The organism is Sporolactobacillus sp. KGMB 08714 (assembly GCF_036598985.1).
GTDB lineage: Bacteria > Bacillota > Bacilli > Bacillales > Sporolactobacillaceae > Sporolactobacillus.
In genome coordinates, this window is sequence record NZ_JAUUBW010000034.1 from 115,344 (window position 1) to 173,014 (window position 57,671).

At 48.2% G+C, this 57,671-nt stretch carries 55 protein-coding genes (2 of these 55 cut by a window edge); 46 read left to right on the forward strand and 9 right to left on the reverse strand.

What is annotated here, in order from left to right:
• From Q6A92_RS14685 to acnA, 7 genes are all read left to right on the forward strand, one after another.
• Positions 1 to 913, forward strand: partial view of a Gfo/Idh/MocA family protein gene (locus tag Q6A92_RS14685; protein WP_332238554.1) — the 3' portion only. Its footprint begins 29 nt before the window's first position; 913 of the gene's 942 nt are visible here — the last part of the coding sequence; its start codon lies off the left edge, out of view; the stop codon is at positions 911 to 913.
• Between the two features lie 87 nt (positions 914 to 1,000).
• Positions 1,001 to 1,477: a CcdC family protein gene (locus tag Q6A92_RS14690; protein ID WP_332238587.1), complete on the forward strand. Its 477-nt coding sequence runs from the start codon at positions 1,001 to 1,003 to the stop codon at positions 1,475 to 1,477.
• A gap of 56 nt (positions 1,478 to 1,533) precedes the next feature.
• Complete coding sequence (locus Q6A92_RS14695) at positions 1,534 to 2,376, forward strand: DUF72 domain-containing protein (protein WP_332238555.1); 843 nt, start codon at positions 1,534 to 1,536, stop codon at positions 2,374 to 2,376.
• Positions 2,377 to 2,480: 104 nt separating this feature from the next.
• A complete protein-coding gene (nagA, locus tag Q6A92_RS14700) occupies positions 2,481 to 3,656 on the forward strand; it encodes an N-acetylglucosamine-6-phosphate deacetylase (RefSeq protein ID WP_332238556.1) in 1,176 nt (391 codons plus the stop codon).
• Complete coding sequence (gene nagB / locus Q6A92_RS14705) at positions 3,653 to 4,402, forward strand: glucosamine-6-phosphate deaminase (RefSeq protein WP_332238557.1); 750 nt, start codon at positions 3,653 to 3,655, stop codon at positions 4,400 to 4,402. Before nagA ends, nagB begins: the two co-directional genes overlap by 4 nt.
• A complete protein-coding gene (locus Q6A92_RS14710; RefSeq protein WP_332238558.1) occupies positions 4,402 to 5,130 on the forward strand; it encodes a GntR family transcriptional regulator in 729 nt (242 codons plus the stop codon). Before nagB ends, Q6A92_RS14710 begins: the two co-directional genes overlap by 1 nt.
• Positions 5,131 to 5,445: 315 nt before the next feature.
• The gene (gene acnA, locus Q6A92_RS14715; RefSeq protein WP_332238559.1) at positions 5,446 to 8,187 is read left to right on the forward strand and encodes an aconitate hydratase AcnA; all 2,742 of its coding nucleotides are present in this window, start codon (positions 5,446 to 5,448) and stop codon (positions 8,185 to 8,187) included.
• Between the two features lie 275 nt (positions 8,188 to 8,462).
• Here acnA and Q6A92_RS14720 read toward each other — a convergent pair whose 3' ends face one another.
• A complete protein-coding gene (locus Q6A92_RS14720) occupies positions 8,463 to 9,833 on the reverse strand; it encodes a dipeptidase (RefSeq protein ID WP_332238560.1) in 1,371 nt (456 codons plus the stop codon).
• 207 nt (positions 9,834 to 10,040) lie between these two features.
• Here Q6A92_RS14720 and Q6A92_RS14725 point away from each other — a divergent pair, with 207 nt between their 5' ends.
• From Q6A92_RS14725 to dat, 4 genes are all read left to right on the forward strand, one after another.
• Positions 10,041 to 10,160: an FbpB family small basic protein gene (locus tag Q6A92_RS14725; protein ID WP_274400723.1), complete on the forward strand. Its 120-nt coding sequence runs from the start codon at positions 10,041 to 10,043 to the stop codon at positions 10,158 to 10,160.
• Positions 10,161 to 10,457: 297 nt separating this feature from the next.
• Positions 10,458 to 10,979 (forward strand): GrpB family protein, encoded by a 522-nt coding sequence (locus Q6A92_RS14730; protein WP_274400721.1) that lies wholly within the window; start codon positions 10,458 to 10,460, stop codon positions 10,977 to 10,979.
• 51 nt (positions 10,980 to 11,030) lie between these two features.
• The gene (locus Q6A92_RS14735; RefSeq protein ID WP_274400719.1) at positions 11,031 to 11,765 is read left to right on the forward strand and encodes an SGNH/GDSL hydrolase family protein; all 735 of its coding nucleotides are present in this window, start codon (positions 11,031 to 11,033) and stop codon (positions 11,763 to 11,765) included.
• Between the two features lie 108 nt (positions 11,766 to 11,873).
• A complete protein-coding gene (gene dat / locus Q6A92_RS14740) occupies positions 11,874 to 12,731 on the forward strand; it encodes a D-amino-acid transaminase (RefSeq protein ID WP_332238561.1) in 858 nt (285 codons plus the stop codon).
• Between the two features lie 119 nt (positions 12,732 to 12,850).
• On the opposite strand, the gene zwf is transcribed toward dat, so the two are convergent.
• Positions 12,851 to 14,323, reverse strand: coding sequence for a glucose-6-phosphate dehydrogenase (zwf, locus tag Q6A92_RS14745; RefSeq protein ID WP_332238562.1), 1,473 nt, complete (start codon positions 14,321 to 14,323; stop codon positions 12,851 to 12,853).
• A 377-nt stretch (positions 14,324 to 14,700) separates the two neighbouring features.
• On the opposite strand from zwf, the gene Q6A92_RS14750 reads away from it, so the two are divergent.
• Both Q6A92_RS14750 and Q6A92_RS14755 read left to right on the forward strand, forming a co-directional pair.
• Positions 14,701 to 16,152: a DEAD/DEAH box helicase gene (locus tag Q6A92_RS14750; RefSeq protein ID WP_274400713.1), complete on the forward strand. Its 1,452-nt coding sequence runs from the start codon at positions 14,701 to 14,703 to the stop codon at positions 16,150 to 16,152.
• A 219-nt stretch (positions 16,153 to 16,371) separates the two neighbouring features.
• Positions 16,372 to 16,599 (forward strand): IDEAL domain-containing protein, encoded by a 228-nt coding sequence (locus tag Q6A92_RS14755; RefSeq protein WP_274400711.1) that lies wholly within the window; start codon positions 16,372 to 16,374, stop codon positions 16,597 to 16,599.
• Positions 16,600 to 16,796: 197 nt separating this feature from the next.
• Here Q6A92_RS14755 and Q6A92_RS14760 read toward each other — a convergent pair whose 3' ends face one another.
• Both Q6A92_RS14760 and Q6A92_RS14765 read right to left on the reverse strand, forming a co-directional pair.
• Entirely contained in the window at positions 16,797 to 17,045 is a 249-nt protein-coding gene (locus tag Q6A92_RS14760) for an EamA family transporter (protein ID WP_332238563.1), read from the reverse strand.
• Positions 17,046 to 17,084: 39 nt separating this feature from the next.
• Positions 17,085 to 17,510: a reverse transcriptase-like protein gene (locus tag Q6A92_RS14765; RefSeq protein ID WP_332238564.1), complete on the reverse strand. Its 426-nt coding sequence runs from the start codon at positions 17,508 to 17,510 to the stop codon at positions 17,085 to 17,087.
• A gap of 150 nt (positions 17,511 to 17,660) precedes the next feature.
• Here Q6A92_RS14765 and Q6A92_RS14770 point away from each other — a divergent pair, with 150 nt between their 5' ends.
• The 4 genes from Q6A92_RS14770 to Q6A92_RS14785 all read left to right on the forward strand — a co-directional run bounded on the left by Q6A92_RS14770 (position 17,661) and on the right by Q6A92_RS14785 (position 22,425).
• Positions 17,661 to 19,352: a formate--tetrahydrofolate ligase gene (locus tag Q6A92_RS14770; protein WP_274400705.1), complete on the forward strand. Its 1,692-nt coding sequence runs from the start codon at positions 17,661 to 17,663 to the stop codon at positions 19,350 to 19,352.
• 152 nt (positions 19,353 to 19,504) lie between these two features.
• The gene (locus Q6A92_RS14775) at positions 19,505 to 20,971 is read left to right on the forward strand and encodes an MFS transporter (protein ID WP_332238565.1); all 1,467 of its coding nucleotides are present in this window, start codon (positions 19,505 to 19,507) and stop codon (positions 20,969 to 20,971) included.
• Between the two features lie 47 nt (positions 20,972 to 21,018).
• Positions 21,019 to 21,249: a DUF2164 domain-containing protein gene (locus Q6A92_RS14780; RefSeq protein ID WP_274400701.1), complete on the forward strand. Its 231-nt coding sequence runs from the start codon at positions 21,019 to 21,021 to the stop codon at positions 21,247 to 21,249.
• Between the two features lie 339 nt (positions 21,250 to 21,588).
• Complete coding sequence (locus tag Q6A92_RS14785) at positions 21,589 to 22,425, forward strand: VIT1/CCC1 transporter family protein (RefSeq protein WP_332238566.1); 837 nt, start codon at positions 21,589 to 21,591, stop codon at positions 22,423 to 22,425.
• A 39-nt stretch (positions 22,426 to 22,464) separates the two neighbouring features.
• On the opposite strand, the gene Q6A92_RS14790 is transcribed toward Q6A92_RS14785, so the two are convergent.
• A complete protein-coding gene (locus tag Q6A92_RS14790; protein WP_332238567.1) occupies positions 22,465 to 23,739 on the reverse strand; it encodes an NAD(P)/FAD-dependent oxidoreductase in 1,275 nt (424 codons plus the stop codon).
• Positions 23,740 to 24,976: 1,237 nt separating this feature from the next.
• Between Q6A92_RS14790 and trhO the strand changes: the two genes are divergently transcribed.
• The 7 genes from trhO (at position 24,977) to Q6A92_RS14825 (ending at position 30,783) form a co-directional block, all read left to right on the forward strand.
• Entirely contained in the window at positions 24,977 to 25,909 is a 933-nt protein-coding gene (gene trhO / locus Q6A92_RS14795) for an oxygen-dependent tRNA uridine(34) hydroxylase TrhO (protein WP_332238568.1), read from the forward strand.
• Positions 25,910 to 26,774: 865 nt separating this feature from the next.
• Positions 26,775 to 26,951 carry a hypothetical protein gene (locus tag Q6A92_RS14800; RefSeq protein ID WP_274400694.1) on the forward strand — a complete coding sequence of 59 codons (177 nt, stop codon included), beginning with the start codon at positions 26,775 to 26,777 and terminating at the stop codon, positions 26,949 to 26,951.
• Complete coding sequence (locus Q6A92_RS14805) at positions 26,941 to 27,384, forward strand: putative toxin-antitoxin system toxin component, PIN family (protein ID WP_274400692.1); 444 nt, start codon at positions 26,941 to 26,943, stop codon at positions 27,382 to 27,384. The genes Q6A92_RS14800 and Q6A92_RS14805 overlap by 11 nt, the downstream gene beginning before the upstream one ends.
• A gap of 691 nt (positions 27,385 to 28,075) precedes the next feature.
• Entirely contained in the window at positions 28,076 to 28,795 is a 720-nt protein-coding gene (locus Q6A92_RS14810; protein ID WP_332238569.1) for a B3/B4 domain-containing protein, read from the forward strand.
• A 349-nt stretch (positions 28,796 to 29,144) separates the two neighbouring features.
• Positions 29,145 to 29,597: a MarR family winged helix-turn-helix transcriptional regulator gene (locus tag Q6A92_RS14815; protein WP_332238570.1), complete on the forward strand. Its 453-nt coding sequence runs from the start codon at positions 29,145 to 29,147 to the stop codon at positions 29,595 to 29,597.
• 21 nt (positions 29,598 to 29,618) lie between these two features.
• A complete protein-coding gene (locus Q6A92_RS14820) occupies positions 29,619 to 30,137 on the forward strand; it encodes a GNAT family N-acetyltransferase (protein ID WP_332238571.1) in 519 nt (172 codons plus the stop codon).
• Positions 30,138 to 30,159: 22 nt separating this feature from the next.
• Entirely contained in the window at positions 30,160 to 30,783 is a 624-nt protein-coding gene (locus Q6A92_RS14825) for an FMN-binding negative transcriptional regulator (protein WP_332238572.1), read from the forward strand.
• A 247-nt stretch (positions 30,784 to 31,030) separates the two neighbouring features.
• On the opposite strand, the gene Q6A92_RS14830 is transcribed toward Q6A92_RS14825, so the two are convergent.
• A complete protein-coding gene (locus Q6A92_RS14830; RefSeq protein ID WP_274399618.1) occupies positions 31,031 to 31,831 on the reverse strand; it encodes a protein-glutamine gamma-glutamyltransferase in 801 nt (266 codons plus the stop codon).
• Complete coding sequence (locus Q6A92_RS14835; protein WP_332238573.1) at positions 31,828 to 32,811, reverse strand: hypothetical protein; 984 nt, start codon at positions 32,809 to 32,811, stop codon at positions 31,828 to 31,830. Before Q6A92_RS14835 ends, Q6A92_RS14830 begins: the two co-directional genes overlap by 4 nt.
• 151 nt (positions 32,812 to 32,962) lie before the next feature.
• Between Q6A92_RS14835 and Q6A92_RS14840 the strand changes: the two genes are divergently transcribed.
• From Q6A92_RS14840 to Q6A92_RS14855, 4 genes are all read left to right on the forward strand, one after another.
• Positions 32,963 to 33,757 (forward strand): thymidylate synthase, encoded by a 795-nt coding sequence (locus Q6A92_RS14840; protein ID WP_274399615.1) that lies wholly within the window; start codon positions 32,963 to 32,965, stop codon positions 33,755 to 33,757.
• Positions 33,754 to 34,239 (forward strand): dihydrofolate reductase, encoded by a 486-nt coding sequence (locus Q6A92_RS14845; RefSeq protein WP_274399614.1) that lies wholly within the window; start codon positions 33,754 to 33,756, stop codon positions 34,237 to 34,239. Before Q6A92_RS14840 ends, Q6A92_RS14845 begins: the two co-directional genes overlap by 4 nt.
• A gap of 112 nt (positions 34,240 to 34,351) precedes the next feature.
• The gene (locus Q6A92_RS14850) at positions 34,352 to 34,570 is read left to right on the forward strand and encodes a hypothetical protein (protein ID WP_274399613.1); all 219 of its coding nucleotides are present in this window, start codon (positions 34,352 to 34,354) and stop codon (positions 34,568 to 34,570) included.
• Positions 34,571 to 35,237: 667 nt separating this feature from the next.
• Positions 35,238 to 36,689 carry an NADP-dependent glyceraldehyde-3-phosphate dehydrogenase gene (locus Q6A92_RS14855; protein ID WP_332238574.1) on the forward strand — a complete coding sequence of 484 codons (1,452 nt, stop codon included), beginning with the start codon at positions 35,238 to 35,240 and terminating at the stop codon, positions 36,687 to 36,689.
• 179 nt (positions 36,690 to 36,868) lie between these two features.
• Here Q6A92_RS14855 and Q6A92_RS14860 read toward each other — a convergent pair whose 3' ends face one another.
• Positions 36,869 to 37,222, reverse strand: coding sequence for a hypothetical protein (locus tag Q6A92_RS14860; protein WP_274399609.1), 354 nt, complete (start codon positions 37,220 to 37,222; stop codon positions 36,869 to 36,871).
• 337 nt (positions 37,223 to 37,559) lie between these two features.
• On the opposite strand from Q6A92_RS14860, the gene Q6A92_RS14865 reads away from it, so the two are divergent.
• On the forward strand, positions 37,560 to 38,078 hold the full coding sequence (locus tag Q6A92_RS14865) for a GNAT family N-acetyltransferase (protein WP_332238575.1): 519 nt from the start codon (positions 37,560 to 37,562) through the stop codon (positions 38,076 to 38,078).
• Positions 38,079 to 38,386: 308 nt separating this feature from the next.
• Here the strand turns inward: Q6A92_RS14865 and Q6A92_RS14870 are convergent, their stop codons facing one another.
• Entirely contained in the window at positions 38,387 to 39,484 is a 1,098-nt protein-coding gene (locus Q6A92_RS14870) for a zinc-dependent alcohol dehydrogenase family protein (protein WP_332238576.1), read from the reverse strand.
• 885 nt (positions 39,485 to 40,369) lie between these two features.
• Between Q6A92_RS14870 and Q6A92_RS14875 the strand changes: the two genes are divergently transcribed.
• From Q6A92_RS14875 to Q6A92_RS14955, 17 genes are all read left to right on the forward strand, one after another.
• Positions 40,370 to 41,932, forward strand: a complete 1,563-nt coding sequence (locus Q6A92_RS14875; RefSeq protein WP_274399605.1) for an ABC-F family ATP-binding cassette domain-containing protein — start codon at positions 40,370 to 40,372, stop codon at positions 41,930 to 41,932.
• 67 nt (positions 41,933 to 41,999) lie between these two features.
• Positions 42,000 to 42,326, forward strand: a complete 327-nt coding sequence (locus Q6A92_RS14880; protein WP_274399602.1) for an ArsR/SmtB family transcription factor — start codon at positions 42,000 to 42,002, stop codon at positions 42,324 to 42,326.
• Between the two features lie 93 nt (positions 42,327 to 42,419).
• Positions 42,420 to 42,665 carry a hypothetical protein gene (locus Q6A92_RS14885; protein WP_332238577.1) on the forward strand — a complete coding sequence of 82 codons (246 nt, stop codon included), beginning with the start codon at positions 42,420 to 42,422 and terminating at the stop codon, positions 42,663 to 42,665.
• 511 nt (positions 42,666 to 43,176) lie between these two features.
• Positions 43,177 to 43,632, forward strand: coding sequence for a Fur family transcriptional regulator (locus Q6A92_RS14890; RefSeq protein WP_332238578.1), 456 nt, complete (start codon positions 43,177 to 43,179; stop codon positions 43,630 to 43,632).
• Positions 43,633 to 44,235: 603 nt separating this feature from the next.
• Complete coding sequence (locus Q6A92_RS14895; RefSeq protein ID WP_274399599.1) at positions 44,236 to 44,550, forward strand: winged helix-turn-helix transcriptional regulator; 315 nt, start codon at positions 44,236 to 44,238, stop codon at positions 44,548 to 44,550.
• Between the two features lie 284 nt (positions 44,551 to 44,834).
• Positions 44,835 to 46,364: an MDR family MFS transporter gene (locus Q6A92_RS14900; protein WP_332238579.1), complete on the forward strand. Its 1,530-nt coding sequence runs from the start codon at positions 44,835 to 44,837 to the stop codon at positions 46,362 to 46,364.
• 500 nt (positions 46,365 to 46,864) lie between these two features.
• Positions 46,865 to 47,191: a DUF3870 domain-containing protein gene (locus Q6A92_RS14905; protein ID WP_274399595.1), complete on the forward strand. Its 327-nt coding sequence runs from the start codon at positions 46,865 to 46,867 to the stop codon at positions 47,189 to 47,191.
• Between the two features lie 160 nt (positions 47,192 to 47,351).
• Positions 47,352 to 48,275, forward strand: a complete 924-nt coding sequence (locus Q6A92_RS14910; protein ID WP_443029737.1) for an ABC transporter permease — start codon at positions 47,352 to 47,354, stop codon at positions 48,273 to 48,275.
• Positions 48,275 to 49,228 carry an ABC transporter permease gene (locus tag Q6A92_RS14915; protein WP_443029734.1) on the forward strand — a complete coding sequence of 318 codons (954 nt, stop codon included), beginning with the start codon at positions 48,275 to 48,277 and terminating at the stop codon, positions 49,226 to 49,228. The genes Q6A92_RS14910 and Q6A92_RS14915 overlap by 1 nt, the downstream gene beginning before the upstream one ends.
• Positions 49,229 to 49,233: 5 nt before the next feature.
• A complete protein-coding gene (locus tag Q6A92_RS14920) occupies positions 49,234 to 50,262 on the forward strand; it encodes an ABC transporter ATP-binding protein (RefSeq protein ID WP_274399590.1) in 1,029 nt (342 codons plus the stop codon).
• The gene (locus Q6A92_RS14925) at positions 50,259 to 51,872 is read left to right on the forward strand and encodes a peptide ABC transporter substrate-binding protein (protein ID WP_443029735.1); all 1,614 of its coding nucleotides are present in this window, start codon (positions 50,259 to 50,261) and stop codon (positions 51,870 to 51,872) included. Before Q6A92_RS14920 ends, Q6A92_RS14925 begins: the two co-directional genes overlap by 4 nt.
• Positions 51,873 to 51,987: 115 nt before the next feature.
• Complete coding sequence (locus Q6A92_RS14930) at positions 51,988 to 52,908, forward strand: S66 peptidase family protein (RefSeq protein ID WP_332238589.1); 921 nt, start codon at positions 51,988 to 51,990, stop codon at positions 52,906 to 52,908.
• 22 nt (positions 52,909 to 52,930) lie between these two features.
• A complete protein-coding gene (locus Q6A92_RS14935) occupies positions 52,931 to 54,034 on the forward strand; it encodes a mandelate racemase/muconate lactonizing enzyme family protein (protein ID WP_274399589.1) in 1,104 nt (367 codons plus the stop codon).
• Positions 54,035 to 54,040: 6 nt separating this feature from the next.
• A complete protein-coding gene (locus Q6A92_RS14940) occupies positions 54,041 to 54,937 on the forward strand; it encodes a C40 family peptidase (protein WP_332238581.1) in 897 nt (298 codons plus the stop codon).
• A 5-nt stretch (positions 54,938 to 54,942) separates the two neighbouring features.
• The gene (locus tag Q6A92_RS14945; protein ID WP_332238582.1) at positions 54,943 to 55,965 is read left to right on the forward strand and encodes an ABC transporter ATP-binding protein; all 1,023 of its coding nucleotides are present in this window, start codon (positions 54,943 to 54,945) and stop codon (positions 55,963 to 55,965) included.
• Positions 55,953 to 56,756, forward strand: coding sequence for a serine hydrolase (locus Q6A92_RS14950; RefSeq protein ID WP_274399586.1), 804 nt, complete (start codon positions 55,953 to 55,955; stop codon positions 56,754 to 56,756). Before Q6A92_RS14945 ends, Q6A92_RS14950 begins: the two co-directional genes overlap by 13 nt.
• Positions 56,757 to 57,089: 333 nt before the next feature.
• A protein-coding gene (locus tag Q6A92_RS14955) for an NAD(+) synthase (RefSeq protein WP_332238583.1) crosses the window boundary here: on the forward strand, positions 57,090 to 57,671 show its 5' portion. 1,341 nt of this gene lie beyond the right edge of the window; only the first 582 of its 1,923 coding nucleotides appear in the window; its start codon is at positions 57,090 to 57,092; the stop codon falls past the right edge of the window.

Below are 57,671 nucleotides of genomic sequence, written 5' to 3' on the forward strand. Positions count from 1 at the left end.
GATTATCGGGATTGGATCGATTGCGAAGAAGGCCTATCTTCCGATTTATGCCGGGCTGAGCGGAGTGGAATGTCATTTTTGTACAAGAAATCGAGAGACGCTGGAACAGATCCGGGCCGGTTACCGCTGGAACCATTTTTATCAAAATCCTGATCAATTAATTGAAAGCGGTGTCGAGGCTGTATTTGTCCATGCCGCGACCCCGGCGCATCCGATGATTATTGAGAAAATGCTGAACCATGGTATTTCCGTCTATACGGACAAACCGATCGCCGAAGATTACGAGACGGCCAAAAAACTGACGGAGATTGCTGAAAATAAAAAAGTGCTCCTGATGACCGGGTTCAATCGCCGTTTTGCACCTTATAATCTTGAAGCATCTGCAATTCCCGAGAAATCGATGATTGTGTATCAAAAGAATCGGGTCAATGATCCGAAAGATATCCGGGCGTTCATTTTCGATGATTTCATTCATGTGGTCGATACGGTCCGTTTTCTTCTGGGAAGACCCATTGATACTCTGACGGTTCATGCAATAAAAAACCGGGAGGGGCTCTATACGGAACTTTCCGTTGTTTTTCATGCCGGCCGTCAATTGGCAGTAGCGATCATGAGCAGAAAAAGCGGTGCCAATCAGGAAATCCTTCAAGTGATGTCACCGCAGGGCGAATACGTTGTTCGCGATCTGTCTTCTATCGAGAGGATTCAGGGAGCGGACACGACGATCAGGCATTTTGGCGACTGGACGCCCATGCTTTATAAACGCGGCTTTGAACAAATTGTCGATGCTTTTCTGAAAGCGGTAGCTGGGGGCGGGGAAGAACCCATAGCCAAAGCAGATGCGCTTGAGACGCATCGCATCTGTGAGAAAATCATTCAGATAATTAACGGAAGCAATGAAGCATCGAAATGAGCGGCAGACGGGCGGAACATTTTTCTTCACAGGCCGGGTCCGGTATAATGGGATTATAAAATTTCTGAAGCCGGGAAGGTGAGTCAAATAGCTGCAGGCATCGGATTATTAATAGGCATTCTGATAGCAGGTTCCGTGATTGTGATCCGGCTGAAGGCGTCCAAGAAACCGACGAATGCCAAAAAGATATTGCTTCCTCCGCTTTTTATGTCGACGGGATTTCTGATGTTTGCTGAACAGAGCACATGGATTCCCTACTGGGAGGCGATCATCGCCTTTCTGATCGGGACCTTCTTTTCATTGTTTCTTATTAAAACGTCGAAATTTGAACGGCACAGCGGTGATGTTTATCTGAAGCGTTCTAAAGCCTTTGCACTGATTTTAGTTGGGCTGCTGGCGGTTCGGACAGTCATGAAACTTTTTCTTGAGCAGAGTGTCAGTCTTCCGCAGACCGCCTCGTTTTTCTTTATTCTTGCTTTCGGTATGATCTTGCCGTGGCGCATAACCATGTACATCATGTATCGAAGACTGTCGAGAGAACAAGGAATCGAGTCAAATGCGTGAGCAGAAGCCCCCGTTTTTAACGGGGGTTTCACTTTGACAGAAGGGAGTGAAGGGCAATGATCAGAATCGGTCTGACAGGATGGGGCGATCATCCTAGCCTGTACGATCCGGAAGCACAGGCGTCAAGGCTTGAAAGCTACAGCAGTTATTTTCCGATTGTTGAATGCGACAGTTCCTTTTATGCGATTCTACCAGAAAAAAATTATGTAAACTGGATTAAAGAAACCCCCGAAAATTTCCAATTTATCATTAAAGCCTATCAGGGATTGACCGGACACTTGCGCGGCAAGACGGCTTTCAAAAATATCGGTGAGATGTTTGACGCTTTCCGAAAATCAATTGATCCGATGCTGCGGTCGGGGAAATGTGCAATGATTTTATTTCAATATCCGCCATGGTTCAACTGCTCGGGGAAAAACATCGACAAGCTCAGATATACGAAACAGAAAATGAGCGGGATTCCTGTTGCCTTGGAGTTTCGCAACCCAAGCTGGTTTTCAGCGGGGATGAAAGAGAAAACATTGAAGTTCGCTGAAAGAGAAGGATGGATTTACACCGTATGCGACGAACCGCAGACCGAGACCGGCTCCATTCCGATTGTGCCAGCCGCCTGGGGAAACCGGGTTCTTGTTCGTATGCACGGGCGCAATGAGGCGGGATGGCAGAATCACGGCCCGAACCGGCGTAAGCTCCGCTGCCTTTACCGCTATAATCGAGCGGAACTCGAGGAATGGAAATCGCGGCTTATTAATCTCGAAAAAAAAGCAAATAATGTTTATGTCCTGTTTAACAACGACTCCGGCGGAGACGCTGCAGATAACGGGAGGCAAATGATCCGTTTGCTCGGGATCAGCTACCCGGGGCTTGCACAGAAACAGCTTGATCTTTTTGAGCCGTAAGAACGATTCGGATGCGGCAGGGTAAAGATATAAATTTTTGTCTAGTTGTCTAGACATTGAGTGGGCAATGGTGATAAAATAAAAGAAAAAGGAGAGCGAAAAAAATGGCGAAAAGAGTTGCTGGCTGTTCCATCTATTCTGAACATGACTGGATCAAAGACGGAAGCCTGGCATTTGATGATGGGAAAATTATTTCCGTCGGCCGGTCGCTGAGTGTCAGTGAAGATGAGACTTTCCATTTTCCGTCGGAATATAAGTGTATTCCAGGAATGATCGATATGCACATTCACGGTGCCAACGGAGCGGACACAATGGACGCGACTCCGGAAGCGCTGCGCACGATCGCTGAGACGCTTCCCAAAGAAGCGACCACTTCATTTTTAGCAACGACGATCACACAGTCAAAAGAGGCGATTGAAGCGGCACTGAAAAATGCAGCGGGTGCGATCGGCCATCAAAAAGCGGGGGAAGCAGAAATACTCGGGATTCATTTAGAGGGGCCGTTCATCAGCAGTGAGAAAGCAGGGGCACAGCCGATCGAGTACATTACGGAACCCGATCTTGCCTGTTTTGACAAGTGGCAGAAATTGACGGGCGGTAAAATCAGGGAAGTCACGCTGGCGCCTGAAGTTAAAGACGGCCTTGCCCTAATCCGTCATCTTGCCGATCAGGGCGTTGTTGCGTCAATCGGGCACAGCAACGGCACCGCTGAGGACGTGCTCAAAGCGATTGATGCAGGGGCAACACAGGTGACGCATGTTTATAACGGTATGAGAGGCATGCATCATCGTGAGCCGGGCATCCTCGGCGGCGCGCTGCTGCATCACGAACTTTACACCGAACTGATTGCCGACGGCCGCCATGTTTGCCAGGGCATGGTCAATCTGGCGTATAAATTGAAAGGCAGCGACCGGATGATTCTGATTACAGATGCAATGCGGGCCAAATGTCTGAAGAACGGCATTTATGATCTGGGCGGGCAGGAAGTGCACGTTAAAGACGGACTCGCTCTCCTTGCTTCGGGAACTATTGCCGGGAGTGTCCTGAAAATGGATCAGGCTTTAAGAAACATGCTGTCCTTCACCGATGCGACCCTTGAAGATATTGTTCAGATGGGAGCAATCAATCCGGCGATTCAGTGCGGTGTATTTGATCGCAAGGGATCGCTTGAACCGGGCAAAGATGCGGATTTTATTATTCTGGATGGGGACAATCAATTAGTGATGACTGTTTGCCGGGGCACAGTATCATATCAAAGAGAAGGGACTGTCGGAATGTGAAAATAGTATCTGCAGCCAATAAAGAAGAAATGAGCCGTAAAGCGGCTCAAATAATCCTTGATCTTATTCATGTAAAACCTTCCGCCATACTCGGACTCGCGACCGGGAGCACTCCGGAAGGAACCTATCGCTTTTTGGCCGATGACCGCCGCAAAAACGGGACCGATTATCAGAAAGTCCGCACGGTCAATCTGGATGAATACGCAGGGCTGAAGCCGGAAGATCCGAACAGCTATCATGCCTATATGGAAAGCCATTTTTTCAGATATGTGAATATCCCTTCCAATCAGCATTTTCTTCCCAATGGAACAGCTGATTCATTGGATGAGGGATGCAAAGCCTATGACCGCCTGATTGAACGCCTGGGCGGCGTCGACCTTCAGCTGCTCGGCATCGGCAGGAACGGACATATAGGATTTAATGAACCCGGTACGCCGTTCGATGCCGGCACGCATGTCGTTAAATTGACAGAATCGACGCGTCAGGCCAATGCACGTTTCTTCGGCAGTATACAGGAAGTTCCGGAAAAGGCGATAACCATGGGCATCGGCACGATTTTGAGAAGCAAAGCCATTCTTCTGCTGGCTTCAGGCCCAAGTAAAGCCGAAGCAATCGCCAAGCTGCTGAGCGCAACGGCACCGGATACGGATTTTCCGGCCTCCGCGCTGCTTCGCCATCCGAATGTCACGGTGATCGCCGATACCGACGCCATGTCTCTCGCAAATACAAAGGCAGGGAGCCTTTAATGTTTGACCGGCGTTCACCGGTCCCGATGTACTATCAGATTGAAAAATACATCGAGGATTTGATCGAAAACAAAAATCTGAAACAGGGAGACCGGATCCCTTCCGAGCATGAATTGACGGAACAGTTTCAGGTTTCAAGAATGACTGTTCGCCAGGCTGTCATGGATCTGGTCAATGCCGGCATCCTGATGCGCAGGAAGGGCAAAGGAACCTTCGTATCCGGGCAGCGAAAGATCGAAAAATCGCTGAATGGATTGAACGGTTTTACGGAAGATATGATCAATCGGGGAATGAAACCGGACAGCCGGCTTCTCGATTTTCAAAAAATGCGGCCGCCTGCCCCTGTACGCAAACGACTTTCGCTTGAGGACGAAGAAGAGGTTTATGCCATTAAAAGAACCCGCCTTGCCGACGATCTGCCAATGGCCATTGAAACGACGTTTATTCCCGCCGCTCTGGTTCCGAATCTGAGCAGCGGAGCGTCTAATCAGTCTCTGTACGATTACATCGAAAAAAAATACGGGCTGATTCTCGACCATGCGGACCAGTCGCTGGAAGCCGCGCTTGTGACTGCGGAGGAAGCGGCGATCCTCGAAGTTCCCAAAGGGTCTCCGGTGCTGCTGATCGAACGCTGCTCCTATCTGGCAGGAGGGAAAGCCTTGGAATATACACGGTCTCTTTACCGTGCCGACCGTTACAAGTTTATGATCCGCCTGCCGCGGAAATGAAAGCGGATGTAAAGGAAGGTAACGGAAATAGAAGCTACACTTAAGATCGGCCCCTGGCTTTTACCGGCAGTCGGTGAATGAGGAAAAAACAGCTATGAATCCGTATCGCCATACGGTTTTCGGCTGTTTTTATTTTGTCTGAAATCCGGAGTTGTAAGACGATGGCGAGTGAAAAGGAATATGAGGGGAGCAAGGTTCTTCTTAATAAGAAAAACTTATCGTTTCGAATAATATAATAAAAATTTACTTATTTAAAAAATTCACTTAAGATAAGAATAAGCACAGTTATATGAAGAGTTCAGAGAGGGTGACAAGATGGCAGCAGTGACAGAGAAAAAAACGGCAGGATCGAAAGATTTATTCAACGCCCGCCGAACGTTTTCAAGCAGTGGAAAGACCTATTACTTTTACAAACTGGATGTATTGGATCAATTCGGGAAGATTGAACGTTTGCCTTATTCGATTAAGGTTCTATTGGAAGCGCTTTTACGTCAGTGCGACGGGACGGTCATTAAAAAGGAGCATGTTGAAAATCTTGCCAAGTGGGGAACGGCTCAGCTGAATAAAAATATCGACGTTCCGTTCAATCCGGCCCGTATTATTTTACAGGATTTCACCGGAGTTCCGGCCGTTGTCGATCTGGCTTCACTGAGAAAAGCAATGGCTGACCTCGGCGGCGATCCGGAAAAAATCAATCCGGAAAAACCGGTGGATCTTGTGGTTGACCATTCGGTTCAGGTCGATCGCTTTGGTACGAACAATGCATTGAAATTCAATATGGAACGGGAATTCGAAAGAAACGGGGAACGCTACAGATTTCTTAAATGGGCGCAGAAATCATTTGAAAATTTCCGGGCAGTTCCGCCGGCTACCGGCATTGTGCATCAGGTTAACCTCGAATATCTGGCGTCGGTTGTTCGCACTGCAACGGAAGAAGGAGGCAGTCTGGTTGCTTTTCCGGATACTCTGGTCGGAACGGACTCGCATACAACGATGATTAATGGAATCGGCGTCCTCGGCTGGGGTGTGGGCGGTATTGAGGCTGAAGCCGGCATGCTCGGCCAGCCATCCTATTTTCCCGTTCCGGATGTTATCGGCATCCGGCTGACCGGGAGCCTGCCCGAAGGAACCACGGCGACGGATCTTGCATTAAGAGTGACCCAGCTGCTTCGTGAAGAGAGCGTCGTCGGCAAATTCGTTGAGTTTTTCGGTCCGAGCCTTTCGCATATGTCGCTTGCGGACCGGGCGACCATTTCGAATATGTCTCCTGAGAACGGGGCGACGTCGACTTTCTTTCCGGTGGATCAGGTCACGCTCGATTATCTCAGACTGACGGGGCGCCCCGAAGAACAGGTGAAGCTTGTTGAAGATTATTGCAAGGCAAATGGTTTGTTCTACACACCGTCTGCAAAAGATCCGAATTTTACCAAGGTCATCGATCTGGACCTCTCGGAAGTACAGCCGTCCCTGGCCGGCCCCAAACGTCCTCAGGATAGAATTCAGCTGACAAAATTGAAAGATGAATTCGAAGCCTCGCTAACGCGCGTAGCGGGCAATCATGGATTCGGACTTGGTGCGGACGAGATTCAGAAGGAAACGGCAGTCGACTATCCGGACGGAAGCCAAGCTGCTCTGAAAACCGGTGCCGTTGTGATCGCGGCCATCACCAGCTGTACAAATACAAGCAATCCGAGCGTGATGATCGGAGCCGGCCTTGTTGCCAAAAAAGCTGTTGAAAGGGGCCTTAAGGTTCCCAGCTATGTTAAAACAAGTCTGGCGCCGGGATCGAAAGTGGTTACGGATTATCTGGCTGAGGCGGGACTGACGCCTTATCTTGAGAAACTGGGCTTTAATGTCGTCGGCTATGGCTGCACGACATGTATCGGAAATTCGGGACCTCTTCCCGAAGAAGTCGAGAAGGCAATTATCGATCGCGATATGACGGTTTCAGCGGTTCTTTCCGGCAACCGCAACTTTGAAGGGCGGATTCATCCGCTGATCCGGGCCAATTATCTGGCTTCACCTCCGCTGGTTGTTGCGTTTGCGCTGGCCGGTACTGTTCATTTCGATATGATGCACGATTCTTTCGGGAAAGACAAAGACGGCCATGATGTGTATTTTAAAGATATCTGGCCGTCCCGTGATGAAATTGCGGAAGTCATGAACCGGTCCGTGAGTCCGGAAATGTTTAAGAAAGAGTATTCCCGGGTGTTCAGCGAAAATGAGCGCTGGAATGCCATTCAGACGAGCGAAGGCGAGCTGTACGAATGGGATCCGGATTCAACCTATATTCAGAACCCGCCGTTCTTTGAAAATCTGTCTGCCGATCTGAATGAAATCAGGCCGCTTGAGAATCTGCGCGTCATCGGGAAGTTCGGGGATTCCGTCACGACGGACCACATATCGCCGGCAGGAGCCATTGCGCAGAAAAGCCCGGCGGGACAGTATCTGCTCGGGAAGGGCGTCAAACGTTATGATTTTAACTCGTACGGTTCCCGGCGCGGCAATCATGAGGTCATGATGCGCGGGACGTTTGCAAATGTCCGGATCCGCAATCAGGTTGCTCCCGGAACGGAAGGCGGCTATACAACGTATTGGCCGACGGGAGAAGTGATGGCAATATATGACGCGGCGATGAAATATAAACAGGACGGAACCGGACTGATCGTCTTAGCAGGAAACGATTACGGAATGGGCAGTTCGCGGGACTGGGCCGCTAAAGGCACAAATCTTCTCGGTATTAAAGCCGTCATTGCGCAGAGCTTTGAACGGATTCACCGCAGCAATCTCGTCATGATGGGCGTCCTGCCGCTGCAATTCAAAGAAGGGAAAAGCGCCGATTCGCTGGGCCTGACCGGGAAAGAGTCGATCACGATCAGCCTGGATGAAAAGGTCAGACCCGGACAGACCATTCAGGCAAAGGCAGTTGCTGAGGACGGTCAGGTCATTCCTTTCCAGGTGGTTGTCCGTTTCGACAGCGAGGTTGAAATTGATTATTATCGCAACGGCGGAATTTTGCAGACCGTTTTGCGCCGGAAGCTGAAGGAGCATGAATAATTTTTCCCGGCATGTATGTTTTTTACGTGAACGGGCAAGATATTGGATGAAGAAGATGACGGTTGTTTTTAGGGATTCGAACGGTTAATCGGAGGAGAGGATTCCATTGAAAAGGTCAACTTATTCGATGCTTCCTTGTCGTCTTTGCAAAAAGCGTCTTCGAACTTCAGTCGCAAGACCTAAATCGGCTTGATCAGTCTTCTTCATTTAAAAGGGCTGTCCTTTAAGGACAGCCCTTTTTAATACGCATAACCGGAATGAAAGGCAAAGATCCTTTACATCTGCCGGGGAAGCAAATAAAGAAAATCGACCAGAGCTCTCAGGCCGCGATCAAAATTGACAAGGTGAAAATGTTCATTGGGTGCGTGAAAATTTTCACTGTCCAGTCCGAAGCCCATGAGCACGGGCGCCAGTCCGAGCTTATCATGAAAGGTGTTGACAATCGGTACGGATCCGCCCTGACGTGAAAAAACCGGCTTAATCCGAAAGGCATTTTTAAGGGCGGCGTCAGCCGCCTTTAGAGCCGGATGATCGAGCGGCATGATAAAAGGTTCTGCATGATCCATCAGAGCGACATCCAGTTTAACGCCGGCCGGGAGGTGCTTTTCGAGATGCTTTTTCAGCAGGCGGCCGATCGCTTCAGGATTCTGATCGGGAACGAGCCGGCAGGTGATCTTGGCTGTTGCAGCCGAAGGAATGACCGTTTTCAATCCTTCTCCCTGGAATCCGCCGAAAAGGCCGTTCAGTTCAAGCGTCGGACGCGTCCAGATCCGGGCAACCGTCGAATAGCCTTCTTCACCGTAAAGGGCGTCGACATCAAGCTGTTTCATCAAAGCCCGATCATCCGACAGTTTCGCGCACGTTGCCCGTTCTTCTTTGCTTAACGGCCGGACCTTTTCATAAAAACCGTCCACCGACACTTTGCCTTTCTGATCATGCAGCGAAGCAAGAAGCGCGACCATCGCATGCAAAGCATTCTGAACCGCTCCGCCGTATACGCCTGAATGCAGGTCGCCGTTTGCGCCTTTTAACCGCACCTCCAGGCCGCAGAGCCCGCGCAGGCCGTAACAGACCGCCGGCTGATCCGGTCTGACCATCGTCGTATCCGAGACAAGCAGCACATCGGCTTTTAAAAGATCGAGATGCGCATCGACAAAATGATTGAGATGCGCGCTGCCGATCTCTTCTTCGCCTTCAAAACAGAATTTAATGTTCACGGGCAGTTCTTTTTTGACGTCAAGAATGGACTCGGCCATCTTGGCGAGCATGAAGACCTGTCCCTTATCATCGCTGCAGTCGCGTGCATAAATGATATTGTCCTTAATCACCGGCCTGAACGGATCGGTTTTCCATTCGCCTATCGGATCGACCGGCTGGACATCGTAATGTCCGTAAACAAGAACAGTCGGCTTTCCGGCCGCTTTCAGATAATCTCCGTAGACAACCGGGTGCCCCTCCGTTTCCATGATCCGGACGTGCTCCACGCCCCCGCTTTTCAGATCGCCGGCCAGCCATTCCGCTGTTCTTCTTACATCGCCCTTATGCGTTGAATCCGAACTGATGCTTGGAATAGCCAGAAAATCGGTCATCTGTTGCAAATAAAGAGCGCGATTTTTTTCCAAATAGGCATAAATCTGTTCGTTCATAAAAAAACCCTCCCAGCAGTGAACTGACTTCTCTATTGTAGCAGACGATTTGCAGTGTGAAAAAAGAAATACCGGCCTTGAAAAGGTTTAATAAATAAAATACAGGGAAAAATAAAAATATAATATAGTATTCACACATTTCGAGAAAAGTATGTTTAAAGCTTTATCATGAACATGTAAAATGAATAGGGAAGGTGGGGAAAAGCAATGAAAAGAAAAAATACATTTAAAGATCTCGTTCTGAAAAATAAGTCTGAAATTCTTCAAAACGAAAAGGCACTGGAAAAGATTGAAGAAAAAATTGATCGAAGGCATGTCTTGAAATAAAGACAACCGAAAGGAAGCAGCTTTATAAACCTTTTAAAGGTGAAGAGCCGGAAAGAAATCAGCAGATTGATTTCTTTCCGGCTCTTTTTTGCGCGGAATGGTTCGGCTATAGAAACGATTCTTTCAACCGCGGGGAATTGATCCACATCGCTTTTTCAATTTCGGATAAGCTGCCGGAATCGTCATATTTTAAAATAAATCATGCTCAGACGGCCGGCCCTATGCTAAAATGGTATCGATTCGAATTTTATGTCGATAAAGTAAAAAATCTCGCAGTATTAGGGGAGAGATCAGATCATGCGACATGTTGTCGTTGTGCCGTTCCGGGATGAGTGGAAACGGACATATGAAAAGGAAGCCGGGCGGCTTTCGCACACGCTGCATCCTTTAATCACGGCTGTTCACCATATCGGCGGTACCGCTGTGCCGGGCATGGCTGCACAACCGACCATTGATCTGCTTGCGGAGGTCGGCGATCTTAATGAGGTCGATAAAAAGAACGAGGCCATGGCGAAGATCGGATACCGGGCTTTCGGAGAACACGGCATCAGGGGCCGACGCTATTTTTGCAAAACGGATGCCGAGGATAATCACCTTGCCCATGTTCACATATTTTCAGCAGGTTCAGAAGAAGTGATCCGCCACCTTGCTTTCCGTGATTATCTGGCGTCTCATGAAGAGGATGCAGACTTCTACGGCCGACTGAAACTGGAGCTCGCGGCCCAGTTTCCGTATGACATAGAGAGCTATCGTATCGGGAAAAACGCAGCTGCTGAGAAAATTGAAAATCTGGCCTTGCAATGGTGGTATAGTGAATAAAGAGAAGAGGGGTTAGAGGGGTGCTGAATCATTAAGAAGATTGTTGTACTTATGGTCGTACTTCTGGCATTGATTTCCATAGGAAGCTACGGAATTTATCGCTATACAGGGCAGAGAACGGCTCCGCAGCACAAAAAAACGCAAATGCTGTCTTACCGGATCACAGCTCTTGGCGATTCGCTGACTCAAGGAGTCGGCAGCGGGACAAGCAACGGCTACGTCGGATTGGCGGCAGCGTCCCTCAAGAGCCAAAAGAATGTGAAATCGGTCTCATTTAAGGATTTCGGACATATCGGGGATACATCGGGGGATTTGTTAAAGGTTTTGAAACGGCCGGATGTTAAAGAAAATATCAGACAATCGAATACGATATTTCTGACGATCGGGGGCAATGATCTCGTTCGGGTGCTCAGGGATCATTTCATGGATCTGCAGACCCGTGATTTTTTAGCCCGGCAAAAAACATTTTCTGCAAATCTTAATGAAATTTTTACGGAAATACGTCAGCTGAATCCTTCTGCTCCCATATTTTTCTTCGGTTTATACAATCCGTTTGAAAGTTATCTCGGCAGCGCAAACCGGGATTTTGTCCCCATTCTTAATCAATGGAATAATAACAGCCGGACGATTGCCGGGAAGTTCCATCGCATTTTTTTCATCCCGACTTTCGACATTTTCCACGGCAAGGGCCAGTCCCTTCTGTACGAGGATCACTTTCACCCGAATAAAGAGGGCTATATCAAGCTGTCTTCCCGGCTGCTCCAGTTTATGAAAAAGGATTCATAACGCTTCAGGAACTTGATCCATCGGGAAAAGCGTTGTTTATTTTGAATATAAAGAATATACTATCCCTATAAGAAAGAATCTTATCATGCTGTGAGGAGGAATCGGGCTGTGGCGACGATTTTATATCAGGATCAATTTTTGCCGAGAGATCGGGGAAGGGTGGATATGGAGGACAGAGGCTATCAATTCGGCGACGGTATTTATGAAGCCATCAGAGTCTACGGCGGCCGTCTGTTCCTGCTTGATTTGCATATGAAACGGCTTGAAAGGAGCGCCGGGGAACTGAGACTTCAGCTGCCGTACAGCATCGGTCATTTGACGGACAATCTGCAGACGCTGATCGAAAAAAATAAGATTGACGACGGGCTGATTTATTTTCAAATCACGCGCGGAGCCGCTCCCCGCAAGCATCTGTTTCCGGAAGGGGCGGAGAGTGTGCTGACGGGATCCGCTATCAATCTGCCGCGTCGAAGTGCCCCGGGAGAAGCCGGAATAAAAGTAAGCCTGATCGATGACATCCGCTGGCTGCGCTGCGACATCAAAACGCTAAATCTTCTCGGCAATGTGCTTGCCAAACAGGAGGCGCACGAACAAGGTTCTGAAGAAGCAATTCTTCACAGGGGGAATACGGTCACCGAAGGATCGTCCTGCAATGTGTTCATTGTAAAAGAGGGGCGGCTGGTGACTCATCCCGCCGACCATTTTATTCTGAACGGCATTACACGCCTCTTTGTACTGGGTCTGGCGAAAAAGCTGAGCATCCCGGTCGAGGAACGGCTCTTTTCAACGGAGGAGCTTTTCTCTGCCGATGAAGTCTTCATTACGAGTACCGGTGCCGAGGTAACACCGGTTGTCCGGATCGACAATCAGCTGATTGCCGGAGGCCGGCCGGGTGCGGTTGCCAGACGGCTGATCGATGCGTTTAACGAGGAAGTCGCCCGGATCAGAACAGCGGCTCTGTCCTGAACCAGCGGATGCAACTCTGTTTCCGCTTTTCCGGCGATGAATATGAAAAGTGGAGGTTTACCGTTCACGGAGCCCATCGACCCGGAACGTTAAACCTCCAATTAGTTTCTTAAGTCCGTTTACACAGTTGTTGTCAGCGGCCACCAGTGAAAGCCGTCTCTCGCCAGAAGCTGATCCGCCGAGGCGGGACCCATCGACCCGGCTTCATAGTGATCAAGCGGCAGTTGTTTTTCCGACCAGGCAGCAACGATTGAATCCATCAGCGACCAAGAATAGGCTACTTCATCCCAGCGGGTGAAATTTGTCGAGTCGCCCTTCAGACAATCTGCCAGCAGCCGTTCATAGGCATCGGGCGTATTGCCTTCATTCGCACAATTATTGCAGAATTTCATCGTGATCGGCATCGTATTTCCTGTTTCGTTAAACTGTTTCACGTTCAGTTTCAGCGACAGACCCTCATCGGGCTGAACATGGACCACGAGAAGATTGGGTGCGGCGTCATTTAGATGGTAAAAATATGGATTTTTCGGATTATCCTTAAATTGAATCACAATTTCCGTGGATTTTGCGCTCATTCGTTTCCCCGTCCGGATATAAAAGGGGACGCCGGACCAACGATAATTATCGATAAAAAAGCGGGCGGCGACAAATGTTTCCGTGTTCGAATTTTTATCGATTTTTTCTTCATCGCGATAGGCGGGCACCTTAGTCCCGTCCGCCAGGACGCCGCCTGTATACTGTCCGCGGACTACCTGGTTGAAAATATTTTCGGCGGATGCGTGCCGGATCGATTGAATGACCTTAACCTTTTCGTACCGGGTTTCTTCTGTTTCAAAACGGCTCGGCGGCTCCATGGCCGTCAGCGCGATCATCTGCATAATGTGATTCTGGACCATGTCCAGAAGGGCGCCGGTCTGGTCGTAATAACTTGCCCGTTCGCCCACACCGAGTGTTTCGCTTAATGTGATCTGCACATTGGAAATATAACGGTGGTTCCAGACGGATTCAAAGATCGGGTTTGCGAATCGCAGGCTTTCGATATTCTGGATCATTTCTTTTCCGAGATAGTGATCGATTCTGTAGATTTCTTTTTCATCAAAAACCTGAAGCAGGTCGTTATTCAGCTTTTTTGCCGACGCAAAATCATGCCCGAAAGGTTTTTCGATAATGACATGTTTCCATCCCGATGTCTCGGTTAAACCGGCATTCTTCAGATGTTTTGCCGCCAGCCCGAAAAAACGCGGTGCGAGGGACAGATAAAAGATTCTGTTCCCCTTTAATCCGTATTGCCCGTCAAGCCGGTCGCTCAGCTCTTTCAGCGTACTGAAATTTTCAGGACGCTCGATGTCAAGCGGAAGATAGTAAAAGCGATCGAGAAAGCTGCTGCGGTCTTCGGACGACTTCGGCAGCGTTTGGTTGATCAAATCCCGGTAGGATTCGTCGGTATGCGGACGCCTTGCCAGTCCGATCACGGCAAAATCCTGATTTTTTTTATACAGCTGGTAGAAAGCCGGATAAAGTTTTCGCCGGGCCAGATCACCGGTAGCACCGAACATGAAAATAAGCGTCGGCTGTTTCTGTGTCTCCATCATTGAAAGTGTCCCTCATTCCTCTTTCAGAATTATGCCCCGTCATCACACGTATCAATGTGTTGTGTTACACATTAATATACCATGATATACCGGATTATTAAATAATCCTGCTTGAGATCCGCAGTGAAGCCGATCATTCCTTTTTAATAAAAGGTTTAACAAAAGGAAATATCCTAATTCGTTGCATTTCATTTCTGTACATGTTATGGTGAAACTATGTGTTTAGGCAATCATAAGGATGGAAGAGGTTTGCTTTTGAAAATGAAGATCATGTTTGCTCAATTCTTGGTAGGCATTTTCCGTCCACTATCGCGGAGGATGCCTAATCATTTCTAAAATAAAACTGAATGCATTATAAAAGGAGACTTTATTGTTTAATGAAATTTTCAGAACTTGAAGTGAGTGAAGAAATAAAGAAAGCGACGGACAGGATGGGATTTACGGAAATGACCCCCATCCAGGAACAGGCGATTCCAGTGGCTAAGACCGGTGTCGATCTGATTGGACAGGCACAGACGGGAACGGGTAAAACGACGGCATTCGGCATCCCGTTGATCGAATCTGCAGATCCCTCCGACCATGAGATTCAAGGCGTTGTCATCACACCGACCCGTGAGCTTGCTGTTCAGAACGCTCAGGAATTAAACGCACTCGGCTACTATAAGAAAGTCAGGACAGTGGCGATTTACGGAGGTCAGGACATCCAACGACAAATCCGCGATTTGAAAAGACGTCCCAGCATTATTTCCGCAACGCCGGGCCGTCTGCTCGATCACATCAAACGCCATACCATTCATCTCGACCAGATTAAAATCATCGTTCTTGATGAAGCTGATGAAATGCTGAATATGGGATTTATTGACGATATTCATGAAATTCTTGAAAAAACGCCCGAAGGACGGCAGACGCTGCTTTTTTCAGCAACGATGCCGCGCCCGATTCAGGCTCTTGCCGAAAAGTTTATGCACAATCCTAAAAAAGTCCAGATCAAAGCGAAAACATTAACGGTTTCTTTGACTGAGCAAATTTATGTAAAGGTGAAGGAATCGGAGAAATTTGATATATTGACCCGCTTTCTCGATATTCAGATGCCTGAGCGCGCCATTGTGTTCGGACGGACAAAACGCAGGGTGGACGAACTGATGCGTGCTCTTCAGAAACGGGGATATGAAGCGGAAGGGATTCACGGCGACCTGACGCAATCCAAACGGGATCTTGTGCTCCGCCGTTTCAAGCAGAACGAAGTCAAACTGCTGGTTGCCACAGATGTTGCTGCCCGCGGTCTTGATATCAGCAATGTGACGCACGTCTACAATTTTGATCTTCCCCAGGATCCTGAAAGCTATGTCCACCGCATCGGCCGTACCGGCCGTGCCGGCAAGACGGGTCTGGCGCTGACGTTCATTACGCCGAGTGAATTCCCGCATTTACGATCGATCGAGCGTTTAACGAAACAGCCGATGAAACAGGTCAGCGCCCCCAGCTATGAAGAAGCACTTGCGGGACAGCAGAAAGTAGCTGTGGATACATTGCGCAGCTCTCTTGAGAAGGACAATTACCACGCATATGAGGCCAAGGCAATGGAGCTGCTGTCCGACAATGACGCAGAAGACGTGGTTGCCGCTGCTTTGAAGGTCCTGACAAAAGAACCGGATACGACACCGGTACGCCTGACCCGTGAAGCACCGCTGATGGTTAAAAGGAGCAGCCATCATTCTCAGCAGCACGGCGGCAGAAGCAAAAGCTTTTACAGCCGTCCGCGGGAATTTGAGCGGCGGCAGAACAGCGGCTACCGCGGCAGAGGCAGACAACGTTCTCAGCACTTTTGAAAATGAAGAAAAACGGGCCTAAACGGCCGCTGCTGTTAAGAAAATAATATGGATAAAAAGGAGAAGGAGCAGGTTTGCTCCTCCTTCTTTTTGTTTTAAGAAAGCAGAAAACCCCTTTATCTAAATAATTGGAAAAGTTAGTGGGAAATAATTGAAAATGGTTGTAACTTTCAGATAAATAGTGTAGAATGGTTAAAAGTGCAAAGGGGGGCAATGAAGATGAACAACGATCACTCTTTCCAGCAGAATACAAAAGCGCTTGTTCTTTATAAAGAACAGCAGGCGAAAGTCTCAGTTGTCGAAATGTATGCCCAAATGATCCTGGATGAAATGGAATTTAATCAAAAAATTAAGCAGCTTCAGTCCGCGATTGATGCAAGCCTTGATTCTAGGGATAAAGCACAGTTTATGAAATTAACGAAGGAATATAAGGCATTGAAGCGCTGATTGATGGCGCAGACTTGAGTCATAGATTAAAAAAACTTCCGTCTGAACAAACCGATACGGGGAAACAGCGGAAGTCAAGCCGGGGATATAAAAGGGCGTCTCACCAGCCGATTTTTCGACGATGAGACGCTCTGTTTCGTTATATAGGCGTTGAATTGGATCTCATATGCCGGCCGGCGCTTTGAATCGGCCAGGACTTAGCGCGGCCGCTCGGCCAGCGGCATGCCGGCAAGTATCAGGATACAGCCCGCCCGTTCGCTTTTTCCCGGCTGCTCATGCTGGATCAGGGCGGAAGCCGACAGTGCAAAGAGCGGTTCCATCGTGAAGATAATTCCGACATGGGTTGCGGGTGTCGCTTTCTGCAGCTCGGTCTGCAGCAGGAAAGAAGAATGCCATAAATAAAATAACGGCCTGGACATCAGGAGCTGCCAGTTGACGAAAATCAAAGATCCGACTGCCGTCTGCGGCAAGTATCCGCTTGAGAGTCATTGATGATCGCACTCTCGATCCGGAGAAACTTGCTGTTCGCGGATGGCAAGACGTGCAAGGGAATCCGCATTGACATTCTGCCGGTCAGGAATCCATTTGCAGAAAAAAAGATCGAATTGTTTGATCAGTTCGAGTGCTTCCCGCAGATAACGGTTATAAATATCTTTCTTGACGTACCGTTTTTCCAACGACTGATTGACCAATTGTGAATCGGTTCGGAAAGAAACGGAAAGGTAGCCCCGCTTAAGGCAGAAACGGAGTGCCGCTACCAGTGCCGCAAACTCCGCTTCATGGTTGCTTGACAGAATGCCAAGCGGAAACGTCTGTCTTTCTTCGCGCCCGCCGTTCAATTTTATGTACAGTCCTCCTCCGGCAAGCCCGGGATTTCCGCTTGCCGCCCCGTCGAATGAAACTTCAATCAATCACTGCCACCCCGCTTATTCGCTTTATGTGATAACACTAGCATACATCAAGAACCGCATTGATAAAAAGCAGTAATTTTTCGAATCATAGCAGACAATATGTTATGATGGATGTACTAATTCATTTTCCGAATGGGTGATCAAATAAAAATGACAAGCGATGCAAAAACGGTGAAATCAGACATTGAAATTGCACAGGAAGCCGTACTGGCGCCGATCAGCGAAATTGCCGGCGGACTCGGCCTTGACGAAGAAGACTGGGAGCCGTACGGGCGCTATAAGGCTAAAGTATCGGCCGATACTTTAGAAAAACTGAATGGTAAAAAGGACGGGAAAGTGATTCTCGTGACCTCGATTAACCCGACGCCCGCGGGAGAAGGAAAATCGACGGTGACCGTCGGGCTCGGGCAGGCGATGAACCGTATCGGAAAAAAGACGGTTATTGCGCTCCGTGAACCGTCGCTCGGACCGACGATGGGGCTGAAAGGAGGAGCCGCAGGAGGGGGCTATTCGCAGGTTGTCCCGATGGAAGACATCAATCTTCATTTTACCGGCGATTTTCATGCGATTACTTCGGCTCACAATGCCCTTGCCGCCTTTATTGACAATCACATCTATCAGGGCAATGAGCTGAATATTGATCCGCGCAGGATCGTCTGGAAACGTGTGCTTGATTTGAATGATCGTGCACTCCGGCATGTCATCGTCGGCCTCGGGGGAAGAACAAACGGGGTGCCGCGCGAAGACGGATTTGATATCACGGTCGCTTCAGAAATTATGGCCATTCTCTGCCTTTCCGTCAATCTCGATGATCTGAAGAAACGTCTCAGCAAAATGCTGGTTGCCTATACTTTCGACGGAGAACCGGTTTTTGTCAGGGATCTGAAAGTTGAAGGTGCGCTGACGCTTCTCCTGAAAGAGGCGATTCATCCTAACCTCGTACAGACACTCGAGAATACGCCGGCCTTTGTACACGGCGGTCCGTTTGCAAACATTGCCCACGGATGCAACAGCGTGCTTGCCACTAAAATAGGGGCGAAACTCGGGGAGTATTTGATCACAGAGGCAGGTTTCGGTGCAGACCTCGGTGCGGAAAAGTTTCTCGATATTACGACGCGGGCCGGCCATATCAAACCGAGTGCCGTAGTCATTGTCGCAACGATCCGTGCGCTGAAGATGCACGGAGGCCTGACGAAAGAAGAACTGAGACATGAAGATATGGAGGCACTGGCGCAAGGCATGGAGAATCTTGCCTGCCATATAGAAACCATCCGCTCGTTCGGTCTGCCCTATGTGATTGCGATTAATCATTTCATTTTTGATACGGATCGTGAAGTGGCCTTTGTCAAGGAGTGGTGTGCGAGAAACGGCCATCCGGTCGCCCTGGCCGATGTATGGGAAGACGGGGGCAGGGGCGGGGAACAGCTGGCCCGACTGGTCGTCGATACGGTAGAATCACGGGAAAATCATTTCAAACCGCTCTACGAATTGGACGATTCTGTCGAAGACAAACTGTCTGCCATCGTTACGAAGGTTTACGGCGGCAAGGATCTGGAATTATCCCCCAAAGCACGTAAACAGCTGGCTTCCATCAAAAAAAACGGATGGGATAAGTTTCCTGTCTGCATCGCTAAAACACAATATTCGCTCTCGGACGATCCGAAACAGATCGGGCGGCCGAAAGGCTTCACCATCCACGTGCGTGAGCTGAAAGTGTCGGCCGGTGCCGGCTTCATTATCGCTCTGACCGGCAATGTCCTGACGATGCCCGGCCTGCCGAAACGTCCCGCTGCTCTGAACATGGATGTCGGCGCTGACGGCAAGGCGACCGGCTTGTTTTAATCCATCTTCATCCTGTATCTGGGAGACTTGTTCATAATGACGCGAATCGAAGGGTATCACAGGAGAGAATACTGTGGTATCTTTTCGTTTGTCTGACTTGTGTCCTTTCCCCAGAGCTCGAAAAACTGAAATCATGTGTAAGAAGGTGCAAAATGGTATCTGATGTATCAAAAATAACCTCCTATCAGCAGGATGAATCGGTGCAGAAAAGACGCTGGATCATCCTCATTATCCTCAATCTGTTTACCTTTATGTCCACTCTTGATGCAAGCATCGTCAATGTAGCTCTTCCTGATATTTCGCATAGGCTTCACCTGCCGATTGCGAACAGTGAATGGGTCGTTACCATTTACCTGATGGTTATCTGCGTGTTTATCCTGATGTTCGGACGGCTCGGAGACATGTTCGGCAAAATTTTGATATTCCGTATCGGCACCATTCTGTTTATAATCGGTTCGCTGCTCTGCGGACTGAGCGGGAATCTCCCGTTTCTTCTGGCTGCAAGAGTCGTTCAGGCTATCGGGGCCTCAATGACAATGGCCAATAACTTCGGGATTGCGACGGATATATTTCCGGGAAGAGAAAGGGGACGCGCCCTCGGACTGATCGGCACGTTCGTCTCGCTTGGCGGCATCACCGGACCGGGGCTCGGCGGATTTATCGTTTATTCGCTCGGCTGGAATTATATTTTCTGGATCAATGTTCCGATCGGAATCGTCGTCATTTTTCTCGGCTGGAGAATGCTTCCGAAGGATATCTATCGATCGAAGGGCCGTTTGGATAAAAGCGGGACGCTGATCTTTGCCGCCTTTATCATTCTGTTTTTCACCGGGCTCCTGCTCGGGCAGAATGTCGGCTATCAGGATATACGGATTATCGCGTCTATCCTTCTTGCCGCGGTTCTGCTGTTTATTTTTATCGAGGTTGAGTGGCGTAAAAAAGAGGATCCGATGCTTCAGCTGAGACTGTTTAAAAACGGACTCTTCTCAGTCAGTATCATCTGCGCTTTTCTCGTGTTTGTCTCCAATTTTTGTTTCAATATCATCGCTCCTTTTTTTACCCAGGACATTCTGGGGCTGACGGCGCGGGATTCCGGTTTCGTGCTGATGCTTTTCCCGATTGCGATGGCTATTGTCGCTCCGCTGAGCGGTGCACTTTCTGATAAAATCGGTTCGGAAATTCTGACCTTTATCGGGCTGATGGTTCTCGTTGCTTCGCAGATCGGTCTGGGATTCTTAAACGCGGAGAGTCCGGCGGCTTACGTTGGTTTTCTTACGGCGCTGATGGGGGTGGGAAGCGGCTTTTTTCAATCGCCGAATAATTCGCTTGTTATGTCGACAGTCCCAAGATCGCAGCTTGGAAGCGCGGGAAGCGTTAATGCGCTGATCAGAAATCTTGGTATGATCGTCGGGATCACTTTTGCTACAACGCTGCTGTTTTTCAGCATGAGTATGAAAGCAGGCTACCGTGTGACCGGTTTAATCTCAGGCCGGCCGGATATCTTTTTGTACGCGATGCACATTGTTTTCCTTGCTTCGGCCGGTATTTGCATGATCTGTGCCATTCTTACGGGAGTGCGCTATCTGCATGCCAGGAGCGTGCACGTCCATGCTCATTGATGTGTTTTTTCTAAGAAATTAAAAAGCCTTGCAAATGAGGGATTAAAATGGATCTGACAAGAGCTCAGAAGAAAGAACTGCTTGATAAGCTGCAAAGCTATTATTTTGATGCGAATCATGAACGGCTCGGTCTGATCGGGGCCGAGAATCTGCTGACATTTTTCATGAATGAATGTGCGCCGCTGGTTTATAATCAGGCACTGAAAGATGCCAGATTCGTCGTTGAGCAGCAGTTTTCATCACTGGATGAAGAACTCGGCGTCCTTGAAAAACGATAATTCATCAGTTACCAGGCCGAATTATAAATGATAAAAAATAATGGTAGTCGATAATGATAATTAAAATCAGTTATGAAACTAAGAGGATGGATCCCTATAAATCAATACATAGGGGTCCATTAGTTTGATTATAAAAAAATAATTATTATACTTGTAAGCATGATAAAGCCGTGCTATTATGGATGCATTGCGAAGCGTTCCGTTCGATTGAATCCGTTATTTTATCTTCTTTTATAATAATCAGTTGCTGCCAAAATAGAAAATGTTCCGTAAAAATTAAGCGGAAAGGACCGTTGTCATTTTAATATGAGTTCAAAAGATGAGAAGTATCTGTCGTTTTTGGGGAAACTTGCATTACTTCAGTCGATGCTTTACCAATACTGGCAGGAAAATCCCAAACTGGTGCACAATCGTCAGGTTTACGCAAAGCTTGCCGGGGTAGAGCGGCAGATGATCCGGATTCTGCAGGCGGAAGACATTCATAGCAATATCCGCAGTCTGTTCAACGTGACAGTTTTCGTTGCACGGCTGCTGGGATTTACATTTGTCACTCAATGGCTGATGAGAAAGAAGGAACGCCGGATCCGCCGCCTTTCCGTCTCAAACGACGGACGGTCCCTGGAGAAAATCGGAGAAATCCGCTCGCTTGTTGCATCGGAGAAGGAGCTGATCGGTCAATTAAAGGAAAGCCGTCTCGATTTTGTCGGTGCAATTATTCTTGGCATGAACGATGCCCTTGTCGAGATTACGGGAAGCGTGGCCGGTTTTACTTTATCAATGTCCAACTCGATGATGATTGCGATCGCCGGACTTATAGCCGGCATCGCCGCTTCACTGTCGATGGGAGCAAGTGAGTTTATGGCGGAAAGATCGGAAGGGAATATTAAAAAAGCAGCTACTGCCGCAATTTATACAGGATTTTCGTATATTTTCACCGTCGTTCTGCTCGTCCTGCCTTTTTTCCTGGTACCGAATAATCAATATATACTGGCTCTTCTTATCACCGTCATGATCTCTGTGTCCATTATATTTATTTTCAGCTATTACATGGATGTTGCGAAAAAGATCGGGTTCAAACAGCGCTTTTGGGAAATGGCGATCATTTGTCTCGGCGTTTCGGCTCTTACCTTTTTCATTGGTTTTGTCGTGAAAACTTATTTTGGCGTCGGTGCCTGATCCCGGACAAGCGGGCGCAATCAGCCGTTTGTCCGTTTTTTAATTGAAGAAAAGGTTCTGCTTTTTCGCTGCCGCCGCAACGCCTGCTGCGTGACCGGTAACGAATGCGGAAGTAATATTATAGCCCCCCGTGTAGCCGTGAATATCCATGATTTCTCCGCAGAAAAAAAGGCCGGGCATGATTTTGGATTCCATCGTTTTCGGATTGATTTCTTTCAGTGAAACACCGCCTCCCGTAATGAACGCTCTTTCGATCGACAGGCTCCCGTTGATCCTGACGGGAAATGATTTGAGGATTGCTGCCATGCGGCGGATTTCGTTTTTAGAAAGCTCATGAAAATTCTTTTCGGAAGACAGATGAATCTGTCCGAATAAAAAAGTCAGATAGCGTTCCGGAACGATCCCTTTCCAGATGTTTTTGATCGCCTTTTTCGGTTCTGCTTCCGCTTTTTGAAAAAGCAGATCAAAGAGCTCCTGTTCATTCAGATCGGGGAGCGGATCAATTTTGACGATTACATCGGCTGTTTTGAATTTTTTCAGGGCTTTAACGACAAACTGGCTGAGTCTTAAAATTGCCGGACCGGACAAGCCGAAATGTGTAAACAATATATCCCAGCGGTGCGTCTGGATCGGCTTCCCGTGAGGATCGACCAGGGTAGCGGCGGCATCACGCAGAGAAAGGCCCTGCAGAATCTTTGACTGAATGAAGGGTTCGGCTGATGTCAGCGGCACTTCGGTGGGATAGAGATCAGTAACAGTATGGCCGGCAGCTTTCGCCCACGCGTAGCCGTCGCCTGTAGAGCCGGTCTGCGGGACCGATTTTCCGCCGACCGCAACAATCACACAGCGGGCCGGTATTTTTTCACCCGCGGCTGTTTTTACTCCTTGTACACTTTCCCGGTACAGAACGGCCTGCACGGGCTGGTTGACTGTGATTGCTACCCGGAGTGCCCGGACCTTTTTAAGCAGTGCTTGAACCACCGAAAGAGCACTGTTTGAGACAGGGAAAACCCTCCCGTGGTCTTCCTCTTTCAGGCGGATCCCCAGTTTTTCAAAGAAAGCGATAATATCGCGGTTGCTGAATGCCGAAAGGGCGCTGTATAAAAATCTTCCATTGCCCGGAATGTTCCGGATCAGCTGATCGATCGGCATCGCATTTGTCACATTGCAGCGTCCGCCCCCTGAAATGGCCAGTTTTCTGCCGAGTTTGTCTCCCTTGTCAAGAAGCAGAACTTCGGCTCCGTTCTCCGCTGCTGCGATCGAAGCCATTAAGCCGGCCGGACCGCCGCCTACTACAATCACATCATAAGTCATTCCCGCAACCCGCTCTCTTTTTTTGTTAGTTATCGTTCCCGTTTTTGACTATACCAGAAGATGATGCTCTTTGCATCCTGAATCGTCCCGGCTTGTTCGATTGATTCGCCTTCCTTCACCATGTGCCCCTTTTCAAAAAATAAGGTATCTCCTTGTAGACCGGCAGCAGTTAAGTCGCAGCAACGAATCTCTGGATTTTAAGTGCAGGGGGAGTGCTCAGATGCGGAGGCATTCTAGCGGAAGAACCATAGCTGACACAGATGCAAATACGGTGCTTTGTTACATAGGAGTGCTTACTGGACGTAAAAAAAACGATTCCTGTTCAGGCCGTCTAAAAAGAAAAATTAATTCTTAAAATGAGCAAGTCTATTAAAATCCATATCAGTCCTTTACTGAGAATTGGTGATTGTGCAGCAGCGTCGGACGGTGAATCGACTGAAATAAAAAGCCGTGATAATATGGGACGATGAATTTTTTGTCAGGCTGATTCGGCCGGATTCAACTTGAGCTTTCGGCGCGAATTTTCAGCAATTTGGAGCGACTCTTGTCCGATTCGGCGCGAGTTTTCAACAATTCGGAGCAACTCTCGATCGCTTCGGAGCGACATTTCGGCGTTTCAGTGCGTCTCTGACCGCATTCGGTGCGATCGCTCAATTTCGGAGCGACTTCCCAATGACTCGGCGCGAGTTTTCAGCAATTCGGCGCAATATTTAAGTGATTCGGAGCGACTCTCGCTTCGGAGCGGCCGCTCAATTTCGGAGCGACTTCCTGATGATTCGGAGCAACATTTCGGCGTTTCGGTGCGTCTCTGACCGCATTCGGTGCGATCGCTCAATTTCGGAGCGACTTCCCGATGATTCGGCGCGAGTTTTCAGCAATTCGGCGCGACTCTCGCTTCGGAGCGGCCGTCTCATGCTTGGTTCAGCCTTCTGAATTCGATCGGATGGCTGCGCAATCCGTCAGCTGCACGATAGTTTTTTTCTTAACTGAAAAAAGCATTTTCAGATTGAATCCGGCCCATGAATAAACAACCTTTTTACATGGCAGCTATAATTCAGCAGAAGCATGCTGTTCGTGCTGCTTTGATGAAATATCCTTGTCTGTATTTATCAGCGGGCCGAGCAACCAAAAAATGTGATATTTGTCACTGAGATGAATTTTTGATAGGATATGAAATGTTCTTTACGATTTCTGCAGGAAGAGCAGGATCGGATGAATTCTGAGCGGGGTGTGAAGAATGACTGAGTTAGAAAAACCTTATCGTATTTACCAATATGTGGCCATTGACGATCCGGCCATTTTTGCTAAGAAGCATCTGGATTTTTGTAAGCGTCTCGGATTGAGGGGCCGGGTTCTGGTTGCAAAGGAGGGGTTGAACGGCACATTGTCCGGGCCGGCGGAGCAGACGCAGATTTACATGGATACGCTGCACCGCGATCCGCGTTTTAGGAATATGGCATTTAAAATCGATGAAGCCGGCGGCCATGCATTTAAGAAAATGCACGTCCGGCCGCGAAAAGAAATTGTTGCGTTCAAGCTTGAAAATGATATCGATCCGCAGCGGCTGACCGGGAAACATCTTAAACCGAAGGAATTTTACGAAGCGCTTCGGGATGAGAATACGATTGTTATTGACGCGCGCAACGACTATGAAACGCAGATCGGCCATTTTAGAAATGCGATATTGCCCGAAATTAAGACTTTCCGCGATCTGCCTCATTGGATTGAGCAGAACCTGTCAGATCAAAAGGATAAAAAAGTGCTGACCTACTGCACCGGCGGCATCCGCTGCGAGAAATTCAGCGGGTACTTGATCAGGGCCGGATTCAAGGATGTCGGCCAGCTGGACGGCGGCATCGTTACGTACGGCAAAGACCCGGAAGTGAAAGGGAAACTTTACGACGGCAAATGCTATGTGTTTGATCAGCGCATATCTGTACCGGTCAATCGTACGGATGAAGATGTAGTGATCGGCCGCTGCCATCATTGCGGCAGGCCGACTGACCGGATCGTCAACTGTGCGAATCCCGAATGCAACCGGCAGTATATTTGCTGTGAAGCGTGCGAGAAAAAATATCAGCGTTCCTGCAGCGATGCCTGCCGGAAACATCCGCGCAACCGCTGGTATTTGGAGCGGGAAGATCAAAAAGATGCAACGCCGGTTAAGTAACAAATAGTTAATTCCCAACCCGCATTTGTAACATAAATGATTCGCAGTAAAGACCGGCATCTTCATTTGTTGAATGAGTCAATGAGGGTGCTTTATTTTGGATGCGGATTTTTTATATTGCGAATGATATGTGCCATAGCCAGGCCAAAGGTATGTATAATGGACCCAATCATTTAAATATGAAATAAAGATGGCGTTTTGGTAAAGATTTCGAACAATGAAAATAGAATTGTTTTTTTACGCATAAGAAATGGATCTGGAAGGCTGGCAAGTATCATTCAACGAAAAGCAGTAAAGTCTATTTCACATGGAACAATATGAATCGACGAACAAGTATAAATTCCGATGATAAAAACTGGCGAAGCAGCAAAAATTGTTCTGTTGTCGATGAATGGCACAACTTCCGGAACTTTGCTGAATGATATTATAACCGGGCATAAGATGGGATGAGACAAAGGTATCCTTGTTAAAGGCAACAAGATTTGTTTCCTAAACAGGCTGTTTTGTTCCTCACGAACTGAGTTCATTTTTTACAAGCCATTCGAATGACGGAGGGCTGCTGCCGGCTGGCGTGAATAGATATGTGGATACATTTAAAGCACAATTAATTAACTGGAATAAGATGCCCTGGGATATGGATACACCTGAGAAAGCATTTCAGGTATATCAAGGACGGAAAAGAAAAGCGGATTAAGAAGCTGCTGGAAGGTGGATACCTGATAAGGTATAGGTATATATAGAGCAATGATCGACCGGACTGTGGAAATTAGCGATTAAAGTTATATACTTTTATTTACTGCATGTAGTATAATTTAATAGAAATTGAACGTATACTAATACCACTATATATTAGGCGGTGTTGGTCATGTGTGATAAAGAGGAGCGTGAAGATATGTCAGCAGTAAAAATTGCTGAAAGCAATAAAAAAATATCTGACTCTTTACTTAATATCCGCCGCATCGCACAGCAGCAAATGAAAAAACATGGGCAAACATATGATGATGTTTTGAAAGTGGTTAAAGAATATAGAAATGGCAGATAAAGTTATTATTGATACTAATATTTTTGTGAATGCTTTTTTTAAACAGGACACTGAATTAGAGTGCCTGGATATTATATCCAATTTACAGCAATTCAACATTCGATTGCTTTTTTCTCAAAATACAATTGGCGAATTAATGTATGTAGTTAAACGAAGTGCCAACTCGGCAAATTGGGATGAAGAGGCAAAGTTAAATGTTTTACGTTTATTGGCAGATGTTTTCTATTATGGGAAATCTGTCAATACACGACATATAGATAAATCATCTCTCCCATCTATTAAAGATCATGATGACGATATGTTTATAGAATTAGCTTATTCGACTGAAACAGATTATTTAGTCACAATGGATGGCAAAAGCGGGATGTTGGATTTGGGCAATGCACCATTTAAATGCTGTACACCTGCTGAATTTTTGCAATACATGAGATAACGATGATTATTAAGATGGAAAATCACGCATCCTCTAGTCAGGATGCTTTTATTATGCCCGAATTTAAGCTCAATTTCCCCGATTTTTATTTATTAATGAACGGATGACGGAGGAAGCTGCAGATTGAAACACTAGAAAATCGAGAAGTTGTTTTCTTTGTTTTTGACCAGATCCAGACACCATCATCTCTAATATTGTCTGAAAATTGATGACCTGACCGGCCAAGTTCCCTTTTCGCAGGATCAGCCGGCTCTCTCAATGGCGTTCCATTAATAAAGTGTGCCTCCGTAAGGTTTTGAAGCAGTATATAATCCTTCGTTAAACAAATATTTTTCAGTTAAAAAAAGACACGGAGTATATTTTAAAAAAGAATAATGATTATGTTTGAAATAATGAAACTGCACGGTGTGGACAATAGTCTGCAGAAATATTGATGAGGAGTGTTAAAGACAGTGACTTGATCGAGATTATTAAAGAAAGGCCAACATGATCACATGTATTGTTGCAAATGCAACGGAATTAAACTATATTTAATATATGCCTTTTTGATGCATTTGCAATAAAAATAATGGAAGACATTTCTTCATGGAATCGGCAACGGCAAGGGAATTGTTATTCTGCAGAATTTAAAGTTTACTGACCGGCACTATAGTATCTTGAACGAATTTTAAAGTCGAGGAGGCATTTTTAAATGAAAAAGTTTGTTATCGAAGATCAATTCTGGAGTACATTTCCGGATGCAAGAATTGGTACTGTTATTTGCAACGGCATTGATAACTCTATAAAGGATAAAAATAAATATCAGGATATCATCTATAATTCGGAAAGGGAAGCCTTGCACTATCTGGAGCATGCGGAAGAATTCAGCAGTATTGAAGCAGTTAAAGTATGGAGAGAGGCATTTCGAAAGTTTAAAACCAAAAAAGGTGCAAGATCCTCTGTTGAGGCACTATTAAAACGAGTGTATAAAGGGAAACATTTGGGAACGATTAATCCATTGGTCGATATATATAATTCTATTTCTTTGAGATATGCGCTGCCTTGCGGCGGTGAAGATATAGATACCTTTGCGGGTAATATCAGATTGACTAAAGCAGCGGGAATTGAAAACTTTGTTACATTAGGAACGGATAAAAACGAACCGCCCTATGAGGGTGAGATCGTATACAAAGATGATGGCGGAGCCATTTGCAGGTGCTGGAATTGGCGCGAATCCGTGAGAACGATGCTTACGGAAAAGACAGAGAATGCTTTTTTGTGTATTGAGTTAGTTGATGAAAGAAGATTGAATACGTTGGAAAATGCTTTAAAAGACCTGGCGGCATCGGTTCAGGATAATTTAGGGGGAACATGCGTCATTTCAATTCTTGATATTAACAATAAAGAAGTATCAATTGAGGCGAAGCGATGAGAACCGGCGCCTTCCACTGAGTATAAGTCTCTGAACGGAATCATAACGAGATCCGTTTAGAGGCGGACTATTTTTATTATGCTTACGTGTTTTGCCGCTTTTTGGCAAACAGCACCAGGTCGTCTGTTTTATGAATGATGCGATGAAGGTATTGGATCTTGCTTAGATAATGATATGCAGCAACTATCCTTACTTTTCTTGTTCCGATTTCATCGTTCTTTTACCCCTTTTGGATTAAGTCATCATGAATGATGACTCACTATAACCTGGATCAATTTTTGCCGCGAATGCAAACATCATAGTTAAAGTAATCTTTATTTGCAACTAAAATGATGTTAAGGAGTTCATTATGAAGGAAATTCTTCGTGAAATCGGAATGATAGCCAGGGCGTTAGATTCCATAAGCAATATAGAATTTAAAGAATATGATCTTACAAAAGGGCAGTATTTGTACCTTGTGCGGATATGTGAAAACCCGGGGATCATTCAGGAAAAGTTAGCCGGGATGATAAAAGTGGACCGGACAACAGCGGCTCATGCTGTAAAAAAACTTGAATTGAATGATTTTATTGAAAAGAAGGACGATAAGCATAACAAGAAGATAAAAAAACTCTTTGTGACAGAGAAGGGGCAAAAGATTTATCCTTTTATAAAACGAGAAAATGACTATTCTAATCTCGTTGCATTGGCCGGATTTTCCGAAAAAGAAGCAGAAGCTATTTCCAATCTTCTTCAGAGGGTAAGAAAAAATGTTGAAAAGGATTGGGAATTTGTCAAGAAGGGGAACAAAAGAAATTATTGAGAATATAGAAGGGTCGCGGAAATGGCTGTAAAAATAAAAAAATGCACATTTGAAGACTTACTCATACTTCAAAGAATGAGTTATGAAACATTTAATGAAACATTTGTGCATCAGAATTCACCCGAAAACATAAATGCCTATTTGGAGAAGGCGTTTAACTTAAAACGCTTGGGAAAAGAGTTATCCGATATTTCCTCGCAATTCTTTTTTGTTTATTTGGATAATGAAATTGCCGGGTATTTAAAAGTCAACATCAATAATGCCCAGTCTGAAGAAATGGGTGATGAAGCACTTGAAATCGAGAGAATCTATATAAAAAATGAATTTCAAAAACATGGACTTGGCAGATATCTGTTAAATGAGGCTGTAAAGTTTGCGATGGAACGCAATAAAAAGAAAATCTGGCTGGGCGTATGGGAAAAAAATGAAAAGGCTCTTGCCTTTTATCAGAAAATGGGGTTTATTCAAACGGGAGCCCACTTTTTTTATATGGGAGATGAAGAACAAAAGGATTTTATAATGACCCGAATACTCCTATGACTTTTTTGAGAGGCGGATTATAATGTATATTCCAAAATGTTTTAAGGTCACAAATGTTGATGAAATCTGGAATTTTGTTCAAAAAAACTCCTTTGGCACGATTATCACAACGGAACAGGGGAAGCCGATAGCGACACATATGCCCTTTGGGTTCACTAAAAAAGGCGATGACTTCTATATTAGCGGTCATATGGCTTATGGAAATCCTCAGTGGAGAACATTTGAAGCGTGTAATGATGTGCTTGTGATGTTTCAGGGACCGGACGCTTACATCTCTTCTTCATGGTATGGGCATGAAGAAGTTCCGACATGGAATTACCAGGCCGTCCATGTATATGGCAAAGCAAGCATTTTAGAGAAAAATGAATTAATCGAAGAATTAACAAAAATGATGGAACATTATGAGCAAAATCGGGAACATCCTGTTCTATGGGATAAACTTTCTCCTGAACTCTTAGAAAGTGAACTGAAAGGAATCGTTGGATTTAAAATTAAAGTAAAAGAGATTCAGGCCGCTTATAAATTAAGCCAGAACCGAAGTGAGACGGATTATATTAATATCATTGAAAAACTGCAAAATGAAGGGAGTCCAAATTCAAAACAAATAGCGGAGCTGATGAATAAGGGATCAAAAAATCGCATATAAACCCGCTTTATTCAGCCCTCGGGCATACTGAAAACTATACTTAAACATTGTAAAAGATTGTGCTTAAAGTATTATTGAAGACTTTAAGCAAAAATGATTAAAAACTGAACACCAATCTGTTTAATCTGGTTAAAGACGCATTTATTTAGGAACAATTTCTTTCAAAACGTCTGATCTTTATCGTAAAATGCTATTTATGAAAGCGTTCTTGAACAAACTTTCGTTGAAAGCAATGTTTGAAAACTCTCTAAAAAGTATAAGTCGATGTCCCTGCCGCGATTCTTATGACATCTGTCTGCCCTCCGGCGTCAAGCTCTGAAAGTGCCAGATAATCCGGACGGGTGGCGCCGGGCATCAGAAAGGCGGAAATCTCGGCGCCTCTTCTTCGATATTTGTTCAGTTCCGCAATGATCTGTTCGGCGGGAAGAATGCCGATGCCGTGGCCGAAGTAGAGATGGTTCGACAGATCGACCGCATTCTCGCCCTGCCACTGCGGTGTCTGGGGATTGACCTCGGGATTTTTAAAGTAACGAATGTCTCCGGGAATTCCGGATCCGACGTGATTTATGTTTCTCAAAGGGAAAAAAGGATGATTCTGCCAATCCCAAAGATAGAGATGCTGAAAGACGGCATTGAAGCGCTCTTCCCGTACAGTCTCAATCAGCGCTTTATAAAAGACAATCATCATGGCAGTCGCGCATTCAAAGGCGTAGGCGTCTCCGTTTCTAAAAATGTCGCGTATAGCTTCCGAAGGCTGCCGTCCGGGTCTCAGTTCGAAACCTCCTTCACCGGTCAGAGACCAGAAAAGCTCATTGCATGCCGAGTAGTAAAAGGTTGCGAATGCTGCCCGGCTGTTCTGAAGCGCGCGCGCCGCGGCAATCGTTTCAGAACGGAATTTGATTTCAAAAGTCAGTTCGCGGCGGGATGGGTAAACAAACATTTCTGATGAATCGCTCATGGCCTGAAAAATTTTCGAGGCATTTGCTCCGATCGCACTGAAGCTCCCCGCTGCATCTGCCGTAAGCGTCTGACCTTCCACAATAATCATGCGCCTTCCTCCCCGTAACGGCGTTCCTTGAGAGTGCCGATCTGCTGATTCAGAGGCTGTGCGATCCAGAATCGCCAATTTCCCGGCTGCTGCTTCCGCAGTTGGCCGGAAAAGCGGGAAAGGGCGATTTGTGTTTTGAGGGGCAATTTTAAAAAAGCCAGGTAATTTCTTTTTTCTTCCGGCAAAAGTGTCTGCATAGGCTCTCCGGTCCGGGGAATGACCGCTTTTCCAAGATACTTAGCACTGTAATGGATCCGGTAAGGCCTGGCGCCGGGGGCGGCGTCGTTCGTCTCTCCCGTATACACCAGATAGTGCCCGTTTTCTTCGTACCAGGCTTCAAAGACAAAAAAAGCGGCCCGGCAATCCAGTGCGTGACGCACTTCCGGAATGAAAGAGAGCATGCGCCGGGCGTAATCGCTTTCCACAGTCTGCTCCGAGAGAAGATAATTGGCAAGATAAACGAGACAAACAGGGTTTGCGGTTTCCAGCAAGGCGCTGATTAAATAATGGCGCTGGCTTTTATTTTTATAACGGTAGAAAATCAGATCGATCATTTCTTTTATCCAATCATGATGGTACGTGTGCAGAATATGAATCGCCGTCTGATCGATCACCTGGGTATAATCGGTAGAAAGGATATTCTTCCATCCGGTGCGAAGAACCCAGAGGAGCGATCCGACGACAAGATCATGTTGATCCGGGAAGGGGGCATTCAGGTCAATCCCAAGATCGGCACCCTGAAGTACATTGCGGATGTGGGCGAGGACAATGCGATTGCGTGCACTCAGACCCTCTCCGCGCTTCTCTAAATGTTCTCTCAGGGTAAACAAAGCCGGAAATTCAAGCTTCGGATCGTTAATCAGCTTAAGTGCGCTTTTCATGTCTGTCTGACAGAGCTGTGTCCATTCTTCCTGCAAGGCGCCGGGATGCTCGCGGCGCAGACGATTCAGAGGATTGCCCTGCTGCGTGTCGGCATTCATAGCTTTCTCCTCCCATTTAGCGGTGCTTGTAACATGACTATGCATGGCTGCGGATGATTATGATTTTGTTAACGCGGTTCCGGCAGATATGTCGGGCCCGGTCGGATTATGATACTATAGAGAGCAGAGAGACACGAGGGGTGATGGAATCATGAAACAGTATTTGGATTTGTGCCGAAAGGTTCTGGAAGAAGGCCACCGGAAATCGGACCGGACCGGGACCGGAACGATCAGCCTCTTCGGCTATCAGATGCGCTTCGATCTTCAAAAGGGTTTTCCGCTGCTGACGACAAAGAAACTGCACTATAAATCAATTATTTATGAACTGCTTTGGTTCCTGAAGGGCGATACCAATGTAAAATATCTTCAGGATCACGGCGTCCGTATCTGGAACGAATGGGCGGATGAGAACGGGAATCTCGGTCCGGTCTACGGCCGCCAGTGGCGCTCATGGCCCGGCAAAAACGGCGGAACCGTTGATCAGATTTCAAATGTGATAGACCAGATTATACACCACCCGGACTCCCGCCGCCTGGTTGTTACTGCATGGAATCCGGCGGATATTCCGGACATGGCGCTGCCTCCGTGCCACTGCCTGTTTCAGTTTTATGTCAACGACGGCAGGCTGAGCTGCCAGCTTTATCAGCGCAGTGCCGATATTTTTCTCGGGGTGCCATTTAATATTGCTTCCTATGCACTGCTGACGGAAATGATCGCTCATGTAACCGGGCTGGAACCGGGAGAGTTTATACATACACTGGGCGATGCTCATATTTACCTGAATCACATCAGTCAGGTCAAAGAACAATTATCGCGAACGCCCCGCCCGCTGCCGGAGCTGAAAATTTTGCGCGACGTGCCGTCTGTTTTCGACTTTGATTATGACGATTTCAGCATCGAGGGCTATCATCCTTATCCGCACATCAAAGGTGAGGTGTCCGTATGATTTCATTTCTTGTGGCGATGGACCGAAACCGGCTGATCGGCCGCGGCAATGATTTGCCGTGGCATCTGCCGGCCGATCTCCGCTATTTTAAAAAAATAACGACCGGCCATCCGGTCATTATGGGCAGGAAAACGTTCGAGTCGATCGGGAAACCGCTTCCGGGAAGAAAGAATATAGTACTGACGCGTGATTCGGAGTTTCGATATGAAAATGTTGCTGTCTTCCATTCTGCAGAAGATTTCCTGAAGAGCGGGATTTCTTTTGGCAAAGAATGTTTTGTTATCGGCGGCGCCCAGATTTTTGAGACATTCATCGCTTATGCCGACCGCCTGTATATCACTTGTATTGATGCTGAATTTGAAGGAGATACCTATTTCACAGCTTTTGATGAAGAAAAGTGGCGGCCTGTCTCTGAAATACAAGGGACGCTTGATCGAAAGAATGTTTTCCCGCACACTTTTTTTGTCTATGAACGGGCGTGAACGTGCCGTTACAGGTTTTTGACGGTTCGCAAAGCCGGCGTTTTGTCTTCTCTGTTTCACCCCTTTACGGCCGCTGCATAAACTGTTAAAAAGGGTGACGGAGTTGATATGAATGATAATATACGCTCTGCAGCTTCTCCTCTGTTATGGAATAATCGGATTGATAACGGGATGGATGCTGGGTGTGCTGCCGTTTTGGCAAATGTGGAAAAAAAGGCACGTTGCCGCTTTTTTCTTTCTGATCATCGCCTGGCTGCCGGTCGCTATCCTGGCCATCTTCGCGGCTCCGTTTGTTAATTTGACACAAATTGAACAGGAAACCGAACTTTAAAAAGGAGCTCTGATCCATGAGCCCCTTTACTTTTTCGCCGGCACTGCCGCCTGCCAGTACAGAGATGAGGCGGCAGCGGGCGAAGCGTGATAAAGCCGGATTCCGCAAAGAGGAAGATACATAGGCCGGGAGCGGATCAATCATTGTTTCGATCGGCTGAATAGGTTGACCGGAGACGGTTACAGGGCGTTTTCGCGCGGATGATGATTGGCCGTCATTCGTTCACTCCCGGCCGGCTGCAGAAGGACCGGCGGGAAGAAAATCTTCAGGGGGAGCACCGTTCGGTTGGGCAGATCCTTTTGGGGTAGCCGCGTCGGGAATATTATTCTTCTTGGACGGACTAGCTGCCGCTTTATTAAATGAATGTTCGGAACATTATTATAAAATAAATTATGTATTGTGATTTGAATCACAATGAAATTATATTTCTTTACAATACTGTGAATTTGCTTTAAACCAGGATGCTAAAAGGGTAAGATTTATTCGAATTAAATTTTTCTGTTAATGTTTATCTATTTCCATCAAAGCATAACGGTGGATAAAAATAAATTTTCATGTAATAATGCGTATGATGATATTGAACTATTTTTCTAAAATTTTTAAATGAAGAGAAAATAATTGTCAATGCGCAGATTCGGATTGGCAAATAAAGGAGAAATGAAAGGGTATGGCTTCAAATGTTTCAGAGTTGACCACCTACAAGGCTTATTTAGGCGGAAAATGGGAAGAGAGTTCTTCCGGTCAGACGATCGCCATAAAGTCTCCTTATCTTCGTGAAACGATTGGTTTTGTCCAGGCGGTGACACAGGAAGAAGTGGATGCGGCTATTCGTGCAGCCCATCAGGCCCAGAAAAAATGGGCGGCGCTGTCATTGAACGAACGCGGTGCCGTTCTGGATCGCTGGGCCGATGAACTTATTAAAAATGAAAAAGAAATCGCCGGAACGGTGATGCACGAAGTCGGCAAGAGCGATCGCGATTCAAGGAAAGAAGTGGTGAGGACCGCCGATCTGATCAGATACACTGTCCAGGAGGCGCTGCACATGCACGGTGAAAGCCTGAGGGGCGACGGCTTCCCGGGGGGATCGCAGAAAAAACTGGGCATTGTTGAGAGAGAGCCGCTAGGTGTCGTGCTGGCGATTTCGCCGTTTAATTATCCGGTTAATCTAGCCGCTTCCAAGATTGCTCCGGCGCTGATGGCAGGAAACGGAGTCATTTTTAAACCGGCGACTCAAGGGTCGATCAGCGGGATTAAGATGATTGAGGCGCTGGATAAGGCCGGCCTTCCCAAAGGGGTGCTCAGTCTGACGACCGGACGCGGCTCGGTGATCGGCGACTATCTGGTTGAGCACAAGGGAATCAACATGATCAGTTTTACCGGCGGGACGAATACCGGCCGCCGCTTGTCAAAACAATCGACGATGATTCCGCTCGTCCTTGAACTTGGCGGAAAAGATCCGGCGCTTGTCTGTGAAGACGCCGATCTGGATGTTACGGTCAAGAGCATCATAAACGGGGCGTTCTCTTATTCCGGTCAGCGCTGCACGGCAATCAAGCGTGTGATCGTCAATGAAAAGATTGCAGACAGACTGGTTGCAAGGCTTAAAAACGAGGTTGAAAACTTGTCCGTCGGATCCCCGGAAGAGGACAGCACGATTGTGCCGCTGATCGACGATCCATCGGCAGACTTCGTCCAGAGGCTGATCGACGATGCACTTGCCCGAAATGCGACGCTCATTGCCGGCAACCGGCGCAGGGATAATCTTATTTATCCGACACTGCTTGACAATGTGACGAAAGATATGGATGTTGCCTGGATTGAACCGTTCGGACCCGTCCTTCCTGTTATCCGGGTAAAATCGGATCGGGAAGCCGTTGAAATAGCCAACCAGTCGGAATTTGGCCTGCAGGCCAGCATCTTTACTCAGGATATTGACCGGGCACTTGCCGTTGCCAGACAGGTTGAGGCCGGTACGGTGCAGATTAACGGACGTACGGAGCGCGGGCCGGATCATTTCCCGTTTCTCGGCGTCAAAGCGTCCGGAATGGGCGTTCAGGGAATACACAACAGTCTGCTCTCGATGTCCCGCCAGAAAGTGACCGTTTTGAATTTGAAATAATCATAAAGAGAGGAACGAAAAGGAGGCCGCTGAAAAACACATGCTTTTCAGCGGCCTCGCGGAAAGTTTCTCTTTTTTTTTGACTTTTTCTGGCCGGGGCTTAGAAAACGAAGGAGCATTCACAGGCATTCCTGTGTTGGTCGACCGGCACGGGACCCGATTCCCTTCCATCCCGTTGATTAGTAATAGTAAGGTCCCGGTCCATAGTATCCGCCATAAGGTCCGTAATAAGGCCCCGGTCCGTACGGAGAGACCGGGCCGCCGTAAGGGTAAGGCCTGACGCCGATGACCGAGCCGAGGCCAACACCGAGCAGCCCTCCCGCAAAGCCTCCTAAAAAGGGAAGGCCAAAGAAAAAGACTCCGGGATTGCGGCTCTCCGACTCGGGAACAGATGTGTCAAACGGCTTCAGGTACACCTTCTCCTGATCGACGGAATCGATGATGCCGTAGTGGACGGTGCCGTCATCGCATTTAATTTCAACGGGCTGGTTAATAAAAGCGCGGCATTTTTCGTAATATTCGTTAGACGACATGAACATTTACCTCCCTGATGCCGGAATTTTGCAACTTCATTGGGTTCCGGCTGTTTAAACAGAATTCCATGTTGGCCTATTCTTAATCTATGTCGGGAAAGGGAGAAAGAGCGGGCGTCTGTCCGTAGGTATCAGCGGATTTAAAATCGAGACACGTCCGGCTCCTTTTTGTTTCCGAATGGATTGTCCGGATATTCGGCCGACAGATTCAAGAATTAATACTCAATGATTCAAAGCTGCCGCCCCTATAGGTTTAAACTGAAATCGGAAGGAAAACTGTGTGTTATGCTATCTATGAAACGATCTGCCAAAAGGATTGTTGAGGGGGACGTTCAAAATGGAGAAGGGAAAGCAGCTTCAGGACAAACGGACGGAATTTTCTGTACGGCCGATCATTAAGGAAGATCAGCAGCAGATTAGGATGCTGGCGCTGCAGCATTGGGGCGAAACAGCAATGGTCGTGCATGGGGAAAAGTATAACATGACCGAACTGCCCGGATATCTTGCTTTTGACACAATGAGGGTACTCGGTTTTGTCACGTTTACAATTACCGACGGAGCGATGGAAATCATCTCGTTGGACAGCTTCGCAGAAAACCGCGGAGTCGGTTCGAAACTGCTGATCGCGGTCATTCACCTGGCTGTAAAAAGAAAATTGCAGCGGCTGCATCTGACAACAACCAATGATAATATCAGGGCTCTTGAATTTTATCAGAAGAGGGGCTTTTCGCTGGCACAGCTCTGTGTCGACGCAGTAAATGATGCACGAAAACTAAAACCGTCCATACCCGTTTACAGCCCGGACGGCATTCGGATCGAACATGAGCTTGTGCTTGATTATCGCCGTCTTCTTTAATAAAGGGCGGCCGGTCCATCAGACTGATTTCATTCATTTCTGGAGGGGAGAGAGCCCGCCCTAGATACAGAGGCAGGCACTTTGTGCCAAAATGGAAGGCAAAACCGGCATTCGAGCCGGTTTCAGCAGGCGAAGTTAGACCGATTGCTTTATGCCTGGTGAAATTCTGATTTTCAATCGTTATCCGGATATTTCATAAAAAAAGCCGAAAAAGATCCGGGAAAAGCAAGACACTTTTCCCGGAAACCGGATGTTAAAGAGCTGGACCCATTCTTTGTCTTTTTTTTGCTTTGTGTCATGGCTGCCGATTAAACAGCCTGTTTTTCAAAATAATTGTAGTTTCTCGGCGGCCTTTTTTCTTCGAAATCAGTAATGACCGTGACACCCTTTCCTGAGAATGTTGTCATGTCGTGGAACGCATCATCTATGCTTTCCAGTGAGATGGTTTTGGTCACCAGTTTTCCAGGCTGAAGACGTTTCTTTTCGACCATCTGCAGCATCCCCGCATATTCTGAAATCGGCATGCCGAATGAACCGCTGAAACGGATCTCCTTATCGACGATATCGTTGATTGGCAGCTTCAGCATGCCTTCTTTTCCGAATGAGGTCATGCCGATCTGAACATGTCTGCCGCGTTTATTAAGGCTGAGGACCGAGTTAAGCATCGTTTCCTGAATGCCGAGCGCATCAATTGATACGTTCGCTCCGCCCCTGGTGATCTCGCGGATGGCTTCAGGTGCATTCTCTTTCTTGCTGTTCACTGTAGCAACCGCACCTACCTTTTTGGCAAAATCCAGTTTATCATCTGAGATGTCGACGGCAATGACATTTGCTCCAATTGCAGTGGCGATCTGAGTAGCCGATAAGCCGACGCCGCCGGCACCGTATACGGCAACCCATTCACCGGGCCTGATTTTGCCGACACTTGTGACTCCATGAAAAGCAGTCATGAACCGACAGCCCATCGCGCTGGCATCGAGATAATGGACGCCGTCGGGCAGGCGTTTCAGATTATGGTCGGCTTTCGGAATCTGCATAAACTGAGCAAACCCGCCGTTATATGTGAAACCGGGCATAGCCTGATGATCACAGACATTCGAGTGGCCGGCAAGGCAATGGGGACACGTTCCGTCGCCCTGGGTGAAAGGCACAATGACCCGGTCTCCTTTTTTAAAGTTTCTTACGTTTTTACCTGCTGCGACAACTTCTCCACTCGTTTCGTGACCCAGAATATGCGGCAATGGAGCTAAAAAGCCTTGCCATTGTCCCATCCATCCGTGCCAGTCGCTTCTGCATACACCGCATGCTTTAATTTCAATGATGACGCCATCCGGCGATAAATCCGGATCGTGAACGGTTTCGATCGTCAGCGGCTTTTTAAAATCTTCAAGCACAGCTGCCTTCATTACTGAGCATCTCCTCATAGATGTGAAATTTGTATTTATGAACTGTGATGTTTGTCACATCAAAAGGCATTATATCACTAATTATTCATAATGAAAACGGTTACGTATATTGACAAAATAATAAATTTGTGATAAATATTGCCGTTTCATGATTGAATCCTTCGGAGACCATGCGCTTGCAGATGGTCAGCGGATAAACGTGTCCCGTGCCCGGATTATCATGGTCGTGCGTTCATCAGAAGAGAAAAAAATAATGTTCGATCGTCTAAAATACAGGGTGATGAAATGCGGGTCACTTTCCTATTTAAGTTTCTCATTCACTGCCCTTGGTTCATCGCTGTGATGTCCGGCCGTTGCTTATTTCCAACGTTTGTCGGCAGACCGCGGATCCGGTCAGTACGGACTTTCTTCCAACGTTGTCAGCATGGGATCAGTCACCCCGCCATTTGCTGCTATGGAACAGGTGCGTGTGCCCTTTTTAAAAGATTTAATCCAATCATCGATTTTTTTCCTCCGTATGACTGGGCTGCTGCAGCCGACAGGACTTATTCCGACGTTTCGAAGCTGCGCCATTTGATTCCCTGTCACTTATAGCGTACACTGAACTTATCTTTTATCCATTGAAAAGGAAGTGGAAACCCCATGTATGTATCCGCTATTCTTGCACTCAAACTGGTCTGAGACAGGTGAAGTCTGCCTTCTTAATCGGTGCATTTTGCGGCCGGCCGGGTGCGGTAACGGATAAGGGGTCCTGCTTCGTTTGCGGATTGTCCGCGAACAGGAAGGGGGACGGAGCGCTTTAACTCTGCCCTCTTTTACTGTGGATTTCAGAGGGACCTTTCTGTTTTATCGGCGCGGAGGCCGGAATGAAAGGGGAACAGAAAATTGTTATTGATTGAAGCGAAAGACTTGTCTTTTTCATACGGAGACAAGCTGATCTATAAGCAAATAAACTTTCGATTGATGGAGGGCGAACATATCGCGCTTGTCGGGAAAAACGGAGCCGGGAAATCGACCTTTTTAAAGCTGCTTACCGGCAAGCTTTTACCTGACAGCGGGACCATTGAGAGGAGAAAAGATCTGCACGTCGGAGTCATCGAGCAGCACCTGCATTTTGATAAAAATAAAACCATTTTTACATTTCTGCAGAGCGCTTTTCAGGAGCTGCTGGATGCGGAGAAGAAAATGAACGAACTGACAAAAAAGATGCAGAGTCCCGATATTTGCGACGGAGTCATCGAGGAATACGGCCGGCTTCAGGATTGGCTGACGGCACATGACTTCTACTCGATCGATGCGCGGATTCATGAAATGGCGGACGGTCTCGGACTGACGGCAATCGGTCTCGACACGAACATCGACCGGATGAGCGGAGGCCAGCTGACAAAGCTGTGCCTCGCCAGGCTTCTGCTTGAAGCCCCTGAAATGCTGCTGCTCGATGAACCGACAAACTATCTAGACGTGCCGCATATCCGCTGGCTGACCGATTACTTGAGAAACTATCCGCATGCTTTTATTGTCGTGTCTCATGACGCGGCGTTTCTGGATCTGATCTCCGATTTCGTCTATCATCTTGAGAATCACGAACTGGCCCGCTACGTGGGCGGCTATCAATCGTTTCTTAAGCAGCATGAGGCGCGTATCGAGCAGCACGAGATTGCCTTTCGCCGGCAGCAGAGAGAAATCAGGAAACTGGAAACTTATATTCAGAAAAACAAAGTGCGTGCCGCTACCGCCAAACAGGCAAAAAGCCGTGAGAAAAAACTCAGTAAAATGGAACGGATGACCCCTCCGGCTTCCGTTCGGAAACCAAGGTTTCACTTCAAGAGCGACGTGTCGCCGGTGCGGCTGATTTTTTCGGCGGAAAAAGTCGGTATTGGCTACGGCCGGCCGATTCTGCCTCCGATCAGCCTGAAAATCACCCGGGGAGAAAAGGTAGCGGTTATCGGCCGCAATGGGATCGGCAAAACGACTTTTTTAAAAACACTGCTCGGTGAAATGGCGCCGCTGTCCGGAAAAATCACGATTGGCGACCGGGTCGCCCCCGGCTATCTTGCCCAGTTATCCTCCCCGGCCGCTCTGGATCCGCTTCAGTGGCTGATGGAACAGTTCCCGCAGCTGTCCGAAAAAGTGCTGCGTCAGCACCTGGCCCAGTGCGGGGTATTTGCGGAACATATGCGCCAGCCGATGAATACGTTAAGCGGCGGTGAGGAAACGAAAGTAAGGATTGCCCGGCTGATGCTGCAGAAGAACAATGTGCTGATTCTTGACGAACCGACCAATCATCTCGATGCGGACGCAAAGGAAGCACTGAGCGATGCGCTTGAGAAATATGACGGGACTCTCGTCGTCGTCAGCCACGAGCGCAGCTTTTATAAAAGCTGGGTGACGAGAACGTGGGATATTGAAGACTGGTCGGCGCATGCAGGAGCAGCCGCTGCCCGTTGACAATTTAATTCATTTTCTGCTAATTTTAAGGGGACTGAGAAACGACGGCATTTAAAGGGTGAGTCAAGTGACCGAAAGAAAAAAAGCGGAACTGGATGAAGACACGTTGTTTACGGTCTCAAGGATTTTTAAAGCTGTGTCGGATCCGACGCGGATTCGGATCCTGTATCTTTTATCGCAGCAGGAATGCTCGGTAAGCGAGATTGCAGGCAGTCTTGATCTGCAGCAGTCCGCAGTATCGCATCAGCTGCGTTTTTTGAAAAATCTGCGGCTTGTCAAGTCGCGCCGCAGCGGCAAAACGATTTACTATTCTGAAGAAGACGAACACGTCATGAACCTGCTGGCGCAGACGATCGATCACGCCCGTCACGGGTACGCCGGCAGGATCGGCTGACTTTTTCCTTTTTCCATACGGTGACAAGCGCCGCTTCGCTGTTCTTTCTGACGCATATTATGGAAACTATCCAGCGTGCGAGGAGGAAAAAGCTTGTTATATGACGACATCTGTTCAAAATGCCACAAGCTGATTGATCAGCCTGTCATGATCCGCTGCCATAATGGTTCCGTACATCGAGGGGTACTGACAAAAGTTGACGGGCAATATGCATACATCCGGCCGATGGACGGCGCAGGAGCCGACGGTCCCGGATTATTCGTCTGGGGCTGGGGCTGGGGATTTCCGGTTGCTCTGGCGTCAATCGCTGCCATAGCGGCCATCGCTCTTTTTTGGTAAAAGCGGCCGCAGAGAATCAGAGACCGGTAAAACGGCGAAAAAGAAACATTTATGGACGAGAGTTTCTCTGGAATGAGGACTCTTTTTTTACATCTAAGAAATAGAAAATTTCAGCGGATGAGCGGATGATGGATTATATAAGAGATGAGTTTAACGAATCGGCTGTTTCGTCAAAAGCGTTCATATAGAGCCTTCAACGAAATCGCTGTTGAGTTCTTTAACGGCAATGAGGCGGGACATTTGTTGGGTGACCATGCTGCATGACTTTTGAATCATTTCAGCGGGAGTTTGTCAGAACTTCGGTGCAGACGAAGCCAGGTTTTGTAATAAGCCTGCGAAAACTATAGCAGCTGCCGGCGATAGTCGCTGAAAAAGAGAGCATTGGTTATTTAGAAAACATTTGATATTATAAATAATAAGCATGTTTTTCTGTTGCTTTCCGATAAAACTTGTTATGCTAGGAATAAGATTAATATGTCCTGCTGATCGGAATAAAAGAGGCGGAAATCGATTGAATAAAAATGAAGCGTTGATTCTTCTCAGGGCCAAGGGCTTTAAGCATACGGACAAACGTGAAGATATACTGGAACTTTTTGAGGAGAGCGGCGGCTATTTATCTGCGAAAGAGATTCAGACCGCATTAAAGGATGCCTATCCGGGTATAAGTTTTGATACAATCTACAGAAATCTTTCTCTGTTCAAGAAGCTGCTGATTCTCGAGGAGACCGAGCTCGACGGGGAAAAGGTGTTCCAGTTTCACTGCACCGAACACCACCATCATCATCTCATTTGCTTGCGCTGCGGGAAGACCAAGACAATCGAGGTGTGCCCGATGCAGGATCTGTCAAAACTCGATCCCGATTTTAAAGTGACCGGACACAAATTTGAGATCTACGGCTATTGCAAAGACTGTCAGGAGGAAATTCGGCGCAGCCATGTAAAAACGGAAAGAGCGGGTGTCCATTAATCAAACAGCGGTGCTGCCGCCGGACCGATTTTCCATAGCGGCTGTTCCGCTTTTTTTCTGCTGCATCGTCAGATCGCTTCAGTTGAATGGCGGCTTCATGGAGCCGGGGACGATAAAAGAACGGCGAGAGCGGAACGGAGGGGCCGGCCGCCAAGCGATCTGGGGGCTCTATGAGCGTCGGATCATTTTAGAATGTGCCTCTTTCCCGGTTGGGTAAAATGTGTCAGTTATTAGAAATATAATCAATAAGCGATATTTTTCATTTGATAAATATTCACAAGTTGGTATAATAATGTTCTTAAGGTATTGGAATGATGTATAAGAAGTAATCAATTCTTATGATTTTGAAGGTTTTCTTTCCATCGTTCTTTTATTGCTTGTGATAAATTTCTCAATATTATTCTCGGAGACCTTTATGGACACTGTTAATTTCTGTGGTTATTCGAAACGAAGTCCCAACGATTCAATTGCTCATGATAAAATCCGCCGGCCGATCAAGACTATACACGGAGAGCGGGTTACTTGAGACAAATTTGCTGATAATAGGGCGAGTCCTGATATAACCGGGAACAGGTTCAAATTCATTATTTGGGGGCAGGTACGATGAAACAGACCGAATTATGTCCTAAGTTTGAAAAGGGAATGTCTATATTAAGTAAACGCTGGACAGGCCTGATCCTTTTTCAGCTTCTTAAAGGAAGACAGCGCTTTTGCGAGATTCAGGATTCGATTCCTGTCAGCGGACGGCTTCTTTCCGAACGGCTGAAAGAGTTGGAGAAGGAAGGGATTGTCGAGAGGGATGTTTTCCCGGAGGTGCCGATACGCGTGGAATATTCTCTTACTGAAAAAGGGGAGGCTGTGGCACCGATTATTGAGGCTATTCAGACATGGGCCGAGGCGTGGATCAAGGTTGACTGACACATAAAGAGAAATACGGTTTGAACAAAATAGCCACCTCTTTGAATGGCGGATGTCGATAGAAACCGGGAAATCGGTCTTCAGTCTGTATCCTGTTATTTGGGAAGGACCGGCGTTTTTTAATGTTCACGGCCGTCATGTTATGGTACAGTGAATAAGTGACAGCGCGGACCGGCATTGCCCGTGTCCGGCGTCTGCCGGCTCCTTTGTCCCGGAAGGAGCGATGGCCGAAAAAAGGAACTTCATCAGTAAGACAGGCAGTAGAGAAAGCAGGGAGGCGAATTATGAAACAACCGAAGTCCTCGGAATCCCGGAAAACCTTTTCGTTCGTCCTGGCGGGACTCATGCTCGGCATCTTCATTTCATCGATGGATCAGACGGTGGTCTCGACGGCGATGGGGACCATTGTTGCAGATCTTGGGGGGCTGAATCAGTTTGTCTGGGTCACTTCTGCTTATCTGGTTACCGAGATGGCCGGCATGCCGATTTTCGGCAAACTTTCCGACATGTACGGCAGAAAACGCTTTTTTGTCTTTGGACTGTGCATGTTCCTGTTCGGTTCCATTCTTTGCGGGACCGCTTCGTCCATGACTCAGCTCAGTATCTACCGGGCGCTGCAGGGAATCGGCGGAGGGTCCCTGATGCCGATCGCCTTTGCGGTTATTTTTGATATCATTCCGCTTGAAGAGCGGGGAAAGATGAGCGGTCTGTTCGGTGCCGTTTTCGGACTTTCCAGTGTTTTAGGGCCGCTTCTCGGCGCTTTCATTACCGACCATCTGAACTGGCACTGGATCTTCTACATTAATGTGCCGCTCGGCATCCTTGCGGTGATTCTTATTGCTTTCTTTTATAAAGAGTCGCGGACGCACGAGCGGGCGGCCATTGACTGGGCGGGCGCCGCCACGTTGGTCCTGTCGACTGTCAGCCTGATGTTTGCGATCGAGCTGGGCGGAAACACGTACGGATGGGCTTCACCGGTCATTATAGGCCTTTTTGCTGCCTTTTCCGTCTTTTTCATTCTTTTTCTGGCAGTCGAAACAAGGGTACAAGAACCGATTATCTCTTTTAAAATGTTTCATAAAAGATTGTATGCGGTCAGCAATCTTGTCGGTATTGTTTATGGTATACCTTTTATGGTGGCCATTGTCATGCTGCCGATCTACATTCAGGGTGTTTTCGGCGGTACGGCAACAGACGCGGGACTGATGCTGCTGCCGATGATGGTCGGCGTCACGGCAGCAAGTGCTGCGGGCGGAATCATAGCGCAGCGGATGAGCTACAGAGCCATCATGCTGCTGCACGGCACAATTTTAATCATCGGATTGCTGCTCGCAGGAACGATGGCGGCCGACACTTCTTTTTTATTTGTTCTTTTCTATATGGTGATTATCGGTTATGGCGTCGGCGCTTCTTTTTCTGTTCTGGGAATGGCGGCGATTCACGGATTTAAGCCGTCGGAATACGGATCGGCCAGCTCGACACTGGCGTTTCTGCGCGAGTTCGGCATGACAGTCGGAATAACCGTATTCGGCACGATTCAAAGCCACATTCTTTCTTTAAAACTTAAAAATATGTTCGGTACAACGGATCACAGCGGATTTTTGAATCAGTTAAGCAATCCGCGGGCGCTGCTTTCATCGGAAACACGGTCGCACATACCGAAAGAGGTGCTGAATCCATTGAAAGACATCCTTGCTTCTTCAATTACCGCGACTTTTCTTTGGGCGATGATTCCCGCCGTTCTGGCTTTTCTTCTGATTATTTTTATGCCCGGGGACCGGTTGTCGTCGGCCGGGCGGCCAGGCAGATCCTGAGCCGTGATTGCCGGGAGGCTGTCCGCGAGGTGCCGCCGGGCAATCGGGCGGATGTCTTTATTGTGATCGATGGTTGTAAAATGAAAAAGCAGGTGTCTCATCGCCGGGAAATCGGCGGATGGGACGTTTTTTCTGGGCTTTTTTAATATAAAATACCGGATAAATCTGAAAATTTAGTTGCCGGCAGTTTCTTCAGCATCGGAGCGCCGTGACCGCAGTTAAAGCATGCACCCGCTCTCTGCAGCCGGATCAAAATTTCCTAAGATTCGGATTATAGGATGTTTTTACGTCGTCAAGTCATAGAAATCGGTATGCGTCCACCATCAATTATTTCTTTTAATTATGTAAAAAAACAATTTTTTAAATATTGACATATATTGATTTCGACTTTATACTTACTTTATTCCTTTAAAATGTTTTCACGGTTCAGGTTTCTGCAACGACCCATTGACAGCCCCTTGAATCATCTGAAAGATACATTTGGAAAGGAATTTTGAAAGATGCATTATAACGATGATACCATTTTCATTATCGGTGACTCGAAATCTTCGCAGAAGAATCCGATTACGATCCAGTTTCATCAGTTTTTTCTCGGGCTGGTCGTTGATCGGACGGACGGAAGAATTATCGATGCGGAATGTTCGGCGACGATAGAGCTGACCGTGCGTTTTGTCCGCTCTCTGCTTGTCGGGCGGTTTATAAACGATTCGTCTATTATCGATGAAATCCGCCTGCGCTATTTCGGTTCCTCGCAAAGGGCGCTCATTGTCGCTTTTAATGATGCGCTTAAGAAATATAATCAGGTCGTAGCCGCTTTGTCTACATAAACCTAGGCAAAATCCAGCCCGTGTTTTTCAGGGCTGGATTTTGTCGTTCAGGAAAACGTATCAGGCGTTTGGCAAGACTTCGTGGTATGTATCACCAATTATTTGAATATTGTGTTATCAGGCTATTTTACGAAGGGAGGCCGCCTTTTTGGCAAAGTTCATGATGAAAAGATTTATAGCGATGATTCTGACACTTTGGGTTATCACAACGCTGACCTTTATTCTGATGCACGCGATCCCCGGTTCCCCGTTCAACAGCAGCAGCGGGAAAACAATCAGCGGTGCCGCTTTGCAGAATATGGAGGCGCATTATCATATGGATCAGCCGCTTCCCGTTCAGTATTTGATCTATCTGAAGTCGGTTGCGACCTTCAATTTCGGCCCGTCGATCAAACAGCCCGACCAGACCGTCAACGATTTACTGGGCCGCGGTTTTCCGGTATCGTTCGAGCTCGGTATGTGGACGCTGATTGTCGCCGTCCTTTCAGGAATGCTGCTTGGCATCCTCGCGGCGTTAAAACATAACGGAATGGTTGATTATGCGGCGATGACGATCGCTGTCCTCGGCATTTCAATTCCGGATTTTGTGCTTGCCACTCTGCTGATTCAGGAATTTGCCGTCAATCTCCAGCTGCTTCCGGCCGGGACCTGGCAGGGGATCCGTTATATGATTCTGCCTATTATTGCGCTGGCAACGGGGCCGATGGCGATCATTGCCCGTCTGATCCGCTCCAGTATGCTGGAAGTTCTGACCCGCGATTATATTAGAACCGCACAGGCAAAAGGGCTTTCGCCGGCCCTGATTGTGTTCAAACATGCATTGAAGAATGCCCTTCTTCCCGTTGTCACGGTTCTCGGTACACTGGCGGCGGCCATTCTGACCGGGACCTTTGTTATTGAGAAAATCTTCGCTATTCCTGGTATGGGAAAATATTTTGTCGACAGCATTAATTCGCGCGATTATCCGGTCATCATGGGAACCACCGTTTTTTACAGCGCCATTCTGATTGTGATGCTTTTTCTGGTGGATATCGCTTACGGATGGCTCGATCCGAGAATAAAGATGGGCAGGGAGGCAAAATGATGGCAGCGGTGAAAGAAAAGTTTCAGCCGTCTCCGGAAAGGGTACCCGATACCTGGTTCCGGCCATTGAAGCGGAATCGGGCACAGCAGCGCGAGATGGTTCGTCCGAGCATTTCCTATTGGCAGGATGTCTGGTACCGGCTGCGAAAAAACAGGCTGGCGCTCGGAGGATTGACTTTTCTTGCTTTGCTTGTCTGTATGGCCGTATTCGGTCCGATGTTTTCGTCCCATTCTGTCACGGCACAGAATCTGGCCATGCAGAATCTTGAACCGTCCGCCGGCCACTGGTTCGGGACGGACAATCTTGGCCGGGATGTTTTTGCAAGGACATGGTACGGGGCACGGATTTCTTTATTTGTCGGGCTGGTTGCGGCACTGGTCGATCTGCTGATCGGAGTGGCATACGGCGGCCTCTCCGGCTACATCGGCGGCAGAACGGATCTTGTGATGATGCGGATCATTGAGATTTTGTACGGCCTGCCCTATCTGCTTGTCGTGATTCTTCTGATGGTCGTCATGGGGCCGAGTCTCCTGACAATCATCGTTGCTCTGACAGTGACAGGCTGGACGGGAATGGCGAGAATTGTCCGCGGCCAGGTTCTCCAGCTGAAAAATGATGAATTTGTTACCGCTTCGCAGTCATTCGGCAGCAAAGCATGGCGGATCATCCGCAAAGATCTGATCCCGAACACCATGGGCCCGATCATCGTTCAGGTGACCCTGACTGTGCCGTCGGCTATTTTTTCGGAAGCTTTCCTCAGTTTTCTCGGGCTGGGCGTTCAGGCGCCTTACGCCAGCTGGGGCGTCATGGCCAGCGACGGACTGACTCCGTTTCTTGAGGGACTTTGGTGGCAGCTGTTCTTCCCGGCGCTGTTTATCTCGCTGACTATGTTCGCATTCAATATTCTCGGCGACGGACTTCAGGATGCGATGGATCCGAAATTGAGGAGTTGAGGACAGTGGAACAGAATTTACTTGAAGTTGAGAATCTTCATGTCTCCTTTAAGACACGCGCAGGAGCCGTCCGCGCCGTCCGCGGTGTCAGTTTTTCATTAAAAAAGGGGGAAACGCTGGCGATTGTCGGCGAGTCCGGCTGCGGCAAAAGCACAGTGTCGCTGGCAGTCATGGGACTGATCCCGGAACCGTCCGGCACAATTACGGAAGGGGCTGTCGTCTTCAAGGGGCAGGATATGGTCAAAATGAGCCCGAAACAAAAACGCCGGATTCAAGGCGTGGATCTGTCGATGATTTTTCAGGATCCGATGACCGCCCTGAATCCGACGCTGACCATCGGCTCGCAGCTCACGGAGGGCATTGTGCATCAGAAAAGGGCAACAAGAGCGCAGGCCGGAATCCAGGCGATGAAAATGCTTGAGCGGGTCGGCATTTCCAATCCCGAAGAACGGATGAAACAGTATCCGCACCAGTTCAGCGGCGGCATGCGGCAGAGAATCGTGATTGCCATGGCCTTAATCTGCGGCCCCGACCTGATGATTGCCGATGAGCCGACCACCGCGCTTGACGTGACCATTCAGGCACAGATTCTTGAATTATTCGATAAAATCCAGAAAGAGACCGGTGTGGCGATGATCATGATCACCCATGATCTGGGGGTAGTCGCCAAAGTGGCCGATCGGATTGCCGTGATGTATGCAGGTAAAATCGTCGAACTGGGCGATAAACGCGATATTTTCTACCGGTCCCGGCATCCTTACACTCAGGCCCTGCTGCACTCCGTCGTCCGGCTTGATCTTCCTTCAGACTCGCTCAGGCCGATTGAAGGTGCGCCGCCGGATCTCTTTGCGCCTCCCCCGGGCTGTGCTTTCAGTCAGCGCTGCCCGTTCGCGATGGAAGTGTGCGAGCACGTGCAACCGCCGGCAACAACGCTTGATGCGCATCATGCCGTTGATTGCTGGCTTTTAGATAAAAGAGCCGATCAAAACCGGCAATGGGTTAAAAATCTATCGAATCAGGGGGAATCATTTTGAAAAAACGGCTGAGTATGACATTGCTGCTTGGGGCAGCAGTCCTTTTGATTTTGGCTTTCGGCGGCTGTACGGCCAGGCCGAACGCATCAAGCAGCGGCGGAAAAGCAATATTGAAACTGAACAACGGATCTGAGCCGACATCTCTCGATCCGCCTATGGGCTATGATCAGGTTTCATGGGATCCGCTGAACAATCTGATGGAAGGGCTGACGCGCCTTGGGAAGAACAATGAGCCGCAGCCGGCGATCGCACAGAAATGGGATGTTTCCGCGGACGGCAGGACGTACACGTTCCATATTCGTAAAAATGCGAAGTGGGACAATGGCGACGATCTGACGGCCGGCGATTTTGTCTACGCCTGGAAGCAGATGCTCGATCCGAAAAAGGCCGCTCCCGCCGCATTTCTTGCCTATCTGATCGCGGGCGGGGAAGCGTACAATACCGGAAAGGGTTCGGCCGGCGATGTACAGGTGAAAGCCGTCGATTCCAAAACATTCCGGGTCACTCTGACCTCGCCGCAGTCTTATTTTATCAGCATGGTTTCCAATCCGGCCTTCTTCCCGATCGATCAGAAAGTGGCCGAAAAAAATCCTAAATGGTATGCCGACGCGAGCACATTCGTCGGTGACGGACCGTTCAAACTGGCGTCCTGGAAACACGATTCCGAGATGGTGTTTAAAAAGAGCAGCACATACTGGGACAAAAACACTGTCAAGCTTGATGAAGTCGACTGGGCAATGGTCAGCGATTCGAATACTGAGTATCAGATGTATAAAACGGGCCAGCTTGATATGGCCGGCGTTCCGACGGACCTCTCCAACCAATTTTTCAAACAGGGAAAAGTTCACGTCGTGCCGCAGGCAGGAACCTACTTTTTCAGTATGAATGTCACTATGAAACCTTTCAATAACATCAATATTCGCCGCGCTTTTGCCATGGCCGTCGACAACCGGCAGATCACGGACTATGTGGTCAAACAGAAAAACGTTCCGGCGTACGGCTTTGTCTCGCCCGGATTTAAAGATCCGGGCGGTCAGGACTTCCGTACACATAACGGCAGCCTCTATGGCTACGATCCCGTACAGGCAAGAAAGCTTCTTGCCCAGGGAATGAAAGAGGAAGGATGGAAAACGCTCCCGCCAGTCGTTCTGACATATAATACGAGTGATAACAACAAGGCGATCGCAGAGGCGATTCAGGCGATGTACCAAAAAAATCTGGGCATCACGATCAAGCTGGCCAATATGGAATGGAACGTATACCAGTCGCAGCAAAAAGCGGGAAAATTCCAGTTTTCGCGCGGTTCATTCCTTGCCGATTACGGCGATCCGATCAACTTTCTCGAAAATTTCCAGACCGGAATGCCGATAAACAGCATGCAGTGGAGCAACAGCGAATATGATAGTCTGATCCGGCAGGCGAAGAATGAAAAAGACGACAGTAAACGCTACGCATTGATGTACAAAGCGGAAAAGCTGCTGTTTCAGCAAATGCCGCTCTTTACGACCTATTTTTATAATCAGACGTTCCTGCTGAACAGCCAGGTTCACGGACTCGTCTTCCATCCGGCCGCTTACATCGACTTGAAATGGGCGTCGAAAAACAATTAACTCAAAAGCGGCACAGATGGATGAAAAGATCCTGGCTGACATGTATTGCCACCCGTTTTCGGATATCGGGAAGCGGCTTTCGGCTAAATCAAGTCATCAGAAAGAGGGGGCGGCTATGATCATTCCGGAACGATTGCGCAAGGGCGATACAATCGGCGTGATCAGCCCTGCCGGACCGCCCGATCCGCAGAATCTGGAACGTGCCGTCGACTGGCTGAAACAGCTCGGCTTCCGGGTCAGGATCGGAAAATATGTGCAGAAAGCGAATGGATATCTGGCCGGCTCGGATCAAGAACGTCTGAGCGACTTTCACGAGATGTTTGCGGATGATACGATCCGCGCGGTTATTTGCTCCAGAGGCGGATATGGGAGCGCGCGCTTTGCCGATCGGATCAACTTCGATCTGATCCGCCGCCATCCGAAAATTTTCTGGGGATACAGCGACATCACTTACCTTCACACAGCCATCCGTCAGATAACGGGACTGGTGACCTTTCACGGACCGATGCTTGCCTCCGACTGGGGGGCGGAAGATGTGCCTTTGCTTTCCAGACAGCTATTTTTACAGCTTCTTCAGCCGGGCTGGCTGAGATATGACGAACAGGTATCCGATCTCAGTGTGCTTGCGGATGGAATTGCGGAAGGAACGCTTGTCGGCGGCAACCTCTCACTGCTGGTCAGTACACTGGGCACGCCGTTTGAAATCGATACAAAAAATAAACTGCTGCTGATTGAAGATGTCGATGAGGATCCCTACCGGGTGGACAGCATGCTGAATCAGCTGCGCCTTGCCGGGAAACTGAACCGGGCTTCCGGTTTTGTGATCGGAGATTTCCGTCTGAATCGGCCGAGGGAGCAGAATGACGTTCCGTCTTTTAGTGAAGTTTTCAAAACATATTTTGGTTCTTTGGGGAAACCGGCCGTGAGCGGCTTCCTGATCGGGCACTGCCGGCCGAATTTTTCCGTACCGCTTGGGACGGCGGCGCTTCTGGATGCGGGAAGAAAACGGTTGTGGATTCAGCCGGGAGTTTTCTAGAGAGCGGGAGAGAAGACAACCTATGAAAATCGTTGATGTTAAAACAAGGAGGCTTTCAATTCCCCTGAAAAAACCGTTCAGAACGGCGCTCCGAACGGTGAAGGAGGCAGAAAGCATTGTCGTCTATCTCTGCTGCGACGACGGAACCGTCGGTATTGGAGCAGCCCCGCCGACCCATGTCATAACCGGCGACAGTCTTGAAAGTATTAACTATGCCGTCATACACATTATCCGGCCGTCGATCATCGGGCTGGCTGTGGAGCAGAGAGAGAGAATCGAGGCGATTCTTGAAAAAACGCTTTTGAACAATTCCAGTGCAAAAGCCGCTGTCGACATTGCTGTTTACGATTGCCTCGGCAAGAAGGCGAACCTTCCTCTCTATCAGCTGCTGGGAGGCAACACGGACCGGCTGGAAACGGACTATACGGTCAGTGTAAGCCGAGCCGAAGAGATGATTGCTGATAGCAAGTCGCTTGTTGCAATGGGTTTCGACACATTGAAAATTAAAGTCGGCAATTCAACAATCGGAGAAGATATTGAACGTATTGCCGGCATTCGCCGGGCTGTCGGCAATCATGTGAAACTAAGGGTAGATGCCAATCAGGGGTGGGGTGTCAAGGAAGCTATTGCCGTGATTCATCGCTTGGAAAATATGGATCTCGGGATTGAACTCGTTGAGCAGCCGGTTCCGGCGTGGGATATTGAAGGAATGAAACGGGTAACGGAACATACAGAGATTCCGATCATGGCCGACGAGAGCGTCTTCAGTCCCCGTGATGCCGCACGCCTTCTGGCGATTCATGGCTGCGACCTGATCAACATCAAACTAATGAAAGCAGGCGGCATTTCAGGTGCGGAAAAAATTAATGCTCTGGCCGAGGCCTACGGCGTGGAGTGTATGGTCGGCTGTATGATTGAATCGAAAATTTCCGTGACCGCTGCCTGTCATTTTGCGGCGGGCAAGAAAAACGTCACGCGCTGCGATTTCGATGCGCCGCTCATGTTTGCCTCCGATCCGGTGATCGGCGGTGTGCGCTTTCACAAGAATCAAATTTTTCTCCCCAAGGACCCGGGCCTTGGAATAAAAAAACTGCTGATGGACGATCGATCATTGAAGGGAGAATGAGTTATTGTGGACTTGAGAAGGGCGGCCGTTCCCGTAGCAACCGTTTGGACAGATCCGTCGTCGGCCCGTCCCGTCGATGCCGCGGCGGTGTCTGAAGCAGCGGATATTGCCGAGTGGCTGACGGCAATGACCCGTGAAGAAAATATTGCCTTGTGTGAAGAGAAGAGGCTGCAGACTCAGGTCTTGTTCGGAGACGCAGTCATCATCGACGACATACAGGGCGGCTGGGCCAAAGTCGCGGTCCCGTCTCAGAAGTCGGCAAAGGACGCACGCGGTTACCCGGGCTGGATGCCGCTCGGCCAGCTTGCGGAAGGAGCGGCCGATCATCCCGTCGAAAAGGTAATGGTGCAAAGCAAAACCGCTCCGTTTATCCGAAGTGACGGACAACCGTCATTTGATCTGAGTTTTGCCACTTTTCTCCCGCTTGTCGATGAGGATGAATCGACGGTCAAAGTGGACAGTCCGGTCGGATTGGGACTGCTCAGCAGAAAAGCCGTCGTGTTCCCATCGCGGAGCCGACGTGCTTCGGGTAAACGGATCGTCCGAAATGCGCAGCGTTTTATCGGGCTTCCCTATCTCTGGTCGGGCATGAGCGCCTACGGCTATGATTGTTCAGGGTTCAGTTTTTCAATGCTGCGGGCCGGAGGGTATCTGATTCCCCGCGACGCGGACGATCAATCGGCCGGCGGCAGAAAAATCGACCCGCAGTCCATGGAACCCGGCGATTTGCTTTTTTTCGCCTACAATGAAGGGAAAGGCTATGTTCACCATGTCGGCATCTATGCGGGTGGCGGAAAGATGATTCATTCCCCGACGCCCGGTAAAAAAGTTGATCTCACTGTGCTGGCCGGAACGGTTTATGAGAAGGAACTTTGCGCGGTCAGACGTTACTGGAAGGGGTGAGAAGGATGGCAGAACATCCGCTCCTTAAAATTAAACATGTCAAAAAGTATTTCGAAATTGAACACCATCGGTTTCTGAAAGCGGTCGATGACGTCAGTCTGACGATCCTTCCCGGGGAGACATTGGGTATTGTCGGGGAATCCGGATGCGGAAAGTCGACACTCGCACGCACGATCATCGGCCTTTATAAAAAAACAGAAGGCGAAATTTTCTTTAATGGGGACAATGTCGATCAGATGGATCGCGATCAGCGTTTCCAATTTCACCGCAGGATGCAGATGATTTTTCAGGATCCCTATGCGTCATTGAATCCCCGTTCGACCGTTCTCGATCTGATTGCCGAACCGATGGATATTCACCGAACCTGCAGCAACAGCCGTGAGCGCAGGGAAAGAGTAGAAGGGCTGCTGGAAGAAGTCGGCCTGAGTAAAAGCTGCCTGAGCCGCTATCCTCACGAGTTCAGCGGCGGTCAGCGTCAGCGTATCGGCATCGCCAGAGCGCTCGCGCTCAATCCGGATTTCATCATTGCCGATGAGCCGATCTCCGCGCTTGATGTTTCCGTACAGGCCCAGGTCGTTGTTCTGCTAAAAAAACTTCAGGAAGAAAAGAGGTTGACGATGATGTTTATCGCGCACGATCTGTCGATGGTTAAATACATCAGCGACCGGGTCGGTGTGATGTATCTCGGCCATCTGATCGAATTAACTTCAAGCGAAGCACTTTATCGACGTCCGCTTCATCCTTACACTGAGGCGCTGCTTTCGGCGATCCCGATTCCCGACCCGGATGTGGAAGAGAGCCGTCAACGGATATTACTGAAAGGGGAACTGCCGAGTCCGATCGATCCGCCGAGCGGATGTGTCTTTCGGACGCGCTGTCCTTTTGCAATGGAGATCTGCGCAAAAGAAACGCCCCTTTTTCGGGAAATAGAGCGGGGGCACTTTGCGGCCTGCCATCTGCACCGGCCGAAAACGGCAGGCCCGGAAGTACATATCGGAAACAGAGGCGAGGCCGGGTGCCGGAATTAAATGAAAAACTGTCGAAAAAGATCGACGCTCTTTCCGCGCCGTTCAGAAGCCGGATCGGAATTAAGGCCGAGGGATCGGACGGTTTCTCTTTCTCTCTGAACGCATCTGTTCCAATGGCGGCGGCGAGTCTGATCAAGCTGCCGATCCTGCTGTACGTCTGCGACCGAGCTTTTTCAGACCCGTCGATTCTTAACCGGACAGTCTGGCTCGGGGACCGTGAAATCGTCGGCGGTTCGGGCGTCCTGCAAGTATTAAGCAGCCGTGCGTGGCCGATCCGCGATCTTCTGGCATTGATGATCAATGTCTCCGATAATACGGCGACCAATCTGCTTATTGACACATTCGGCATCGGCCGTATTCAGAAGTGGATCGGCGATCGGGGTTACGCCGAAACGCTGCTTGGACGTAAGCTGATGGATCAGGCAGCAAAATCGGCCGGGCTCGAGAACCTGATCAGCGCACGCGATGCCTGTCGAAGCATTCGCCGGATTTTCAGCGGTAAATCGCCTTATCCGGCGGAAGTCAAAAGATGGTTTTTATGCCAGCAGTTCCGCTATAAATTGCCGGGACTTTTTGATGAAATGCCGAATCCTGTTTCTGTGTATAACAAGACCGGAGAGATGGAGAAAATCGATCATGATGCTGCCTTTTTCTCATACCGCCGCCATGACGTATCGATAGCCGTTCTGACCCGCGATTTTGCCGACAGACAGAAAGCATTGGCTGTGATTCAGAACATTGGAAAAAGCATTTCGGACTATCTGATCGCTCGCGCAGCATTCGATCATTAAAATCAGACACTTCATGAGCCTGTCGTTTCAAATCGCCGTTTATAAAGCCGTATCGCTGCTCAGCCCGACAGGATCGTATTTGCACGGACAGTTCCCCCTTTGCGAAGGGATCCGTGCCGTTGACAAACAAAATGGCCCGCTTTAGAATGAACATAATTAATGGTTCTGTTTCCAAGCGGTTTATCCGTCTGTCATCTTCAAAAAACGCGTTCGCGCCTCTCTGGGAATGGGGAGGCTTTTTTTGCGGAGGCTGCGAAGAGGAGACGTGAGGACATTCTATAAAAAGAGAGAGATGAAATTCTTTCCGATATCGCTATGAAAAGGGGTTTCGCCATGCCATCCAATCATTTCATCAGAGTTGCGGCGGCTTGTCCGGTGACGCATGTAGGCGACATCGACTTCAATGTACTTCATATCAAGGCGTGTATTGACCGCGCTATCAGGGAAAAGGCAAAATTCATTGTATTTCCTGAACTCTGCATCACGTCTTATACTTGCGGCGATCTTTTTTTGCAGCAGCTGCTTCTTGATCAGGCCGAACGGGGGTTGCAGGAAATCTGCACTTATTCGGCTGACAAAGATACATTGATCGCGGTCGGCGCGCCGCTCAATCTGCATACCGCTGTTTATAATTGTGCCTATCTCGTTTTTAACGGCCGTATTCTCGGCATTGTTCCGAAAAGCTATATTCCCAACTATGAGGAGTATTATGAACGGCGCTGGTTTACGCCGGGCAGAGCAATCGTTGATCGGACGGTCGATCTGTCTTTCCAGAAAGCTGTCCCGTTCGGAGTCGACCTGCTGTTTGGAGACGGCCTGTTTCAGTTCGGGCTTGAAATCTGCGAGGATTTATGGAGTGTCGTGCCTCCGAGCAGTTATCTGAGCCTCGGAGGGGCCAACATTATCGGCAACCTG

Excerpts from the sequence above, each read along its gene's own strand:
- Q6A92_RS14695 (WP_332238555.1), top strand. The coding sequence starts at position 1,534 with ATGATCAGAATCGGTCTGACAGGATGGGGCGATCATCCTAGCCTGTAC.
- nagA (WP_332238556.1), top strand. The coding sequence starts at position 2,481 with ATGGCGAAAAGAGTTGCTGGCTGTTCCATCTATTCTGAACATGACTGG.
- Q6A92_RS14710 (WP_332238558.1), top strand. The coding sequence starts at position 4,402 with ATGTTTGACCGGCGTTCACCGGTCCCGATGTACTATCAGATTGAAAAA.
- acnA (WP_332238559.1), top strand. The coding sequence starts at position 5,446 with ATGGCAGCAGTGACAGAGAAAAAAACGGCAGGATCGAAAGATTTATTC.
- Q6A92_RS14720 (WP_332238560.1), bottom strand. The coding sequence starts at position 9,833 with ATGAACGAACAGATTTATGCCTATTTGGAAAAAAATCGCGCTCTTTAT.
- Q6A92_RS14725 (WP_274400723.1), top strand. The coding sequence starts at position 10,041 with ATGAAAAGAAAAAATACATTTAAAGATCTCGTTCTGAAAAATAAGTCT.
- Q6A92_RS14730 (WP_274400721.1), top strand. The coding sequence starts at position 10,458 with ATGCGACATGTTGTCGTTGTGCCGTTCCGGGATGAGTGGAAACGGACA.
- Q6A92_RS14735 (WP_274400719.1), top strand. The coding sequence starts at position 11,031 with ATGGTCGTACTTCTGGCATTGATTTCCATAGGAAGCTACGGAATTTAT.
- zwf (WP_332238562.1), bottom strand. The coding sequence starts at position 14,323 with ATGATGGAGACACAGAAACAGCCGACGCTTATTTTCATGTTCGGTGCT.
- Q6A92_RS14750 (WP_274400713.1), top strand. The coding sequence starts at position 14,701 with ATGAAATTTTCAGAACTTGAAGTGAGTGAAGAAATAAAGAAAGCGACG.
- Q6A92_RS14755 (WP_274400711.1), top strand. The coding sequence starts at position 16,372 with ATGAACAACGATCACTCTTTCCAGCAGAATACAAAAGCGCTTGTTCTT.
- Q6A92_RS14770 (WP_274400705.1), top strand. The coding sequence starts at position 17,661 with ATGACAAGCGATGCAAAAACGGTGAAATCAGACATTGAAATTGCACAG.
- Q6A92_RS14775 (WP_332238565.1), top strand. The coding sequence starts at position 19,505 with ATGGTATCTGATGTATCAAAAATAACCTCCTATCAGCAGGATGAATCG.
- Q6A92_RS14780 (WP_274400701.1), top strand. The coding sequence starts at position 21,019 with ATGGATCTGACAAGAGCTCAGAAGAAAGAACTGCTTGATAAGCTGCAA.
- Q6A92_RS14790 (WP_332238567.1), bottom strand. The coding sequence starts at position 23,739 with ATGACTTATGATGTGATTGTAGTAGGCGGCGGTCCGGCCGGCTTAATG.
- trhO (WP_332238568.1), top strand. The coding sequence starts at position 24,977 with ATGACTGAGTTAGAAAAACCTTATCGTATTTACCAATATGTGGCCATT.
- Q6A92_RS14800 (WP_274400694.1), top strand. The coding sequence starts at position 26,775 with ATGTGTGATAAAGAGGAGCGTGAAGATATGTCAGCAGTAAAAATTGCT.
- Q6A92_RS14805 (WP_274400692.1), top strand. The coding sequence starts at position 26,941 with ATGGCAGATAAAGTTATTATTGATACTAATATTTTTGTGAATGCTTTT.
- Q6A92_RS14810 (WP_332238569.1), top strand. The coding sequence starts at position 28,076 with ATGAAAAAGTTTGTTATCGAAGATCAATTCTGGAGTACATTTCCGGAT.
- Q6A92_RS14815 (WP_332238570.1), top strand. The coding sequence starts at position 29,145 with ATGAAGGAAATTCTTCGTGAAATCGGAATGATAGCCAGGGCGTTAGAT.
- Q6A92_RS14820 (WP_332238571.1), top strand. The coding sequence starts at position 29,619 with ATGGCTGTAAAAATAAAAAAATGCACATTTGAAGACTTACTCATACTT.
- Q6A92_RS14825 (WP_332238572.1), top strand. The coding sequence starts at position 30,160 with ATGTATATTCCAAAATGTTTTAAGGTCACAAATGTTGATGAAATCTGG.
- Q6A92_RS14830 (WP_274399618.1), bottom strand. The coding sequence starts at position 31,831 with ATGATTATTGTGGAAGGTCAGACGCTTACGGCAGATGCAGCGGGGAGC.
- Q6A92_RS14835 (WP_332238573.1), bottom strand. The coding sequence starts at position 32,811 with ATGAATGCCGACACGCAGCAGGGCAATCCTCTGAATCGTCTGCGCCGC.
- Q6A92_RS14840 (WP_274399615.1), top strand. The coding sequence starts at position 32,963 with ATGAAACAGTATTTGGATTTGTGCCGAAAGGTTCTGGAAGAAGGCCAC.
- Q6A92_RS14845 (WP_274399614.1), top strand. The coding sequence starts at position 33,754 with ATGATTTCATTTCTTGTGGCGATGGACCGAAACCGGCTGATCGGCCGC.
- Q6A92_RS14850 (WP_274399613.1), top strand. The coding sequence starts at position 34,352 with ATGATAATATACGCTCTGCAGCTTCTCCTCTGTTATGGAATAATCGGA.
- Q6A92_RS14855 (WP_332238574.1), top strand. The coding sequence starts at position 35,238 with ATGGCTTCAAATGTTTCAGAGTTGACCACCTACAAGGCTTATTTAGGC.
- Q6A92_RS14860 (WP_274399609.1), bottom strand. The coding sequence starts at position 37,222 with ATGTCGTCTAACGAATATTACGAAAAATGCCGCGCTTTTATTAACCAG.
- Q6A92_RS14865 (WP_332238575.1), top strand. The coding sequence starts at position 37,560 with ATGGAGAAGGGAAAGCAGCTTCAGGACAAACGGACGGAATTTTCTGTA.
- Q6A92_RS14870 (WP_332238576.1), bottom strand. The coding sequence starts at position 39,484 with ATGAAGGCAGCTGTGCTTGAAGATTTTAAAAAGCCGCTGACGATCGAA.
- Q6A92_RS14895 (WP_274399599.1), top strand. The coding sequence starts at position 44,236 with ATGAAACAGACCGAATTATGTCCTAAGTTTGAAAAGGGAATGTCTATA.
- Q6A92_RS14900 (WP_332238579.1), top strand. The coding sequence starts at position 44,835 with ATGAAACAACCGAAGTCCTCGGAATCCCGGAAAACCTTTTCGTTCGTC.
- Q6A92_RS14905 (WP_274399595.1), top strand. The coding sequence starts at position 46,865 with ATGCATTATAACGATGATACCATTTTCATTATCGGTGACTCGAAATCT.
- Q6A92_RS14910 (WP_443029737.1), top strand. The coding sequence starts at position 47,352 with ATGATGAAAAGATTTATAGCGATGATTCTGACACTTTGGGTTATCACA.
- Q6A92_RS14915 (WP_443029734.1), top strand. The coding sequence starts at position 48,275 with ATGGCAGCGGTGAAAGAAAAGTTTCAGCCGTCTCCGGAAAGGGTACCC.
- Q6A92_RS14930 (WP_332238589.1), top strand. The coding sequence starts at position 51,988 with ATGATCATTCCGGAACGATTGCGCAAGGGCGATACAATCGGCGTGATC.
- Q6A92_RS14935 (WP_274399589.1), top strand. The coding sequence starts at position 52,931 with ATGAAAATCGTTGATGTTAAAACAAGGAGGCTTTCAATTCCCCTGAAA.
- Q6A92_RS14945 (WP_332238582.1), top strand. The coding sequence starts at position 54,943 with ATGGCAGAACATCCGCTCCTTAAAATTAAACATGTCAAAAAGTATTTC.